Origin of the sequence: Paenibacillus sp. FSL W7-1332 (genome assembly GCF_037969785.1) — a bacterium.
Taxonomy (GTDB): Bacteria; Bacillota; Bacilli; order Paenibacillales; family Paenibacillaceae; genus Paenibacillus_AQ.
Genome location: NZ_CP150209.1, coordinates 4,237,605 through 4,295,275 on the forward strand (window position 1 = coordinate 4,237,605; position 57,671 = coordinate 4,295,275).

General features: G+C 48.0%; 48 protein-coding genes, 1 pseudogene and 1 riboswitch (1 of these 50 only partly in view). Of the genes and pseudogenes, 5 read left to right on the forward strand and 44 right to left on the reverse strand.

The window, feature by feature from the left end; translation table 11 throughout:
- The 6 genes from MKX98_RS18900 to MKX98_RS18925 all read right to left on the reverse strand — a co-directional run.
- Positions 1–1,521, reverse strand: the 5' portion of a protein-coding gene (locus MKX98_RS18900; protein ID WP_339217798.1) for a family 43 glycosylhydrolase. Its footprint begins 960 nt before the window's first position; 1,521 of the gene's 2,481 nt are visible here — the first part of the coding sequence; the start codon lies at positions 1,519–1,521; the stop codon falls past the left edge of the window.
- A 5-nt stretch (positions 1,522–1,526) separates the two neighbouring features.
- Positions 1,527–2,363 (reverse strand): carbohydrate ABC transporter permease, encoded by an 837-nt coding sequence (locus MKX98_RS18905; protein ID WP_113058931.1) that lies wholly within the window; start codon positions 2,361–2,363, stop codon positions 1,527–1,529.
- An 11-nt stretch (positions 2,364–2,374) separates the two neighbouring features.
- Entirely contained in the window at positions 2,375–3,268 is an 894-nt protein-coding gene (locus MKX98_RS18910; RefSeq protein WP_339217801.1) for a sugar ABC transporter permease, read from the reverse strand.
- A 101-nt stretch (positions 3,269–3,369) separates the two neighbouring features.
- Positions 3,370–4,752, reverse strand: a complete 1,383-nt coding sequence (locus tag MKX98_RS18915; RefSeq protein WP_194543125.1) for a sugar ABC transporter substrate-binding protein — start codon at positions 4,750–4,752, stop codon at positions 3,370–3,372.
- Between the two features lie 118 nt (positions 4,753–4,870).
- On the reverse strand, positions 4,871–5,947 hold the full coding sequence (locus MKX98_RS18920) for a GntR family transcriptional regulator (RefSeq protein ID WP_339217803.1): 1,077 nt from the start codon (positions 5,945–5,947) through the stop codon (positions 4,871–4,873).
- Positions 5,948–6,222: 275 nt separating this feature from the next.
- Entirely contained in the window at positions 6,223–7,278 is a 1,056-nt protein-coding gene (locus tag MKX98_RS18925) for a GntR family transcriptional regulator (protein WP_339217805.1), read from the reverse strand.
- Between the two features lie 131 nt (positions 7,279–7,409).
- Between MKX98_RS18925 and MKX98_RS18930 the strand changes: the two genes are divergently transcribed.
- Complete coding sequence (locus tag MKX98_RS18930) at positions 7,410–9,011, forward strand: sialidase family protein (RefSeq protein ID WP_194543128.1); 1,602 nt, start codon at positions 7,410–7,412, stop codon at positions 9,009–9,011.
- Between the two features lie 230 nt (positions 9,012–9,241).
- Here the strand turns inward: MKX98_RS18930 and MKX98_RS18935 are convergent, their stop codons facing one another.
- The 5 genes from MKX98_RS18935 to MKX98_RS18955 form a co-directional block, all read right to left on the reverse strand.
- On the reverse strand, positions 9,242–10,540 hold the full coding sequence (locus MKX98_RS18935; RefSeq protein WP_339217809.1) for a hypothetical protein: 1,299 nt from the start codon (positions 10,538–10,540) through the stop codon (positions 9,242–9,244).
- Complete coding sequence (locus MKX98_RS18940) at positions 10,537–11,082, reverse strand: RNA polymerase sigma factor (protein WP_339224523.1); 546 nt, start codon at positions 11,080–11,082, stop codon at positions 10,537–10,539. The genes MKX98_RS18935 and MKX98_RS18940 overlap by 4 nt, the downstream gene beginning before the upstream one ends.
- 180 nt (positions 11,083–11,262) lie before the next feature.
- Positions 11,263–11,997 carry a class I SAM-dependent methyltransferase gene (locus MKX98_RS18945; RefSeq protein WP_339217810.1) on the reverse strand — a complete coding sequence of 245 codons (735 nt, stop codon included), beginning with the start codon at positions 11,995–11,997 and terminating at the stop codon, positions 11,263–11,265.
- A gap of 125 nt (positions 11,998–12,122) precedes the next feature.
- The gene (locus tag MKX98_RS18950; RefSeq protein WP_339217812.1) at positions 12,123–12,761 is read right to left on the reverse strand and encodes a hypothetical protein; all 639 of its coding nucleotides are present in this window, start codon (positions 12,759–12,761) and stop codon (positions 12,123–12,125) included.
- 35 nt (positions 12,762–12,796) lie between these two features.
- Positions 12,797–13,783, reverse strand: coding sequence for a phosphotransferase (locus tag MKX98_RS18955; protein WP_339217814.1), 987 nt, complete (start codon positions 13,781–13,783; stop codon positions 12,797–12,799).
- A gap of 147 nt (positions 13,784–13,930) precedes the next feature.
- On the opposite strand from MKX98_RS18955, the gene MKX98_RS18960 reads away from it, so the two are divergent.
- Positions 13,931–14,101 carry a hypothetical protein gene (locus MKX98_RS18960; RefSeq protein ID WP_194543133.1) on the forward strand — a complete coding sequence of 57 codons (171 nt, stop codon included), beginning with the start codon at positions 13,931–13,933 and terminating at the stop codon, positions 14,099–14,101.
- 11 nt (positions 14,102–14,112) lie between these two features.
- Positions 14,113–14,292 (forward strand): H-type small acid-soluble spore protein, encoded by a 180-nt coding sequence (locus MKX98_RS18965; protein WP_194543134.1) that lies wholly within the window; start codon positions 14,113–14,115, stop codon positions 14,290–14,292.
- 107 nt (positions 14,293–14,399) lie between these two features.
- Here MKX98_RS18965 and MKX98_RS18970 read toward each other — a convergent pair whose 3' ends face one another.
- From MKX98_RS18970 to MKX98_RS19020, 11 genes and pseudogenes are all read right to left on the reverse strand, one after another.
- Positions 14,400–15,806, reverse strand: a complete 1,407-nt coding sequence (locus MKX98_RS18970) for a PQQ-binding-like beta-propeller repeat protein (RefSeq protein WP_339217817.1) — start codon at positions 15,804–15,806, stop codon at positions 14,400–14,402.
- Between the two features lie 286 nt (positions 15,807–16,092).
- The gene (locus tag MKX98_RS18975) at positions 16,093–18,369 is read right to left on the reverse strand and encodes a glycoside hydrolase family 3 C-terminal domain-containing protein (RefSeq protein WP_339217819.1); all 2,277 of its coding nucleotides are present in this window, start codon (positions 18,367–18,369) and stop codon (positions 16,093–16,095) included.
- A gap of 19 nt (positions 18,370–18,388) precedes the next feature.
- Entirely contained in the window at positions 18,389–19,630 is a 1,242-nt protein-coding gene (locus MKX98_RS18980) for a PTS transporter subunit EIIC (protein ID WP_194543137.1), read from the reverse strand.
- A gap of 206 nt (positions 19,631–19,836) precedes the next feature.
- Positions 19,837–22,335 (reverse strand): helix-turn-helix domain-containing protein, encoded by a 2,499-nt coding sequence (locus MKX98_RS18985; RefSeq protein WP_339217822.1) that lies wholly within the window; start codon positions 22,333–22,335, stop codon positions 19,837–19,839.
- A 544-nt stretch (positions 22,336–22,879) separates the two neighbouring features.
- Positions 22,880–23,557, reverse strand: a complete 678-nt coding sequence (locus MKX98_RS18990; protein ID WP_339217824.1) for a CD3324 family protein — start codon at positions 23,555–23,557, stop codon at positions 22,880–22,882.
- An 11-nt stretch (positions 23,558–23,568) separates the two neighbouring features.
- Positions 23,569–24,273: a hypothetical protein gene (locus MKX98_RS18995; protein WP_220684919.1), complete on the reverse strand. Its 705-nt coding sequence runs from the start codon at positions 24,271–24,273 to the stop codon at positions 23,569–23,571.
- 148 nt (positions 24,274–24,421) lie between these two features.
- Positions 24,422–25,573 (reverse strand): N-acetylglucosamine-6-phosphate deacetylase, encoded by a 1,152-nt coding sequence (gene nagA, locus MKX98_RS19000; protein WP_339217827.1) that lies wholly within the window; start codon positions 25,571–25,573, stop codon positions 24,422–24,424.
- 17 nt (positions 25,574–25,590) lie between these two features.
- Complete coding sequence (locus MKX98_RS19005; protein WP_339217829.1) at positions 25,591–26,358, reverse strand: DeoR/GlpR family DNA-binding transcription regulator; 768 nt, start codon at positions 26,356–26,358, stop codon at positions 25,591–25,593.
- A 205-nt stretch (positions 26,359–26,563) separates the two neighbouring features.
- Positions 26,564–27,037: a heme-binding protein gene (locus MKX98_RS19010; RefSeq protein WP_216532318.1), complete on the reverse strand. Its 474-nt coding sequence runs from the start codon at positions 27,035–27,037 to the stop codon at positions 26,564–26,566.
- 91 nt (positions 27,038–27,128) lie between these two features.
- Positions 27,129–27,377, reverse strand: a pseudogene (locus MKX98_RS19015) (alpha/beta hydrolase); the annotation flags it as partial.
- A gap of 61 nt (positions 27,378–27,438) precedes the next feature.
- Entirely contained in the window at positions 27,439–28,308 is an 870-nt protein-coding gene (locus MKX98_RS19020; RefSeq protein ID WP_194543142.1) for a hypothetical protein, read from the reverse strand.
- A gap of 375 nt (positions 28,309–28,683) precedes the next feature.
- Between MKX98_RS19020 and MKX98_RS19025 the strand changes: the two genes are divergently transcribed.
- Positions 28,684–29,556 carry an AraC family transcriptional regulator gene (locus MKX98_RS19025; RefSeq protein ID WP_339217835.1) on the forward strand — a complete coding sequence of 291 codons (873 nt, stop codon included), beginning with the start codon at positions 28,684–28,686 and terminating at the stop codon, positions 29,554–29,556.
- Between the two features lie 110 nt (positions 29,557–29,666).
- Here MKX98_RS19025 and MKX98_RS19030 read toward each other — a convergent pair whose 3' ends face one another.
- The 22 genes from MKX98_RS19030 to MKX98_RS19135 all read right to left on the reverse strand — a co-directional run bounded on the left by MKX98_RS19030 (position 29,667) and on the right by MKX98_RS19135 (position 54,128).
- Complete coding sequence (locus tag MKX98_RS19030) at positions 29,667–30,596, reverse strand: dihydrodipicolinate synthase family protein (protein WP_194543144.1); 930 nt, start codon at positions 30,594–30,596, stop codon at positions 29,667–29,669.
- A 40-nt stretch (positions 30,597–30,636) separates the two neighbouring features.
- Positions 30,637–31,605, reverse strand: coding sequence for a phosphoglycerate dehydrogenase (locus MKX98_RS19035; protein ID WP_339217838.1), 969 nt, complete (start codon positions 31,603–31,605; stop codon positions 30,637–30,639).
- Complete coding sequence (locus tag MKX98_RS19040; RefSeq protein WP_113058904.1) at positions 31,605–32,432, reverse strand: carbohydrate ABC transporter permease; 828 nt, start codon at positions 32,430–32,432, stop codon at positions 31,605–31,607. Before MKX98_RS19040 ends, MKX98_RS19035 begins: the two co-directional genes overlap by 1 nt.
- Positions 32,433–32,444: 12 nt before the next feature.
- The gene (locus MKX98_RS19045; RefSeq protein WP_339217841.1) at positions 32,445–33,371 is read right to left on the reverse strand and encodes a sugar ABC transporter permease; all 927 of its coding nucleotides are present in this window, start codon (positions 33,369–33,371) and stop codon (positions 32,445–32,447) included.
- 107 nt (positions 33,372–33,478) lie between these two features.
- Positions 33,479–34,804 (reverse strand): sugar ABC transporter substrate-binding protein, encoded by a 1,326-nt coding sequence (locus MKX98_RS19050; RefSeq protein ID WP_339217843.1) that lies wholly within the window; start codon positions 34,802–34,804, stop codon positions 33,479–33,481.
- Between the two features lie 199 nt (positions 34,805–35,003).
- Entirely contained in the window at positions 35,004–36,656 is a 1,653-nt protein-coding gene (locus MKX98_RS19055) for a response regulator (RefSeq protein WP_339217845.1), read from the reverse strand.
- A complete protein-coding gene (locus tag MKX98_RS19060) occupies positions 36,653–38,365 on the reverse strand; it encodes a histidine kinase (protein ID WP_339217847.1) in 1,713 nt (570 codons plus the stop codon). The genes MKX98_RS19055 and MKX98_RS19060 overlap by 4 nt, the downstream gene beginning before the upstream one ends.
- A gap of 34 nt (positions 38,366–38,399) precedes the next feature.
- A complete protein-coding gene (locus MKX98_RS19065) occupies positions 38,400–39,704 on the reverse strand; it encodes a sugar ABC transporter substrate-binding protein (protein ID WP_194543148.1) in 1,305 nt (434 codons plus the stop codon).
- A gap of 219 nt (positions 39,705–39,923) precedes the next feature.
- The gene (locus tag MKX98_RS19070) at positions 39,924–40,865 is read right to left on the reverse strand and encodes a copper amine oxidase N-terminal domain-containing protein (protein WP_339217850.1); all 942 of its coding nucleotides are present in this window, start codon (positions 40,863–40,865) and stop codon (positions 39,924–39,926) included.
- A gap of 148 nt (positions 40,866–41,013) precedes the next feature.
- Positions 41,014–41,838 (reverse strand): GNAT family N-acetyltransferase, encoded by an 825-nt coding sequence (locus MKX98_RS19075; RefSeq protein WP_339217852.1) that lies wholly within the window; start codon positions 41,836–41,838, stop codon positions 41,014–41,016.
- A gap of 464 nt (positions 41,839–42,302) precedes the next feature.
- Positions 42,303–42,905, reverse strand: a complete 603-nt coding sequence (locus tag MKX98_RS19080) for a histidine phosphatase family protein (protein ID WP_339217853.1) — start codon at positions 42,903–42,905, stop codon at positions 42,303–42,305.
- Positions 42,906–43,168: 263 nt separating this feature from the next.
- Positions 43,169–43,822, reverse strand: a complete 654-nt coding sequence (locus MKX98_RS19085) for a SprT family zinc-dependent metalloprotease (protein WP_339217855.1) — start codon at positions 43,820–43,822, stop codon at positions 43,169–43,171.
- 63 nt (positions 43,823–43,885) lie between these two features.
- On the reverse strand, positions 43,886–45,445 hold the full coding sequence (locus tag MKX98_RS19090; RefSeq protein WP_220684908.1) for an arylsulfatase: 1,560 nt from the start codon (positions 45,443–45,445) through the stop codon (positions 43,886–43,888).
- 420 nt (positions 45,446–45,865) lie between these two features.
- On the reverse strand, positions 45,866–46,660 hold the full coding sequence (locus tag MKX98_RS19095; RefSeq protein ID WP_194543156.1) for a DUF2935 domain-containing protein: 795 nt from the start codon (positions 46,658–46,660) through the stop codon (positions 45,866–45,868).
- Between the two features lie 158 nt (positions 46,661–46,818).
- Positions 46,819–47,736, reverse strand: coding sequence for an HPr(Ser) kinase/phosphatase (hprK, locus tag MKX98_RS19100; RefSeq protein WP_071218491.1), 918 nt, complete (start codon positions 47,734–47,736; stop codon positions 46,819–46,821).
- A 246-nt stretch (positions 47,737–47,982) separates the two neighbouring features.
- On the reverse strand, positions 47,983–48,435 hold the full coding sequence (locus MKX98_RS19105) for a nitroreductase family protein (protein ID WP_339217861.1): 453 nt from the start codon (positions 48,433–48,435) through the stop codon (positions 47,983–47,985).
- On the reverse strand, positions 48,432–49,040 hold the full coding sequence (locus MKX98_RS19110; protein WP_339217863.1) for a nitroreductase family protein: 609 nt from the start codon (positions 49,038–49,040) through the stop codon (positions 48,432–48,434). Before MKX98_RS19110 ends, MKX98_RS19105 begins: the two co-directional genes overlap by 4 nt.
- A 51-nt stretch (positions 49,041–49,091) precedes the next feature.
- On the reverse strand, positions 49,092–49,568 hold the full coding sequence (locus MKX98_RS19115) for a MarR family transcriptional regulator (protein WP_220684906.1): 477 nt from the start codon (positions 49,566–49,568) through the stop codon (positions 49,092–49,094).
- 401 nt (positions 49,569–49,969) lie between these two features.
- Positions 49,970–51,133, reverse strand: coding sequence for an MFS transporter (locus tag MKX98_RS19120; protein ID WP_220684905.1), 1,164 nt, complete (start codon positions 51,131–51,133; stop codon positions 49,970–49,972).
- Positions 51,134–51,199: 66 nt separating this feature from the next.
- A riboswitch (purine riboswitch) is annotated at positions 51,200–51,299 on the reverse strand.
- A gap of 33 nt (positions 51,300–51,332) precedes the next feature.
- A complete protein-coding gene (locus MKX98_RS19125) occupies positions 51,333–51,758 on the reverse strand; it encodes a VOC family protein (RefSeq protein WP_194543159.1) in 426 nt (141 codons plus the stop codon).
- A 120-nt stretch (positions 51,759–51,878) separates the two neighbouring features.
- Complete coding sequence (locus tag MKX98_RS19130; RefSeq protein WP_339217869.1) at positions 51,879–52,691, reverse strand: helix-turn-helix transcriptional regulator; 813 nt, start codon at positions 52,689–52,691, stop codon at positions 51,879–51,881.
- 168 nt (positions 52,692–52,859) lie between these two features.
- Entirely contained in the window at positions 52,860–54,128 is a 1,269-nt protein-coding gene (locus tag MKX98_RS19135) for an aminotransferase class I/II-fold pyridoxal phosphate-dependent enzyme (RefSeq protein ID WP_339217871.1), read from the reverse strand.
- Positions 54,129–54,261: 133 nt separating this feature from the next.
- Between MKX98_RS19135 and MKX98_RS19140 the strand changes: the two genes are divergently transcribed.
- Positions 54,262–55,467 (forward strand): MFS transporter, encoded by a 1,206-nt coding sequence (locus MKX98_RS19140; RefSeq protein ID WP_194543162.1) that lies wholly within the window; start codon positions 54,262–54,264, stop codon positions 55,465–55,467.
- The last annotated feature ends 2,204 nt before the right edge of the window (positions 55,468–57,671 follow it).

A 57,671-nucleotide genomic window follows, 5' to 3' on the forward strand; every position in this document is an offset into this window, starting at 1 on the left:
GTAGTGCACGGCTTCCATGCTGCCGGGAAGCGGCTTGGCCGTTTCGAAGTCGCTGCTGCCGGAGGCGTGATTCGAGAATGCCGTATACGAAAAGCTCGGCTCGCCGGTTTGGTATCGATAACCGATTTTACCTGGTCCGAACGGTACCGCCGATTGATCCAGCTTCAGAACGCCGTCCAGATAAACGCGCAGCCGATCTTCTCCGCACTCGACGCGAATCGTGTGCAGCTTGGACCAATCCGTATCTGCGGGAAGCTCCACCGTGGCAAGCACCTTGCGGCTGCCGTCCTGCATTCTGCCTAAGGATAACCCGTTTTGCTCCGGATCGATTTCGGCGAACTCGTATTGATTCGCGTCCTGATACGCAAACAACGCGGCAACGGGGGCCTTCGATGGAACCAAGTTATATTCGGCAGTAAAGACTCCATCCGTGCTCACCTTGCTAATGATTTGTGCACTTCCTCCTGAATCCGCTGCTTCCCAGAGGCTTTGATCGATGGCTTCTGCGTCCAGCCTATCAGCAAAGACCGGCCCTCCCGGGACGGGCTGATCGTAATTCGTAGGCCCCAGAATCTCCATCTTGTCTCCGTTGAATACAAGCCGGTCGATGTTCATCCGACGTACGGGCGGGCCCTCCTGGGATCTTCCCGTCAAGTTATGATAGACGAGATAATAGGAATCCAGATCGGGCCCCATTACCGTCGAGCTGTGGCCAAGCCCGTAAAAGTCCGGCTTAGTGCTGATGACGAGCGGGTTGTTGGCCGGAATGGTGTACGGACCTAGCGGCGAATCATGCGACACGGCATAATGAATGCGGTAGCCTTTGCTGAATACATGATTCCCGGTATAGGTCATGTAATAGGTTCCGTTCCGTTTGATGATCATGGACCCTTCCGTCCAATGCCCCAGATAGGGCCCTGGGATCGTCTGGCCCACCCCGAATTCGGCGGGATCATCCATTGGAACGCCGACAATGCCCGACGAACCAGCATGGGTGAACAGCCAGGAGCCGTCATCGTCGATAAATACCGAGCCGTCAATGCTCATCCCAACGTTGTCGGAGATCCGTTCGAACGGGCCTGTCGGCGATTCGCTGCGAAACACATAATGCCCCTTTCCTGCCGGAGACGTGTAGAGATAGAACCAGCCGTTCCAGTAAATCACTTCAGGTGCGTAGGCGCCGGTCGATACGGGATCCTCCGTCACCAGACCCGCATACCTCCAATCAACCAGATTGTCCGATATCCACGCCTTGATGCCCGTCCGGTGATCCTTTGTACTTACATACAGATAATAGCGGCCGTCATGCCGCAGTATATACGGGTCACCATTGCCGTAATCCTCCCATTCTTCCTCTAGGGAAGGAAAAGGATTGGCGTACATCTTTTCGTTGTAAATGTCCAAATCGACCGCCTCCGGTTTCGTTCTTGAATCGCATCCCGACAATGCCAATCCGGCCGCTAATCCTAACATGCCAAGACAACAAACGATCTTCGACAGGCGCGGCATACTTATTGGCATGTGTCTCACCCCTTGATTCCGCTGATTGCCATCGACTCGATAAAGTATCGTTGGCAAAAAAAGAACACGATGATCACCGGCACCATGGCGATGATGGCGGCGGCCATGATCATCGGATAATCCGACTGGCCAATGTACATCGCCTGCATGGAAGCGATCAGCACTTGAATCGTTTGCTTCTCGGGCGTATGCAGGTAAATCAGCGGACCGAGAAAATCGTTCCAGATGCCCATAAAGCCGAGGGCAGCTTGGGCGGCGAGCGCGGGCTTCATGATCGGCAGCGCGATCTTGAAGAAAATGCCCGGAAAGCTGCAGCCGTCGATCTTCGCCGCTTCAATCAATTCCGTTGGCATCGCGCTTTGCAAATATTGGCGGATGAAAAAGATGACAACGATGTTGCCGAACAGGCCAGGTATGATGAGCGGCAGCAGTGTATCCACCCAATCCAGCCTGGAGAATCCGATATACTGCGGTATCATAACGACCGAATACGGAATCATCATCGTCCCGAGCAAACCCATGAACAGCATGCCTTTGTAAGGAAATTCGAATTTGCCAAAGGCATAGGCCGACATCGCGGATATCAGCATCCCGATCGTCAGGACGATCACCACGATGATCAAGCTGTTCATAAATCCATGCAGCAAGGGCGACTCCAGCCAAACCTTCGCATAGTTGTCGAACGTAAACGGATCGGGAATCCATTGTGGAGGAATTTCAAATACGTTTCGCCGATCCTTTAACGAGGTCGATATGGTCCATATGAACGGTGCGACCATAAAGATCGAACCGCATAACAACAGCAGCAGCGACCAGAGGTCCGTCATTTTTTCCCGTTTCACAGATTTCCCCCCTAGTCTTGGTAAACCCATCGATTGGAAAGCTTAAATTGAATGAGCGTGACGATAAAGATGAGAATGCCCAGTACCCAGGCCACCGCGCTGGCATAGCCCATGTTGAAGTACTCGAACGCATGCTGGAAAATGTAGTAGACGACCGTAGCGCCGCTGTATTCCGGTCCGCCATCCACCGCAAGCACGTAAATCTGGCTGAATGACTGGAACGCACCGATGATGCCCATAACGATGACAAAAAAATGAATCGGCGTGAGCAGCGGGATCGTAATTCGCGTCAGCTTGTGCCATGCACCAGCGCCATCGATTTCCGCAGCCTCATAATACGTCGAGGAGATCGATTGCAATCCTGCAAGATACAGCACCATGTTCCCGCCGATGCCGCTCCACAGCCCGATCAGGATGAGCGAAGGCTTCACCCACTCCGGCTTGCCCAGCCAGTTAGGCCCCGTGATGCCGAATGTTTCCCACAGAAAGTTGTTGAGCAATCCGTAATCCTGATTCAAAATCCACTGCCACAGCAGGGATACCGCGATAATCGGCGATATGACCGGAAGGTAATAGATCGTTCGCATGAACGAGATGCCGGCGAATTTGCGGTTCATCAATATGGCCAGCAGCATCGACAGTATCATGCCGAGCGGAATGCCGATCATCAAATAGACCGTATTGTACAACGATTTGAACACTTTCTCGTCTTTCAATAGATCCTTATAGTTTGCGAGCCCCGTCCACTGCGGATCGGTAAGCATATCCCATTTGTGAAAACTGATATAGATCGAGAACAAGATCGGCACAAGGCCGAACAAAAGAAACCCGAGAACTGGCGGAGCGACAAACAGATACAACCACGCCAGCTCTCTTCTGTGATACCCGCCAAGCTTGGTACCCATATTTCATTCCACCTTCGCCTGTATTTCGTTATGACATGACAGGATATCCGTACGGCGGGGGGCGCCGATATGAATAATTGACGCCACCTGCACTGACGGCATTATTTATTGCCTTTGTCGTACAGCTCCTGCATCTTCGGCTGGATCTGGGCCGTAAAGTCTTTCGCCGACATCTCACCGTTCCATACTTTGCTCGCGTTCTGGTTGAACATATCCATCCATTGCGTATCCTTAGAGAAAGCTACCACGTCCGGACGTCCGTAATCTTGGATAATATCGAGGAATACTTGACGTGTCTGAGGTCCTTTGTCCATTTCCTTAAATTCGCCTTCCGCCATGTCGATCAGATTAGGAACCGCTTGACCGAGCTGGTAGTTTTCGCGCTGCCCTTGCTCATCCAGGGACAGGAAGGCCGCCAAGTCGAACGCTTCCTGCGGGTGTTTGGATTTCGCCGAAACGGCAAATCCCATCGAGCCGAGCCAGGTCGCCGTTTCTCCCGTATTCGGGCTTGCCGGCCACGCCGCAATGTCCCAACCGAAAGGCAGCTCCCAGAATGCAGGTTGATCCCAAGGGCCCATCGCAAACATCGCCAGTTGGCCGTTAATAAAGCGGGTATAAGCATTCATCGCTTGCTCGGCTTCCTGATTCGGGCTGACCTTATGCTTCAGGTTCAGGTCAGCAACAAATTGCATCGCCTCATAAAATTCGGGCTCGTTCACCTTGACCGTGCCGGTGGCGTAATCGATATATTCACCGCCGTTGCCCCACACCGCCGATTCCAGGCTGTAAGCGCCTACACCATATTGATCGGGCTTTCCGTCGCCGTTATCGTCGACCGTCAGCTTTTGGGCTGCTTCCAGCATGTCGTCCCAGGTCCATTCCCCTGCCGTTGCGGAAGGGTAAGGCACCCCCGCTTCGTCAAACAAATCCTTGTTATAGACAAATGACCATGGTCCTACGTCCTTCGGCAGTCCGTACACATCTCCGGCGCCAACCTTACTGCCGTCAAAGCGGTAGCGGTCCATCGCCTGCTTCCATACGTTATCGGGATTAAACAACGAGGTCTTATCCAGATAAGACTGAATGTTGAGAAGCGTTCCGGCTTCCGCGAAGCGGTAAAACTCGGGTCCCCCGACGTAGAATACGTCCGGAACCTTGCCGGAGCTGATCAGCGTCGTCATCTTCTGCGAGTATTCGCCTGGCGGTACCGAAGTGTATTTAACGGTGACGTGCGGGTTCTTCTCCTCGAAGGAAGCGATCAGCTTTTCGAAAATCTTTTTTTCGTTCGGATTGCCGTGGCCCATAAACTCAATCGTTACAGGTTCTTTAGGGTCCTTCCCGGCGGAAGCTTCATTGCCTGGTGACGAAGTGTCCGGGGTGGTTGGTGCAGCCCCGTCATTTGGTCCATTGCCGCCGCTGCAAGCGGTTAACGCGAACATCAGCAGCAGCATGATCATGCCTGCGAATTTGTTCTTCGATTTCATGCGATTCCCCTCTTCTTTAAAAGATGTGGTGTAAGCGCTTTACGAAATCATAGTAACTTATAATAATATAATTTTATATACTATATTTAGTATAAAATTTGTTCTTCGATCTTTCCCCTTATTCTTTCACCAGCATGACCGGCACCACGATTCTTCTCGCCTCAAAAGCCCCTTCGATCTGCTCAATTAGCAGCTCTACGGTCAACCTGCACATCTCCTCCTCGTTTTGGCGGATGTATGGCACATTCGGCAAATCCGGCGGATCGAACGTGATCAGCTCCAGTTCGTCCGGCACCTGCCTACGCGATGCAACTGCCGCTTTATAGGCATTTCTGCACAGCTCCGTATTGGCCGTAATGATGCCGGTAATATGGGGATTGTCATCTATAAACACTCTGATGTGTTCGACGGATTGACCCGATGCGATCTCATCCAGCGGGAGGAGACACCATAAGCTTTTGTCGATCGACAATCCATGCTCCAGAAATGCCTGCTCAAACCCTTGGGCCCTCTCGTCCGTCACCGTATTCGTAATTTCGGGAGAGATGAACGCGATAGACGAATGGCCTTTGTTAAGCAAATATTCAACGGCTTCCCTTGTGCCGTTTACGTTATCCGAGCTTACACTGTACGTCTTGATCTCCTTCAAGAACCGGTCGATCAGAACGAAGGGGAAACGGTCCAGCGAGAGCCTCAGAATCGAATCGTTGTAGGTCTCGTTTTCAACCGGAAAAATGATCATGCCGTCCACCCCTTGCTTGAGAAAGGACGAGATGACCTTGGATTCCTCGAGCTGGGATTCGCGCGTAATTCTCAGCATCACTTCATAGCCTGCGGCAGACGCATATTTCTCGATGTTATCCAAAAAACGCTGGTCCACTTTCGTTTTCATCGTCGGCAGCACTAACCCGATCCGCCCGCTTTTGCCCGGACCTGCCGTCCATTCTCCCAACTGATCAATCGCCGTGGCGTGCTCCGGCTTGCTCATGACAAAGGTGCCCTTGCCTTGAATCCGGACGAGCAAGCCTTCCTCCATCAGTCCAACCAGCGCATTTTTGCTTGTAATTTGACTGACGCGGTAACGTTCGGACAGTTCCTTCTCCGAAGGGACCCGGTCGCCTTCCCGCAGCTTGCCGATAGCGATCAGCCGCTTGATATCTTCCTGTATTTTTTTGTATAGCGGCAGAGATTTCAATGCCCATCACAACCTTTATAATTTAAATAGTATATTTAGTATATTATTATAATATAACTTCGCTTTTGTAAATGACTAAAACATCAATCGAGAGGATTCGTAAAGGAGTCTGACTGCCTTTATAAGATCTTTTTCTTGCGATATCGGGAAATGCCCAAGCTTCGAAATTTATACTTTCTGATATCTTCAAAAAAAGAAACGGTCTGAACTTAGTTCAGACCGTTTCTTGGCGGGCTATTTCATTGATTCTTAAATTGTACTAGGTGAAGTCGAGATCATTCCGGCCTTATCCACTGGACTGGTACGACTTCACGCCTTGGCTCGTGCGTACCGGACAATTGTTCCGACAGCAAATCGACGACACGCCGACTTACTTCATCCAATCGCTGACGGATGAAAGGAATGCCATCAAGATCCGGATCGTCAAACGCGGCCAGCTGAGGTTCGTTCCCCGCCCCCTTCCAAATCTCCCGAATGGCATAATGGGCATAGCGGGCCAATTCCGCGTTAACGGCAAAGACGGCAGTGATATCGCGCTGTTCGCTCAGGAAACGAACGACCTCCCGTTGTCCGTTCCCCTCTGCTATGGTCTCCAAATCCAGCATGCACCACAGTGTCTTATCTATAGGCAAGCCTTGTTCCATGAAAGCGGCCTCGAAGCCTTTGGCTCTTTCGTCCGTAACCGAATTTGTAATTTCCGGTGACAGGAAGGCAATGCGCATGTGCCCAGCAGCAAGCAGACTGGATATAGCTTCCCGAACGCCTGCATAATTGTCCGAACTGACGCTGTACGCCTTGATCTCTTTCAAGAAACGGTCAACAAGCACCAAGGGAACCCGGTCGAGCGACAAGCGCAGAATCGCGTTATTGTAGCTTTCCTGCTCGACAGGGAAAATGATGAACCCGTCGACTCCTCGTTCCTGGAACTGCTTGATCGCTCGGTATTCTTCCTCTTGTGACTCGCGTGTAATGCGAATCACAAGATCGTATCCCCTATCCGTACAATAGCGTTCCAGACCGTCCAGCAGCTGCTGGTCGATCTTGGTTTTCATCGTCGGCATAATAATCGCGATCGTCTTTTTCGTACCCGACTGTAGATGCGGCTCTTCCGGAATGACCAGCTCCCGAACGAAGGTGCCCTTTCCCCGATATCGCACTAACAAGCCTTCCTCCACCAAACCGTTGAGCGCGTTTTTGGATGTAATCTGGCTTACACCGTACCGCTGGGCCAAGTCCTTCTCCGAAGGTATCAAGGCTCCTGCTTGCAACTCTCCGCTCTGAATGCGCTGGCGTATATCGTTCTGAATACGTTTATATAACGGTTGCTCCATGTCTGACCTCTCTTTTTACGTCAGTCCCGAATGAAAAATAATATATATTTAGTATATCTTAAATGATATTAATTACGATACAATCCATTTTAGAAAGCGCTTTCTAATTCGGGTTGGGAGGTTAATTGCATATGAAACGGAACACAGGCTTCTGGAAGAAACCACTTTCGTTCATTGTTATGCTTGCACTTGCTCTAACGGCAATTCCATTGTCGCCGGTTCATGCCGCTTCATCAGGCATGGCATGGGCTTCGCAGCAGATTGCCATCTATACGCCGCCATCGGGAGGTGTATGGTACCCAAGGCTGCTCAAGCTTACGCCAAGCGAGTGGCTCGTATCCTTCGACACCAACGCTGGCGGTGGCAACACGCGCATTGTGGTCTCCAGAACGCAGGACGGTGGCTATACATGGAGCACTCCGGTCACAGCTGTCTCAAGCACCGCGGGCAATGTGGGGAACGGTCAAATGTTAAGGCTGCCGAGCGGGGAAATCTGGTTAGCCTATCGGCAGGTCGTTCAGAATGGCTCCACCTATGAGATCCAGCTTAATGTCCGGCGAAGTCTCGACGGTGGTCACACCTGGAGCGATTTACCGGGCGGATTGATCGGGAGTTCAACCGCCTCCAGCTTTAAAGGTTTGTGGGAGCCGCATTTGGATATGATCAACGGCACGATTGCCGTGCTTTATGCGGACGACAGTCCGGCAGCGGTCGGAACGACCGGCCTGCAAAATTTGTATATGAAGACCTGGAACGGAAGCGGCTGGGGCAGCCGGATCACGGTCAGTGACGGAGTTGCCGCCGGCTCCCGCGACGGCATGCCGGTCATCACGCAAATGAACGACGGGCGGTATATAACCGTTTTCGAATCCTCGGACGTTGCCGGCCACCCTTTTGTCATCAAATATAAAATTTCTCCGGACGGCTTCAATTGGTCGGTTCCCCGTCAAACGATGTACGTGCCCAGCGGCAATGGCAAAAAAGCGGGCGCTCCGTTCGTCGTTAAGCTCGCCGACGGTCGTCTTATGGCTGCATTCCAAACAGATGAAAGCAGCGCCAACACGGGGGATCCTTACTCATCGATGTTTACGATGATCAGCTCCGATAACGGCGCGTCATGGCAGTACAAAACCAACGTGTTTCCGGTATCTGATACGAAATCCTCCAACTGGAATGCGCTAATGGCCGTTGATTCCACTCGTGTTGCTGCCGTCACCAGCGCAACTTATCCGTCAAACGGCATCTATCTGCGCTTCGGGCATACCGTAACACCGCCGCAAACCAATCTGGTTAACAATCCCGGCTTTGAAACAGCCAATGTGGCGGGCTGGACTACGTACGGCGATGATTACCCGAATCGGATTCTTATTCATGGAGCCAATGACGGCGTTGGACTTCCCGCTGCCGAAGGCTCATACTTTGTCGGTCTCGCAGGCACAAGCGGACCTTCGACCGCATATGTCGGACAGACGATTAGCGGTCTCGATAACGGCACGTATACGATGCGAGCACGCATGCGCAGCAGCGGGGGCCAGAACAGCTGTGTCATGGAAGTGAAGGAGTATGGAGGCAGCATGCTTCAAACCGGGTGTCCGGTGACGACGGCGTGGACGCCTGTCACGATATCCAATATTCAAGTGACGAGCGGAAAGGCAACGATCGGATTTTACGTATCCAATTCGTCCTCTTCCCAATGGGCGGATATCGATCAGGTCGAGTTCTTCCGAAACTGACAGGAATATAACTTCCGGCTAAAATCAATCGTCTAAATGAACTGAATCCATTCAACGATGGAAGCAGTTAAGGATGCATTAAAGTTGGTTTTATTTTAGTTCCAGGGTCGTCCATAAGTCATCATAGATGACATAGGACGGCCCCTTCTCATTATAGTCAGCAAATAAATCTGCTTCATGCCCTATGTCAATATTCGTTGTATGAATGATCATCCCTTGATCTCGCCGGCTTACATCTCTCCATACATGGCTTCCGACACAAGAAACGCTGTACCGTCGTATTCGTACCGCAGCCGGACCGCGACCGGGAATTCGCCAGGCGAAACCTGTATCGGCACCGATGCATATAAGATGCCTCCCTCAACGTAATACCTAACCATGTTGCCAAGCGCGGGCTGATCCAGCCAAAATCCCGCGTCTTCCTCCATATATTCAAATGTGCGAGTTACCCCGTCCAGCGTGAATTGAAAGATCCGTTTTCCCGCTTCTGCTGTCGCACTATAGCTAAGTCTGGATTTTACCGCAAGCACCGGATCGGCTGACATCACTTGTCTAAAATTTTCTGTCAGAAGTTTCAACTCCGATTCTCTAATGCTGGTACCGTAACCGGTTGTCAAAATGATTGCAAGGACATCCTCCTTGTTGTTTTTTGCAGGCAGCAAAGCAACGTCCGGATAGTAGGTTTCGTTGCTCACATTCTTCCAATCATGAAAGGTGTGTTCCATGTCGCCATACTGAACGTGGATGGAGCGGATCATCCCTTCTTTTTGAACCAGAGTTCCTGTAATCTTCAGGCCAATCTCCGCATCCTCCTTTAATATCACGGTATTCCCCTGAGCCTTGATTTCATTCATAGGCGCTCCCGTTTCGTCTATGTCTATTTGCTCAATAAGCGAGATTTTATGTGAATCGTTACGGATGGTAACGTCTATCGTTTCCTCATACGTCATCGGAATCGAATCCCGCAGCAGCAGACGAAGTTGATATACAGTTTGTGCTTCTTCTGCGTTTATCTCCTTTACGTGCACTTCATACACCCAAGGGCTGGACACATCATAGCGGTCAAGCGGCCATTTCACCTCGGAATGCTCCCATATGTCAGGCGATGGGCCTCCCCAGATGCCCAGCTCTCGCTGTAAGAGTGCTGCGGCCAGTGTCACAATCGTACGGTCGTTAGCCTGTTTGACTTCATTTTTCGCAAGGTTCCACCAATCGAAGTCGCCTCCACCCCCAAGTAAGAAGCTGGATTCAAACGTTCCTCCTCCCTGTATAACTGGATTACCTGGACTTGGAGCTACCGGTTGGGGAATAGATGGGGCCTGGTTTCCGAACCAGACCCCAACGCCGAGCACAAGCAGCAAAGCTGGAACGATAACCACAGCGGCTCGGCTCCATCCAAAGCGGGATCGATTTTTTTCAACAACCTTAAGCCGTTTCTCCACGGCCTCCATCATGTCAGCCCCAAAGCGCCGATTCTTAAAAGGGGGTCTGGCCAGCCTCCGGTTCCAATCCGGCTTCCATTCATTCATCGTCGTTCGCTCCTTCCGAATCTGGCTGCAACCTTCTGTTTGGCTCTGTAAATTCTAGACTTTACCGTCCCTGGCGAAAGACCGGTAATGCCGGATATTTCCTCTATGGATAGCTGATGATGCACTCTCAACACGAGGGGGTCTCGAAATTTACCGGGCAGCTTTAGAACCTCCTGCCACAGCTCATCCGCTTCCTCCTGTTTCAAATACTCCGACTCGGCAGATGGCGAAGACGTCGTCCCGTTCAGTCCATCACCCGGCGAATGATCGCCGATCAGCACCACTCTGCGCAAAAACGCTCGTCTCAGATAAGAAAGCGCTGTGTTTCTAGTAATTTTAAGCAGCCAGGTTTTGACGGAAGCCTCCCCGCGAAAGAAAGCAACCTTTTGATAAGCTTTAATAAACACATCCTGCGCGACATCGTCTGCTGTATATGTATTTCTGGTGATCACGTAAGCATAATTCCAGACATCCTCACCGTAGAATTCCATCAGCATCCGTATGTCCGACATATTCAGTTCCGCAGAATGCTGCATCTGCATCTCCCTCAAGCTGTTCGCCCCCTTACCAAAACAGACTCCTTAAGGTCGATGAAAGTTCCCGAATTCCAATGAATATTATCCGGCGTTTCATAATGAATGACCGTCACCTTAACCGATTCTCCTCGTGAACCAAAAAAGACACCTGTTTAGGTGTCCCTCTGTTTATTTTGCTCAAGCTAGTCAGACCTGCTTATCTGCGGCGATCAATAAGAAAATGGGGCGCCTTAATGCGTCATGCCATTCCGGATCCTCAATCTGCTCGCGTTCTGGTTTAAGTTCAGACATTTCCCTAAACTGGAATCCGGTTTTCACTAACGCATTTAGCTGTGTGGCTATATTCCGATGGTACTTGGTAACATCATGATCAAGAAATCTAGATTGACGTCCTCCTTCCTCATGATAGTGATCCAAAGGCCAATGCAGCTTCTTCCCGTCCGGGCTATAATACCAATCTTGTTCGGCCACAGCAGTAAACACTGGGTGTTCAACTGAAAAGACGAACGAACCTCCAACCGTTAGACTCTGATATACCTTTTTACAGATATCCTCGAAATCACGAATGTAATGAAGTGCAAGCGAACTAATCACGACATCAAACTCGTTAGCAGGGTAGTCATAGTCCTCTATTGCGGACTGCACATATTCTATATTCGTGTCATCGGTCATCAATCTTGCCCTCTCCAGCATGTTCCTTGAGATATCCACCCCGACCACAGACCTCGCATGCTGTTCTCTTACGTACCTGCAGTGCCACCCGAATCCGCAGCCGAGATCAAGCACCTTTTTATCACTAAGATCCGGAAACATCGATCGAAAGGCACGCCATTCTCCTGCACCTTCTAATCCTTTGATGGAACGGGGGAGTTGATTGTAATTTTCAAAAAATCCCTGATCGTCATACTTGTTTTGCTTCAACTTAAATCTCCCCTTCACGTTTTTGTAATTCCACCCCATTATATTGAGCCTATTTACATTTCTCAACGCCAGACTTTTTTCTGCTTTAAACGTGATCTTGGATCAATCATTCTAACTCAAACCGTTTATTCCATATCTTCATCAAGACGCAAGGTGAACACAAGTGCCCACTCCGTTTTTCTTAACGAATCCGTTGTAAGGTCCGCTGTATGTATTTCATTAGAACTTGTAGTATGCATGCCAAATACATGTACTGGCTGATCGATCGTAAACGAACGTGGGCGCGTATCCTGAATCAATCCTTGTGCCATCAACGTTTTGTCCCAAGGAATGGTAAAGGTAGTCAGGCTTGATCCCGAATGAGAATTGGTGTTGACTTTAATCTTTCTGGACTCCTCGTGACCTTCTATGGATTCCAAGTCAACGGATAAAATAAGTTCTATTTCGTTGCTGTCCTTTTGCTCGTCCGAACTGTAAAACAAATCTCCGATCGACCCTGCCGAATCTACCTTCTGCCCGTTCTTCCAAATATCAATATCCAAGCTGACATTAGGTTTATTTCCCTCATACTTTAATGTAAATGCACCCGTCATCGGACCGAGGAATAACTTAAACTTCGCTGCTTCCCCTTGGAACAAATCCACGGGTGTCAATTGGATCTCGGCAGCTGCCGAATTGTTCTCAGGTGAGATCTGCTCTTTGGTTCCTGCAAAGCACCCCGTTAGAATCATGAAGACAATCAAAATACACGCTTTAAATCTCAATGCACTACCTCCTTTAATCTATGCTATCGACGGTGCTACACTTGAATATCGCAGCCATCAAAAGGCAAACCTCTTTCAATCAGCTTAACAGCGTGGTCTATTGCATTCCGTTGGTCCTCTGTAAAGCTGCTCTCATCACCATTCCATTCACTTAACCACCAGAAGTAAGAACAAATATTTCTATACTCCATAAACAAGGGGATTGTTCGTTTCCAGTATTCGGAGAGCTGGTGTTCCTTCTCGTAACCCATGAGGAATTCATGCAAGAACTGTTGGGCAAACCTGCTTTTGGTGACACGATCTTCTGCATGCACTCCCCACCAAACGGCATGAGTGGCTGCTATTGCAATGTCTAACGAAAACCAGCCATAGATACTATCGTCAAAGTCAAAGACCGTTATTTCACTGTTGTTGATAAAAAAATTATACGGATGAAAGTCATGATGTATCAGTCCAAACGAATCGCTCCCCCTCGGCAGTGAATCAATCGTACTTTCCATGGAAATCAATTTTTCAAGAAGCATATAGAAATGGCCTCGCTGCAGATGAGGATTATTCATACTTCTTCTACTCCAGGTGTCTCTCTTCCCAAGGATGTCAGGTGGTTCATATGATGTCGACAGTCTATGCATCCTTCCCATGGTTTCTCCCCAATTCCTGAATATCTTCGGGCCCCATAACTGCTCATTGTGTTTATCAAAAAAACGACCTGCTGCCTCGTGAAAAGCAGTTGCGATATACCACTTATCTTCATCATAGAACACGGCCATTGATTCATGATTACATGTATGAATGGGTAATGAAGCACGTACACCGTTCTTTACTAAGTAATAAAGCCAATCCATCTCCGCCCTGATCTTCGGTGCATACTCGTGTGATTTCTGAGATAACCGCAAGATATAGGATTGATCACCCTTAGTAAAACGATATACTTCATTGGTCGAGTTGCTCAGGAAGATTAACGTCCTTATATTAAATTCAAAAGATTCCGCGGCTTGAAGCAATATCTTCGAGCTTGCCATTCATAATGCCTCCATTCTTATTAAGATCCTTATGATTTCGGAAGATACCCTTCGCGAACGCACGCAAACAGCCGTATAAGTTCGATTCGTTTGGTGCATTGTAGTAATGCAGAGATTACAAAGTTATCACAACATGGAGGGATCGTTTTGGCGAAGAGTAAACAGCATCAAGAAGCGCACGGGATTGGACAAGTAGAACAACAGCTGAATAATCAAATGGAGGCTGCCGAAGACATTCAAGGACAATCGAAACTGGATCAAGACATAAAAAAAGCCTCTCAACGCCGGGTTGATCCATTGAAAGACCCTTCAAAATAAGGAGCTATGTCATGAACAAACAAAGAGCGATTGAAATTTCGAAATCGGCCATTATGAAAAATGTAACTTATCAGGATACCCCTATCTTTATCCAGCATGTCAATGAGGATGAAACTGCCCGCGTCTATCCGATCGGAAACTCGGAGCAGGAAATGACCGTCCCTTTATCCAGTCTCACCGAGCATCCATAAGTATAGAAGACATTCACCCTAATATAATCAAACCCGAAATAACAAAATCCCATCCAGACTCGTCGGTGGGATTTTGTTATGATTCTAGTAGCACACAAGCTATTCCTTTATTTCAACGATGCCGGTACCTTTACTCCGAGGAGCTTCCCCTCTGCTTGGATGATGATCATACCGTTCGTCTTTAGGGTCGACTCGTGTAAATCTGATCCAGTCGTTACTTTAAAGACTGGCCGGGATGTCATCAAGTTGATGCCGAGTAGTGTACCGTTACGCTGTGCCCGGTATAATCCTTTCCCATACACATCAATCTGCGCAGCAGGTGCATCGCCGTTCCATCCGATCCGTTGACCATTTGCAAGTTTGGTACCGGCCAGCTCACCAGTCGATCTGTTATTGAAAATCAGCCGTTCCTGAACCAGTCCGATCAACTCCCAGTCGCCCCCATAAGGGCGAGGAAAAGTTCGCAGAGGAACCTCACCTTTCTTATAGGTGTCAAATTTGTATTCGGCCACCTTATTGCCCTGATCCATGTATAACTTCCCTTGGTTCATAAATAAGCCGCCCCCGCCGTACTCATATGGCGGCTCCCCCGTCATCTTCCAGCTATACTCTCGGCTGCTCTTCTTTACGCCTGTCTTAAGATTATATACATTTACGATCCATTTGCGGTCCGGAAGCGACTGATAATCAGCCAGCAATGGAGAATAATAGTCAACCGAATACACGAGATTGTCTTTGATATGAAGCGCTTCTCCCTGACCAAAATGGTCCCATAACTTCTTGCCCGTCTTTTTGTCATAAGCATTCAGTTGAATGGATGTTAGTGCTCCTTGTACATAGAACGTCCGAAGGATGACTCCATCCGCCTCCTGAAGGTAATCCGTGCCGTTTCCTTCTCCTGACGGCTCATTCATTTTCCATCGCAGCTTTCCTGTTGCCTTATCAAAAGCGAAAGTTGCGCTCCCTTTGATTGCATAGAGCGTATCATTAGTCGGCACCAGCGCTTCCGTTCGCAGGTGCGCATCCATAAAGATGGATGTGTTCGACTGCCATTTCAATTTTCCTGTCTTTGCATTCAGCGCGTATGGCTTCTGACCTGCCGATAGGCCGTAAATAACGCCATTATCATAAACAATATAAGGTTTCAGGTCTTTACCGTAGCTCCACAACCGCTTGCCTGTGCTCGCATCCATGACGATGAGTTTGTTTCCCGCGAATGCAAATACCTTCCCCTCTTCAGCAATTGCCTGGTGACCTGAAACATCGTTCTCGCCCATATTCAGATAATTGTCCACCTTTACCGTCCAGGAAGGCTTCAGTTCGGGTACCTCGATTGTTGATGAATAATGCCAGTTGCGTACCGAAACATCGGCCGTTTCTGCATTCACTTGCGAAGGTGGTACTACCAATACGCCCTGGACAGTAAGTATGCCTGCAGCGATGCTTGCAATGAGACGCCGTCGTAATCGAGCTTTGAGGCTTATACTTGATTGTTTCTTCTTGATGTTAAGCATGAATTCCCCTCCCATTTGTTATGGCTTCTTGCTTACGACCAATATAACGCTCAAAGAAGGGATAAAGTTCCAAGCGAGCTCTAAATAATCTTTAATGATCTAAAACGAGCTTCGCAAGGAGTTTGTCGGGATGGATGGCATATTCTCCCCAGCCGCTACCATCGAAGCTTGTTTCTAGCATTTTGTAATACAAGTCCTAATTATGGTGACTACGCCATTTTGAATACTAAAAAAGCTTGGGATCCTGAACAGGATCCCAAGCTTTTATGAGGGATATTATATTGTCTTACATGTTAACGCGTCGCTCATAAACTCTTCTTATAAGTTCTTCAATGATCTCATCAGGTGACCGGTCACCCAACCAAGTTTGGCCATACATTTGCAATATTTTAATGAGTGGGCCATCTTCCCAAAATCCGACGAATTCATCATTGAGATAAATCTTTTCTACGACATGCTGGTTCATCTCGTCCAGACATTCTTCCAGTACCGATTTCGCAATCGGATCGCTAATCCAATCGCTAATCAGGCTGAATTTATGAAATGATACTTCTTCCTTCCCAAAATCACAATACAATCGCTCGGTAATTCTTATATCGCGAGAAGAGCTGCCAAGTGCAATTTGGAAATAACCGCTCTCCGCTACCCAGCGGTTATATTTGGTATTGTAATAGGCAAAGTCTCTCTCTTCAAGTTCAAAGACGATCTGTTGTTTCTCCCCAGGAGCCAACTCGATTTTAGAAAATGCCTTCAATTCTTTCTCCGGACGCGTCCAGGTGCATTCTTCGTCATGCACGTAAAGCTGAACGACCTCTTTCCCTGTTCGGTTCCCGATATTCTCCAGCCAGAAAGAGACCGTGATCCCTGTCTCCGTTTGAGTTGTCTTCATATCCTTATAGGCAAACGAAGTGTAGGATAAGCCATGGCCAAACGGAAACTGCGGAGCGAGTTCCTTTCGATCGTAGTATCGATAGCCGATGAACAGCCCTTCACGATAATACAGCTTGCCGTTTTCACCGCGAATCCTCATATGTGAAGGATTGTCTGAAAGCTTAACCGGAAACGTCTCGGACAATTTACCGGAGGGACTCACCTGTCCAAACAAGATTTCAGCAATCGCTTTGCCCATGCCTTGTCCGGAAAGCCATGAGTGAATGACAGCGGGAACATGCTGAACCCAAGGACGCATCGCCAAGGCTGTTCCACTGCTGGTCACCACAATGCACTTCGGTTGTACGGCTGCAATCGCTTGAATAAGCAGGATCTGCTGTTCCGGCAAATCAATGCCCTTCAAATCACGCATCTCGGATTCTGCGTATTCAGGCTGGCCAACGAATATGACTGCGACATCAGATTTTGCAGCCAATGCGACACTTTCCTTGATCATTTCCTCATGGACGGAGTCATCTTCAGGGTAACCCTCAGCATAACTCAACTCAACGGAAGCTCCAGCCAACGCCTTCATTTCTTCAAATGGAATATCAACGCGTGTAGGCGTTACTTTTGCGCTGCCGGCTCCTTGAATTCTAGGTTTTTTGGCAAAACGACCGATAACCGCAATGGAATGGGTTGACTCCGCATGAATCGGAAGGATGCCATTCTCATTCTTAAGAAGCACAATGCTTTCTGCTGCAGCTTTTCTCGCAAGATTGTGGTACTCCATATCGGATGCCGGAACAGCTTCCTCCATACCCGTTACACGTTCTACGAGTTTTAGAATACGGGCAACGCTTTTATTGAGCTGCTCTTCTGCAAGAGCTCCGCTCTCAACGGCTTTGATAATCGCTTTCGTGTTATAACCGGCAGGTCCCGGCATTTCGAGATCAAGTCCTGCTTTCAGTCCACGAATCCGATCATTCACGGCAGTCCAGTCTGAGATGACAACCCCCTCGTATCCCCATTCTTCTCTCAAGATATCATGCAATAGGTGTTCATTCTCGCTGGTATACGAGCCATTGAGCAAATTATAGGAGCACATGACGGTCCAGGGATCCGATTTCTTAATAATTCGTTCAAAGGCGCTTAAATAAATTTCGCGCAGCGTCCGTTCGTCTACTTCTGAACTCGTCACCATTTTCTCGAATTCCTGGTTGTTGCAAGCAAAGTGTTTAAGTGACGCCCCGACGCCTTTGCTCTGGAGGCCATTGATGAAAGCAGCGCCCAGTTCCCCTGTCAGGCAAGGATCTTCGGAGTAATATTCGAAATTTCTTCCCCCAAGCGGAGTCCGTTTCATGTTGATTCCTGGGCCGAGCAGCAATTCTACGCCCATCTCTTTGGATTCATTGCCAAGTGCTTCCCCGACTTCGTGCAGCAGTTCCGTATTCCACGAAGAACCGATAGCTGCGCCCGTGGGATAACAAGTTGCCGGAACATTCTCTGTCGTAATCCCCATTTCATCGTCACTGTTCGTTTTGCGGATCCCATTCGTTCCGTCATACATATGAACCGGCGGAATGTCGAGTCTCTCGATCCCCTTGGTCATCCACATATTTAATCCCGCACAGAGGGATGCTTTCTCAGTAAGTGACATTTCCTTTATCAATTCATTAATCGATGCCTTCATTTGTATTCATCCTTTCATATCAAGCTTCTTCTTGTAACTCCCGCTCTTTCTTCAATTCCTGCGCATCGTACAGTTTAAAAAACGGAAACCATACGGCGAACACAATCAGCAGGACAACGGCGAGCAGAATAAGTCCATTGAATCCGGACATGAGGTAAGTCGATACACCGATCGGCGTATACCACAGCTGAAAGATTTTACTCGGAATTTGTGCAAACCCCATATCAAGAGCTAAGTAGACGATGATGGGTGTAATAAGAGCATTGATCCACATAGGCACCATCAACAGCGGATTGAAAGCAACTGGCGCTCCATACACTACAGGCTCGTTAATATTAAATAGAGAAGGTATCAAAGTTGCTTTACCAATGGTTTTCAGTTTCTTGGATCTGGCAAACAGGAACCAGATCACAAGCGGTAAGGTTGCACCCATCCCTCCGATTCCAAGCCATCCGGAGAAGAAAGTTTCAAAGGTATTTATGTTGACGGGATCCAGTCCCTGCGCCACCAATGCGGCATTTTCTTCAATTGCCGGAATCCATATGGCATACCAGATGGGCATTAGAACCCATGGGCTGACTCCGAAGGAGTACAGCACAACTCCAATAAAGTTGAACAGAACAAACCCGAACAAGCTTTGCCCCATTGCATTAATAGGCTCAAATACGCTCACAATCAGTCCAAAGATATCAAAATGGAGCTGATACACAAGAACCCAGCCTAAACCCATAATCACGGCAATCGGAACTAGGAAGTCAAACCAATCCATAATAAACTCTGGCATGGAAGACCCTTTTTTAAAGAATGAGAACTTACCGCAGACATTCATGATGACGGCGATGAACACGCCGACAATAAGTGCCGTTACCATGCCCGCAGGACCGAAACGCTCAAGAACGAACTGAACGGTTCCGTCCTCGTTTACGACGGGATTAAGCAGCATGAGGAATAAGGATATGCCGGTCATTCCCGCCAGCAGCTTGATCTTGTGTCTCTCCTTTTTCTCCATAACCGTATACGGCGTTAGAAATGCAATAAACAAACCGAGAAGACCGAAGCTGAATGTTGTAATTGGCGTTAAATCCGGCATTCCAGGAATGAAGTCTTGCAAAATTGAAATCAAAGTAATAATGGAACCAATAAAGATCATCGGGATGGCAACCATAATGGCTTCTTGAATCGATGCTATCCAAATGTTATTTGTAATCGCATCCAATCTTGGCGCAAAGGATTCCGTCATCCATTTCATGAAACGCTTCATCTGTGTATTCCCTCCTGTGTTTCTGTTGTGGACATAGCTATAGTATAGATTCAATTGTTAACGCTTACTCGTTGTAAATTGCCTCGTCTATGGTCGTTTTTTGTTCATTTCTCGTCTTGGGAGCCGGCAAATCGAAGCTGCCTGGAATGGACAGCAAAAAACACCCCTCTCTTATAGAGCGGTGGTGTTCTTGAAGGTTCTAGTGTTTAAAACTGTTTCTCTAAAGTGAGCAATAGGACACCATGAGGTGGAAGAATGAGCTCTTTATACCACCCCTGATTCTCTAATATCTCTGTCCGGATGACCGGGCCGCTTCTTCCGCGAAGATACGCAAGTTCCTCCTCCGTCAAGATTTCGGGTGCCCCCATGCGAACCCACTCGTCAAAAACGGAGCCATGTTCCCGGTCCATCTGATAAGTTGTGCATTTATAGGCTCCTGAAAGATGAGGAATGTTGACTTGGAACACCTTGCTTCCCTTCTCTTCGAACACGCCGTAACGGTTAAGATTGGACATCTCCGACCAGTCCCCGCTTGAAAACATATGATCCATATGGACGTAATGATACAGCAGAAGCTGCATGCTCCCATCTTGATTCTGAGTGCCCACATAATCATCACCCTTAACGGTGATCTCTTCACCCAGCCTCTGAAGAAGCTCAAAGGCGTAATAGCTCGGCTTCTTAAGGCCATCCCGATTCATTAAACCAAAACCTCCGTAAAACGGAGAGGAGGGAACAAGACTTTCCTCAAACACATCCGTAAAACACCAGAAAGCCATGGCCTTTACGTCTCCCAATGTATTCATCGCATGATACATCACAAACGGGGCCATAAACATGGTATCGTGCAGCAGATGCCGGTCATAGAGCGAAAAGTTCCATTCGGTAATATGCAGCTCCATATCGCGGAAAGACGCAAGCGCCATTTTGTCCTGCAATCGACGGATACTCTCCTTATAAAAGGTTGGCGGCATCATCTTCGTTAATATGTTCTGCTCTGCTTTAAGCTGAGGATATTCCGAATAGATATGAAAGGAAAAGAAGTCGAGGGGCACCTGACGTTTATTGCAATATGCCATAAATTCCTCGGCCCAGCTGTCGTTCCATATCGAACCATAACCTAAAGCAGGGCCTCCTGTTTTTAGTTCGGGAAGGACCGACTTGATCACTCGAACGGTAGATTCATAAAAAGAGAAGTATTCCTCTTTGCTACCTGCCCAGCAAACGCCTGATAAATCCGGTTCATTCCAGACTTCAAAGTACCATTGTTTTACTTCCCGAGCCCCATAGCGATTTAAGCAATGCCGAACGAACGCACGAACAAGCGCCTCCCATTTTGCCTGATCGGCTGGAGGGGAAATATTCCCTTTCCACCAGAATACCGTTTCGTTGGAACGGCTAAGCAGGGTCGGCATGAAACCAAGCTCCACGAACGGCCTGATGCCCAGCCCAATAAGAAAGTCATACAGCTTGTCAACATATGCCCAGTTATAGATGGGAGTACCGTCATCCTCTTCGTTATATACCATCATCTCATCATTAAAGATGCCATGGAAACGTATGTATTCAAGAGGAATTCGTCCTTTAAGCTCGGTGAGCTGCCGACGCCAGTCATCGCGCAGTCCTTCAATTGCCCTGCCCGCTGTTGTGGTAACGTTCCAGTGCTTTTTGTACCCTGCTGACGACATTCCCGGCTGAATCTGAATTTGCACATGATCCGTAACAACCGCCGTTAACGGGTTTGCCCTATCCTGTTCCTGAACCGACTTCTCTTCCAGATATCGATATAACGCCCCCATCGCATTGATCGTATCTAATTCATAATAGTCACCACTCGAGGACTCTTCATATGTAAGCGGTTTTCGATTAGGCTTATCCTGAAGCGAGGCAGCGGCTTCACGATACGATCCTGGTGTGCAGCCGTACTTTTCTTTAAAGTACTTATTGAATAACTTCACGTTCGCAAAACCGCAATCCATGGCAATTTCGGTAATGCTCTTCTCAGTTCCCGATAACTCCGACTGGGCTTTCTCCAAACGGATCAGCGTTAAATACTTTTGGAAAGGAATACCGATTTTATCGGTGAAAAAGTGAGAAAAATAATGCAAACTTAAGTGCTCCTGTTCGGCCATCGTCTGCAGCGTTATCTTCTCTTTGTAATTTTGATCGATATAGGTAAGAACCCGATTCAACCTTTTATAGTCATAGCTCTTGCCGCCATCTTCAGCTTCCGGGTTGATTCCTTCCGCAAAATATCGCAATAAATGACCACATAATGTATGCAACCTTCCCACGGTAAAGCTTCGATAGCCTGGAGACTTCTTGTTCATTTCCCATACCATCTTGGCAAGCTCTTGCTTAATCGTGTCAAATCGGAAGCCAATCGGCTCAGCCTCAGTCGCTGAATTACAAGAAATAAAAACGTTATTATGCAGCCACTCCGGGCCAAACTGAAGCGTTAATAATATATTGTCATGGTTATTCTGCTCAAACTTATGGATCGACATGCTGTTCACCACAATGACGTCGTCCTGATGCAGGGTATACTCCTTCTGATCAAGATGCATGATAACCGAACCTTGGAGCACATAGACAATCTCCACCTCTTTATGCCAGTGAAATGGAACCTGCTTCACGCTGTTGACAAACAGCTTAAAAGGCATATCCTCTTGGTGCTCGATAAATTCATATAGGTAACGCATCATTTGCCCTCATTTCAAATGAACTGCAAACGATATATCCTGATTCAACATATCGAATGCATTATAAAGTGACTCATAGATTACAAGTATGTTCTTAAATTATAGAAGCTTATCATTATAGCATGTATAGTTTACGACTTTTACATACATTAGAAAACAGGATATCCAGTACTAGATTCGTTGCATTGTAAAAAAAATGCCTGCGGAGAAGTTTTTAAATGCTAGAATCACACCGTACATCGGGACATAGTTGTTGATGAACAAGTAGACGATTCCCGGCAGTGTCATTAGCAGCAGCCACTTATACTTCTTCAGCCTCTTCCTTAAATGAGACGAACCCCTCTGTTCCAGCCCCTTCTTCTGATAACACAATGGTGACTTCTTCTCATCCTGTTACACCTATTCCAAAACCACAGAAATACTATTGAAGTTTTTCATTGCAAAAAAAGGGTGCCCCAAGAGATCCATTGACCTGGGGCACCCCACTGTCTGTGGTATGATGCTGTTCGTATGAATCCTTCCTCCACTCGCTGTTAGCCCAGCAAAGTCATGCATGATTAATATAAAACAAAACGTTTTCATAGTATCTCATAAACCTTTTATAATCCGATGTTTCTTTCAGTAGAATTATGGTTGGATAAGCATTTACTTTGCGTTGTTTTAGTGCAGCTAATACGTTCTTCTGTTCAATGCAATAAAATTTGCCTTCTTTATACTGAATAAGAAGCGGTGGATCTTCATCGGTACCGTCATTCCCAGGCATGCTTCCATCAAGTTCGATGAGACGCAAGGGAAACTTAACTACACCGAAGTACAAACACTCTTTACTCATAAAATCATGTAAATCAGGAACTGCATTTTGGGTATGGAGCATATAACAATAAATCCATTCTTCGAGCATTCCGATATTCGCATACTGTACAGCGGATCGCACAGTTGGAGCATAAGTGAATTGTCGGTCATCTTTCTTCGAATAAATGATTTTCTTTATGGAATCCAAAGATAAAAAGTACTCGTCCGCAAGTTCCGAAACCGTTACTCCATTGGCATACTTGTTGCGAATCATAATGTTACGCCTCTGTAATTGATTTCGGTAACCCGACTTCTCCCCCCAGCCCCTTTTTTCCTCTCCAGTAGGGATATAAAGAAGTTTTCCTGCAGCGTATTTCTGAATTTCTTTCAATAACTTCTCAGGTATGATATCGCTGGCATTTTCATAATTCATAGGATCACCCTTTATAAGGCGTATATTCGATCCTTCAGTTGACCGATAGATTTCATAATAGAATTGCAAGATTCAATATCATCGATTGATGCGTGCCACCGCAAAACATCGATTCCCTTATAATAAGCCATGCATAAAAATCTTTCTTTAAAATCCGGTATGACAATGTTCCTTTTTTTGCAATACTCGAATAACAATTCAGGTATGTGCAAGTAAGGCTTATTTAAGTCCATAATGGCAAAATCTAAAAGGAAATCGCATATTCCCGATCTGCTCCAATCTGGGAAACCAACCGTCGTTTTTCCATCTGTGATCATGATTTCAAAAAACGTGTTATTGTTTACCAAATAACGTTTTCCTTCGCAATAATCAATTCTGGCGTCCATTTCCATCCAGTATTTTTCGACAAAGTCACGGTCTAAAATCGTTGTATCATAGAGTTCCTTCCAATTAAACCAATATCCTTCTTTATCTTCTGCAAATGTGTCGATTAGAAATTGCCTGCAGGTACTATACTCCGTTTTACAATCCTCGTTGAACTCACCATAGCCTTCTACTCCCGCTATGTCCGATGCACTAATTTCCAAGACTTTGTCAAAAAACAACTCGTAACAATCTGCAAACTGATCGGGGCTTATTTCATCAGCGACAAATCCATTGGGTGTCATGTTTACCTGATCCGAAAGCAGGGACTTGATTTTACTGTCTTTACTCATGCTCGTATCTCCTTTACACCAACAATTGTTATACACACATCAGCTGCGCACCTGATATGGGGTAATGATAACATTGGCCATGTATCGGATATAGGTAACGAATAGGTTTAGTCAACTTTACACCCGCCCCTTGTGATCACTTCAAATACTAACAAAAAAGTTTACCCTCAATCATCGTCCATTGCACTTGATACCTTTCATCCATCAGCACGAGATCCGCATCGTATCCTACCTCGATTTTTCCTTTGTGAGATAAACCTAGAATACGGGCCGGCGTTGTTGAAGCCATGTGCACGGCATCCTCCATTGAAATTCCGTTAGCTTCGGTCAGACGTAACGCTTCATTCATAGTCACGGTACTCGATGCTAATGTACCATCCGCAAGCCTTGCAATCCCCTCGGATACGGTGACGTGATGACCACCAAATATGTAATTACCATCGCCTAATCCCATCGCCTGAAGCGCATCGGTAATAAGCACCATGCCTTCGGGCCCTTTGAGACGATGCATTAATCTGACGATGGCTGGATGTAGATGGACTTGATCAACAATCGCTTGCAGGCTTACATGCGGTTCTTCGAACGCGGCTACAATCAGTCCGGGATCTCGATGGTGAATCGGTCTCATGCCGTTAAAACAATGGGTTACATGACTCGCACCGGCTGCAAAAGCCAGCTTCGCTTCCTCGTATGTGGCATCGGAATGAGCCGCGGCAATTACAACACCCTGCTCTTTCAGATAGGATATGAGCTCCAAGCCTCCAGGCAATTCGGGTGCGATCGTTACCATTTTAATGAGCGATCCCGCTTCCTGAAAAATGCACTTCATTTCTTCCAGATTCGGGTGGCGAAGATATTTCTCATTTTGCATCCCTTTACGCTTCGGATTCAAATAGGGTCCTTCCAGATGAATGCCGGCGATCCTTGCCCCTTGTTCTCGTCCGATTACAGATTTGACACTGCGAATCATGTTCAGCAGGTCCTCTATCGTCGAACTCACAGAAGTCGCCAGAAACGAGGTGCATCCGGTTGCCGCGCAAGCGCGTGATACTTCTTGAATGCTGTCCTCGGTTCCATCCATCATGTCATAGCCATTGGCCCCATGAATATGAACATCGATCATTCCTGGTATGAGCCACATTCCGTTCCCATCAATCAGTTCAGCATCACTTTCGATTTTATCAAGTACTTGCGACGGTTCTATTCTCTTCAGCTTTCCGTTTGAAATCCAGACCGTTGCAGAAGGAAGTATTTGATGAGGTAGGTGGACTTTGACATGTCGAATGATTTTGTTATTCATTACTACAAGGCTCCTTCCTATTGGTTATGAGTTTGACATTCTATAAGCGTAATATTTTTCTGATCTAATATTTCTTGGATGTCAACGGGAATCGATTGATCGGTTACAATAATATCCACATGATCAAAGTCTAACTTGAACCTCGATTTCACCGCGAATTTGGTATGATCCGCAACAAGTATGACCTGATCTGAGCGCCGAGCCATTTCCCTTTTCACCCGAACATCTTCTTCATATGGATAATAGAGTCCGTCTGGCTGGATTGCCGTCGCGCCGATGAACGCCTTGTCGGCACGGATTTCACCGATTTTATCGATGACGGAAGGACCGTATAATAATCGATTATGGGTATGCAGATAACCGCCGAGCACGTAGATGCTCAGATCTTCTCGTTTGGAGAGTATCCCTACATTATCGATGGAATGCGTAACCGCTGTTATCTGTTTCGCTTGAATATGTTCCGCAACGAATTGTACGGTCGTAGATACGTCCAAGAAGACCGTTTCGTGGTCCCGAATCAGTTTAGCGCCATGCTCGCCGATCACGTTCTTGCTCGTCGGCTCATCTATAAGCCGTTCCTGGTAAGAAGTCAGTTCCTTTTGCAGTTCAGGCAAGGCTACCCCTCCGTGCGTTCGAACAACTACTCCTTCTTGAACTAACCTGACAATGTCCCTGCGCGCGGTATCCCGCGACACTTGAAAGAACGAGCATATCTCTCCTACACTCATCGTTTTATGTTGTTTTAAGTAATCCAGAATTTTTACTAATCGTTCCTCTTGGAACACGTCCAATCCCTCCTTGCCTAAGCATTTACATCTTATTTTTAAGTATATATAAGTAAATATTTACAATCAATAAGTATATGTAAGCCACTTTGAATTTTCTATTCCGATCATCAAATCGTGAGCCTATATTCACGATTTGATAGAAACAGGCAGGCCGCTTCTTGCAAAGAAGCAGCCTGCCCTTACAATCGTAGCAGGAGAGCCTTTAATAAGTAAACGACTGTTGTACCGTGCCAATCCGTGCGTTTGCATATTGAATATTATTACATCTCATACTTTCAAACGCTTGTACTGCTGCATTGGCAACGTCAATATCTTGTGCGCTTGTTCCTCCACTAACGCCAATACCACCGACGACCCTTCCTTCATGAACCAAAGGGATTCCTCCGCCAAGGATAACGATTCTCCCCTGATTCGTCGTGTTAATGCCAAATGTAGCCCCGCCAGGAAGCGCGGATTGCGCTAAATTCGCTGTCGGCATTTGCATCGCTACGCTGGTCCAAGCTTTGCCGATGGCAATATCGATACCTGCTATTCTGGCATTGTCCATTCGATGAAAGGCAATGAGGTTCCCCCCTTCATCAACGATCGCTACATCAGAATTCAGACCCATTTGTCGAGCCTGATGTTCAGCAGTTTCCAATAACTTCTTAGCCGCAGTTAAAGTGAGTTTGTACATGGTAGCCCCCTTTACTTAAAAGAAATACTACATTATATTGCCATTGCCTATATAGGTGAATTGCCCAATATCAGTACTTGCGGAATGCATGCTAAAGAAATGTCTCGGACACCCATTCAAAAAGCTTTTCCTTCTCTTCAAATTGCGGATAATGCGCAGATTGATCAAACGCGATAAACTCCTTCTGTTTGGCTTCAAGCTTATCGAAAAATTCTTTTGCTGCATGAGAGGACGTCATATAGTCATAATCGCCCATGATAAAGTAGCACGATAATTCAAGTTTCGTTACAAGCGCTGGCAACGGATGTTCTATGACTTCCTGCAGCAAAACCTTTTGTGAAATTCGAACAAAGCTACCACAAAAAAACCGCTGATCTGGATACAGATCGGCGGCGTAGAAACTACCAGGAGGATAGTTCGGTCCTTTTCCAATTGTTTTGAGCAACGCAAACATATACATATTGATCGTCCCAAGAGATCTGTCCCTGGCTGCAGGCAGCAGTGGACGAAGCAGGTGTATGCTTTTCGCGAAGACGCAGCTTATCCCCGTTTACATCGAGCTTGGTGTCGGGTTCGCTCGTGCCAATCCCGATACTACCGTCGCTGCGCTGCATGGTGAGCGGGGAATCGAGCACTTCGCCGTCATCTCCATATCGTACGAACTGAAGGTTGGCTCCCGTATTGCCGCCCGCTTCCTCTAAACTGTCGGCCCGGACGGCCCACCTCGGTGTCGTCTCATTATCCTTGCCGACTGCACTTAACTGAATGTCCCGGTTCGTCCCGCTTTCGCCGGCTACCCGCAAAATACCGCTCATTACATTGAAATTGGATGAATGGGTACGGATCTCGCTTATATCGGTGTCGAATGGAATTTCTAACCGGGTAAACAGCTGGTTGGGGTATTGACCTGTCGGGGACATGGTCGTCTCGAACGAGATATGCTTATGATCCTGCTGCTCCGGATTGTTTGCCTTATCATGGGAAATGATCGCCGTCTTGTCCTTTCCATTCTCGTCCATCCAGACGATCGCCGGCTTGGCCCTTTCCGCCGTCCATTGCAATCGAATCAGATCAGACTGATGTCCTTCTTGCTCGATCCATTTCTTGTCGGTGGACAAATGAAGGCGTTCATTGTGCGGAACGCGTATATCGTCGCCGACTTGCTCGGATTGTCCAAGCTTTGTTGTCACTCCCTGTTTCTGATCCGTACATCCTATGCCGAGCAAGAAGAAGCTCCCCATTATAATCATCATCGTCCTTAATAATTTCACGTTGTTTCCCTCCATATATCGGTATGATTCGAGTTCATTCGTGTTCAAGAGCTAAAAACACTTTGTCTGATCGTATTATATCCAACACGCAGCGTACACCCATTTCACCAAACTTCCCGGAAAAATGATGCTTTTCGTCTATAAAGTTTTGACGTAGCTCGTCCGAAAGGTGTGCTTCGGTTGGTCATATAATACAGCCCAAACGATCAGGTTTTTATGGGCACAGGAAGAGGGACTTTTGGGTCACTTGGCAGTGACACATCATCAACAAAAAAGGATTTAATCAACTCATCTCGAACATGATATTTCGGTGCATGGATTGCTAGGTTACATTGGTTACCATCCCCTATACTCAATCTTGAAAGGATGGTCTGAATGGAATGGCTGGATCGTATGAGCAACGCTATGGAATATGTAGAAACACACCTGTCTGATACGATTGATTACGATATCGTGGCTAGAATTGCCTGCTGCTCAACATACCATTTTCAACGAATGTTTCCGTTCATAACGAATGTGTCGCTTTCAGAGTATATTAGGCGCAGGCGGCTGACCCTTGCCGCATTTGAACTGCAGCAGAGCGGCACTAAGGTCATCGACATCGCTTTAAAGTATGGTTACGAATCGCCTGAGGCATTTTCTAGAGCGTTTAAAAAAATGCACGGTGTGATGCCAATGTCAGCGCGCGACAAAGGCGTTACCCTGAAGGCCTATCCTCGGTTATCCTTTCATATTTCGATTCGAGGAGATGTTGAGATGAATTACAGAATGGAGGAAAAACAAGCTTTTGAGATGTTCGGTGTAACGACTGCTGTTAATAGCGATGGCGATCATCCATTTATTGATATACCCGCTTTTTGGACTACGTGTGTAGCCGACGGTACCGTTGATCGAATCCGTACAGCTGCAGGTTTGGGGGAAAATGCTCAAATCCATGGGATACTATACAACAAGCAAGGTGGGGAATTTTCCTACATGATCGGTTACTTCATGCCCCAGAGCGGCATGCCCGAAGGGTTTGAAAGGCTCTCTATCCCACCTCAAACCTACGCGATATTCTCAACCGGCCTCTACCCCGACGGGCAAAGCGGGATCCATGCATTGTGGAAGCGCATCTGGGCAGAGTGGTTTCCAACCTGCCATTACGAACCGGCAAATGGTCCTGAGTTTGAAATGACCTACGATAGAGGCAACAGCATGTATGAAATGGAAGTTTGGATCCCTGTCGTTAAGAAGCCTGGATCTTAGGACGGAAAAGCAGCACGAGGGTCAATCACTCGTGCTGCTTTCATCATTCACTTGCGTGATTGAGCGCCTGTAAAAAAGCCGCCATGATAGGCGACTCTAACTCTTTATCGTTAGGCAAAAACGGGATACTTCCGGGCATATTGTTTGGACACCCGGTACAATTGCTCGACCTCCAACCGGTTGGTGGCACTGAACTCCTCATGATTTTTCGAACGGCAGCGATAGTTAGTCAGTACGCCCTCCAGCATGAGATAGTACTTGGCGTTCACCGGGTAGAGCTGCCTTTCAAGAAATGACGACACACTTAGAAAATCGGACAGTTCCCCTGCCGCTTCCGGTTGACTTTCCCAATTTCGGAACAGCCACGTATACAACTCAGGGTGGAAGTTGGCCATTACGCCGCTGAAGCCGAAAGCGCCGAGCCGGTAGCTGTCCAGAAGCGTCGCCGTGTTGGCGTTGAAGATTTTCAGACTCCCGCCTTGGACCGCCTCGAGTTTATCCCCGATCAGCTGCAGGTCGCAGCTCACGTCCTTGATAAACCGAAAGCGTCCGGTATCCGAGCATGTCTTCAGCATTTCGGGTGTCAGAAGGCGCCTATACGGGACTGGACACTCATACAATCCGAGAGGTACGTGTTCCGGAATGCGCGCGAGCAGCTTATCGAGATTCGCCAGCCACACATCATCGGATTCCTCAGCAGCGGCGAGCCGGTTCGTGATTAGGACCACGGCGTCGACGCCGGTTTCCGCGATTGCGTTCAGCTCCGCTACTTGATCATCAAACGCATCCGATACATGACCCGATGCAATGACCGGTACCCTGCCGGCCGCCTTCGCTTTGACGAAGGCGGCGATCAAAACGCGCTCCTTCAGGGTCAATGTATACATTTCGCTGGATTGACATACGGCAAACAGGCCGTCGGCCCCCCGCTCGATATACCAGTCGATAAGCCGCTCCAAGGCCTCGTAATCCACTTCGTTCTGCTCCGTAAACGGCGTTAGCATAACCGGCCAGTTGCCGTCGGTAATGATCTGATACATATGCGTCCCCTCCTGAATGGTTCGTATCAATGGTTGAACATTATTCTTTTGCTGTGAGTATATTTTGCGGTTCCCTTCCTTCGAATATATCCAGCAATGCCTGAGCGGTTATCATGCTGACCCGCGTATACGTCTCTAAAGTTTCGGCTGCGGTGTGCGGCGTCGCAATCAGGTTCCTGCTCTGCAGGATAGGATGGTCGGCGGATACGGGCTCGGACTCGTAGACATCGATTGCCGCTCCAGCGATGACTCCGGAAGAAAGCGCCCGCGACAGCGCCTGTTCATCGACGACGGCTCCTCTCGCGGTGTTAATGAAAATGGCGGATGATTTCATCCTCTTAAAAGCCTTGTCATTCATAATATGGCGCGTCTCTTTCAGGCTGGGTAGATGCATACTAACGATGTCGCTATGCGCCAGCACATGCTCGAAGGTTGTCATTGTTACGCCGTATTCCGACGCTTTGGCTGTATCTGGATACTTATCATAAGCGATAATCTCGACATCAAAACCCTTCAACTTCTTCGCGGTGAGCTGGGCGATATTACCGAACCCTAGAAGGCCGATCGTTCCCCCTGCAAGCTCGGATCCGACAAAGCGCTCCCATCCGCCGTTCTTCGTCGACCGATCCAGCGCCGGAATGTGCCGGCGGACCGAGATCATCAATCCGATCGTCAGCTCGGCCACCGCATTGGCATTGCCCCTTGGTACATTGGTCACTTGTATTCCATATTTCCTTGCAGCCTCCAAATCGATATTGTCCACGCCGACGCCGAAACGGGCAATGCCTTGAAGCTGCGGCGCAAGCTTGAATACCGCCTCATTCCATGTGTCCACGCCGGCAATGACGCCGTCGACCGATCCTACCACTTCCTTCAGCTCCTCGAACGTCAGCGGACGTCCGAAATGATTCTCGATAATCTCGCATCCATAGCTCTCGAGCAGCCGTTTCGCATCCGCACACAGTTTGGAATAATTCGTAGCCGTTACTAATACCCTTTTCGCCTTCATTATTTAACACCTCCTACCGTCATTCCGCTTACCATATATTTCGATGTGAACAAATACATCACGATGACCGGAATTGATGCAATGATGGAGCCGCCCATCAGGGGTCCCCATGCGAATACGTCGCCGACAATCATATCCGACAGTCCCAGCGTGATCGTCTTGTCTGCGCCTTTAGTGACAACGACCAAAGCGTACAAATATTCGCTCCAGCATAACGTGAACGAAAAAATGAAGGTAGCCGCAATGCCTGGCGCCGATAATGGAAAAATGATGTGGGTCATCGTACGGATTCGCGAACATCCATCGATCATGGCTGCTTCCTCGATTTCATCCGGGATGGATTTGAAATAGGAAATGAGCATCCACGTAGCATACGGAATCGTGATCGTCGGATAAATCAGCATGAGGCCGTAAATGGAATTGTTAATGCCGATTGCCGTCACCAGCATGTACAGCGGGATAAACAGAACGGCTCTCGGCATCAGGTATGCATAGAGAATGCTCTTGGAGATGAAGCTTCTCCCCCTAAACTTGAGCTTGGAGATCGCATACGCTGCCAGCATGCTGACCGTGATCGAGAACAAGGATACGATCAATGAGACGAACAAGCTGTTTTTGATATTCGTCATGAAGCCCTTTTCGTTGATCAGCTTATCGTAGGCAGTGCCGAGAAATTCCTTCGGCCAAAACGAAGGCGTCATGGAATAAATCTCCCCGTTGGATTTGAAGGAGGTAATCACCATCCAATATAAGGGAAAGAGCGCGAATATTAGCAGCAGCGCGAGCGTCGAGTATACCGTAATTTGTTTGCCGAGCGAATTCTTCATCAAGATCACTCCTTACTTGTCGGACGCTAGCGAACGCTTGGTCACATAATGGATCAGCATGATCAGCGGCGGCAGCGTAATGAGGGATATCGCAATGGCTTTACCGAGACTCATGTTCAGAAAGCCGACGGTATAGCTAAGCGTGGACAGCACCTGCGTGCCGTTGTCCGGGCCGCCGCGTGTCAGAAGCCAGATGATCTCGAAATCGTTCAGCGTCCAGATGGTGGTGATGACGGAAGATAGAATGGTCACTTCTTTTACCGAGGGGAGCGTCATGTAGAAAAACCGCTTGACTGCTCCCGCTCCATCCAGCATGGCGGCTTCATACATCTCTTTGGACACCGTCTGCAGGCCGGCCAGAATGGCAATGCCCATGAACGGAATGCCGCGCCACACGTTGACGAGAATGACGGAGAACATGGCCAGGTCAGGTGTGGCCAGCCAGCCGACGGGACTGTCGATGAGCCCTGTTTTGAGGAGAATGGCATTCAGCACGCCTCCGACGTCGGAATAAATCCACTGCCAGGTAAATACGGAAACAATGGTCGGAATGGTCCATGGAAGAAACAGCATCACCCTAAAAAAGTTTCTGGCAACGATATTCTCGTTGAGCACGAGAGCCATAATCATCCCAAACACCGCTTTCAGAATAACCGCCACCATCGTAAAGACAGCCGTGTTCCATACCGCCTTCCAAAACACGGAATCGGTAAACAACTCCACATAGTTCCGCAGCCCGATGAATGTTTCGGGAACGCCGACCACTTTATTCGTCAAGCTAAGATAGACCGCCCAGCAAAAAGGGAGCGCCATAACAGCCAGCAAATAAATTAGCACCGGACTCATGAGGAGGTAGGCCAGCCTGCTGCTTGTACCGCCTTGTTCCCGCCTAGGCGCCGGGGTATTCCCCGATGTTGTTTGGACTTCCAAGCTTTTCATTGAGAGCACCTTCTTTCTGTTGCTTCAGGCTCGTCCGCAGCCACGGACCTTGCATCGATGCCTTGTATTCGGACTGCGGTAGCCTGATGCGCGGTTAAGTCATAACCCTACTTAACGTATACCGCCTCGATCTTACTCTGTAATTCGTCCACTGCTTGCTGGGCCGTGAAGCCTGAATCCAGCAGCATTTTTTGGAAGACGTCGTTGACATATCGAAGGTTATAAATCTCTCCAGCTTTCGGATTATACTCCCCAGGGTATCCAAGGAAAGCGAAATGTGCGATGGAGTCGACGAATCCTTTATTCTTCTCCTCCTGCCAGACGGATTCGTTTGCCAGATCCGTGTAGATCGGACCGGTCAATGGAGCCCCGTTCTGCACCCACTGGCCGTACCACGTTTTGTCCGTCATAAATTCGATGAAGGATTTGGCGAGCTCCTTGTTCCGGGATGCCTTGAATATGCCCAGATTGTTGCTAATGCCAGGCACTACAGCTCCCTTCGGTCCTGCGGGCAGCATGGCGATCCCTGTATTCTCGTACAATTCGGGATTATCGTTCTTGATCGTCGCAGCCAAGCTGCCGACGTTGAAGATCATGGCCGATTGGCCGCTTAAATACGACTTGTTATTGCCGCTGTCATCCCATCCGATAGAGCTTGGAGGCGTCACTTTATCTTCGATGAAAATGTCCCTGATCAGCTGAATCGCCTGAAGTGTTTCGGGCGACTTCACCGCCACGTTCTTGCCGTCCTCGGTATCGAGAGAACCTCCGTAGGACCAGATGATCGCCCGGGTCAGCCATTCGGCATCCGAATTGCCTTTCCCGTAACCGAGCCCTGCACCGTATATCCCTTTGGAAGAATCCGTGAGTGCCCTCGCCATTTCACGGAACTCCTCCCAGGTTCCAGGCGGCTCGCTGTACCCGGCAGCCTGAAGCATGTCCTTGCGGTAATATAAGGCCGTGGACTCGGTCCAGAACGGAACTCCGTATAACTTGTCCTCGAACGTTACGGAGGTTTTCAAGCTGTCCTGTATTTCCCCGTTTGCGTTCTCCACGCTACCCACAACGTCGGAAACATCCTCTAGAACGTCCTTGGCATAGAATTGTCCGACTTCCTGGTAGCCGAAGAAGGAGACGTCCGGCGTTGTACCCGATTCGATGGCTGCCGACCATTTCGGATAAAAATCCTCGTACGCGATAAACTCCACGTTGACATTCACGTCATTCTCTTCCCCGAACTGCTTTGCCCTCTCTTGGATCATCTGGTTCTGCTCTTCGAACATCTGCTTCTTCATCCAAAATGTCAGGGTTTTCTTCCCCGGATCGACGTTTCCCGATCCGCTGCCTCCCGTTCCTCCTACGCTGCACCCTGCCATCAATATCATGGCTAAAGCTGCCGTTACCCAGCGAATGGAGTTTTTCTTCATCTTCATTATGTTCACCCCTCATATAGTGGAATGTCCTTACACCATTCATTGTAAGGGCTTCATAAACAGGGTTAAATGATATAGGCTTAACATCCGCTCTCCTTACTTAACATGATGCCGCAATCGAAAACAGCGGCCGAATGAGACAAAAAAAACCGCTTACAGCGCAAACGCTTCGCTGAAAACGGACGGTATACAGGCTTTATTACGGCTTTCCGGCTTCCAAGCTGTTTCGGTATTCTTGGGGCGTCACGGAATAATACTTTTTGAATACCCGAATAAAATAGTTCGGGTTGTGGTATCCCAGCTTCAGAGCAATTTCGAAGTTCTTCAAAGAGTGATCGGCCAGCAGCTCGGCCGCTTGCTCCATTTTCAGCCGGAGCACATAATCACTCACGTTGGATCCGGTCTCCATTTTAAAGAGGCGGGAGACGTGAACCGGATGCATATACATATGGTCCGCGATGGCTTGCAGGGAAATATCCTGAGACAGATGATCCCGTATGAACCGTTTCATCCGGGACACGGCAGCGCTCCGGTCGCTGCGCGTTGCCTGTTCTGCGCTCGACTCCAGTAGAGGAAGAACTTGGCCCACCCATTTGCCGAGCGTGGCCGCAGTCGTGCATTTCGAGAGTCCCGTTACGTCCGCAAGGGATGCTCCGACGATATCGGCCAGACTGCGTCCATTCTTGTGCGCATACGCGCTAAGCGAGGAATATATATAGAAAAAGGCTTCGATAACATGCTCCTGCGATTGGCTGTGCGCGAGCGACAATTCCTTCAGGATCTGCTCAAACTTTTCTTGGATCTGCAGCCAACTGCCGGATTCCAGCAGATGAGGGAGCAGCGGGGGCTCATAACACTTTTGCAGGGAACGGACCGGATGAAGCTCCTCCTCATCCTCCGCGTAAACGAACATATCACTGTGGCTGCCGATATGGCGGCGCAAAGCGAAAAGACTGTCCTGGTACAGCTTTCGGACATCTTCCGGAAAGAAACCTCGTTTTCCTATCAGGACGGAGATCGTTCCTTTCAGGTAACGGCTGACGTTCATCTGTAACTGCGCCGCGAGATGCTTGAGTTCATTTTCCTGTGCATGCCCATGGGGGTGCATCCTGTCCGCCGATTCATCGCTTACAAAAACAAAAAAGACGAGATATCCGTGTATGTCCCTGCATCGCCACAACCGAAACCGTTCCCCGAAGATCTCGTCCGCCATGTTACCGATCGCGTACTCCATGATGGAGGAGTCATAAGGACTCATTTCCGTCAAGCGGTCCTCCATCCGTACGAGCATCAAGGCCGCTTGATTGCCGATGGCGGATTTCATTTCAAGCAGCTCCAGTTTTTCGGCCCAAACGTTCTTCGGTGATTTCATGCCTTGAAGCAGCTGATTCAGAAATTCGCCTCGAATTTGAGGCAGATTAGCTCGAAAAGCCTGAACCGCACGGTTGTAAGTTTCGCTGGACTCACGCTCCTGCCGCAGCGATTCCACAGCTCCGCCTACTTTTTCAAGCACGACTTCGTCGCTGACGGGTTTAAGCAGGTATTCGTAAGTGCCAAGCGTTATAGCTTCTTTCGCGTAAGCAAACTCGGCATAACCGGACAGCAGGATCGTTTTGATCTTCTTCCATCTCGATCTCGTGATCTCGATAAGCTCGAGCCCGTTCATCCGTGGCATCGTGATGTCGGAAATCATAATGTCGACCGGCTGCGTCTGCAGTATTTCCAGCGCTTCGAAAGCGGAGTATGCCTTGCGCACCTCATCAATCCCGATTGTCTGCCAAGGTATCGTATGCGCCAGCCCCTCTACTACGCTTGCTTCATCATCAACAATCAGCAATGTATACAACATCATCCCCCCCTTGCCCTACTTGGATCTTCCCAGCATAATTCTACGCGAAGCCCTCCTGACGGCGATTCCGAGAAGGTCAAACCCGCATGTTTGCCGTACCGGGTGATCAGTCTCTGATGAATGTTCCACAGACCGAATCCCCCGCTTTCGTTCAAAGGCTCCTCGACCTGCCGCTTCAGCTTGTCGATGATGCCAACGTCCATGCCCTGGCCGTTGTTGTCAATTCTGATTCTGCATCGACTCCCTTCGGTTTCTCCGGAAATATGAATCATCGCAAAATCCAATTGATCCTCAACGCCATGAATGACGGCATTCTCCACGATAGGCTGGAGCAATAAACGCGGAATCTCCAGCTGCATCATGCTTTCGGGAACCTCGATCTCGAAGGTTAGGCGCTGAAGTCGCAGCATCTGAATCGTTAAATAATTGTCCACCAGCTTCACTTCCTCTTCAAGCGGCGCGGTCGGATTTTCCAGTCGAGTCGTGTACCGGTAATACTCCCCCAAGTTCAGAGCCATGGCTACGACAGCTTCCTTCTCACCGAGATTTGCCATGTTCTTGATGTAAAACAGGCAGTTATACAGGAAGTGAGGGTTAATTTGCGATTGGAGCTGCTTAAGCGTGGCTGCCTTGGATCGCAAAGACTCTTTGTATACCCGTTCGATGAGCTCCTCGATCTGCTCCGCCATATTATTGAAGGAATGGAACAGATACATGAATTCGTTCTTCGGCACATCCTTCAGACGCGTCATATATTGACCGTCCCTGATCCTTCTTACCGCATGAAGCAGGCGGGAAATCGGACGCTGAACATTGCGGTACAACAACAATGTCAGCAGTAAGACGAGAACAAGCAGGAGCGATACGGAAATGTAAAAGAGGGTGCTGCTTAAAGTGATCGGAGAATAAACGCTGTCCAGTCGGACGAAATCCACCAGATACCAGCCCAAACTGCTGGACAAGACATAATTCATTACATATTTGCCCTGCCCGGATTGCACGATTCGGCTGCCCTCTTCCCCAAGCTGCATCTCGTTCAGGATGCCGGCCGCCATTTGTATCGTCTCCTCGACCGATGTACTGTTGGCAATAACAGTTCCGTCAGGTGCATACAGGAAGGGCTCGCTGTCCCCATCCTGTTTCAACCGATTCAGCATATTGACCAGATTCTGGTCGGTGAAACGGACCTCCACGATCAGATCCTGTGAAGAAGCGGACGTTCTCATCCAGCTGAAAAAAGCTTGTCCTCGCGAATCCCGATGATAAGACCAGTTCTGCTCATGGGCATGAGCCAAGTATTCGGCATCATACCTTGCCGAAAAGTCGGTAGTCAGCAATTCTTGATACTGCATTACGTACATTAGGATTTGGCTGTCCCAGCTGCTCGTTGCAATCTGCATATTCAACATATCCGTGATCCGCTGCTGGCTGTCGATTCGTTCCATGAGAGTGCTTCGTGAGCGCTCCGCCAGATAACTCTTGATCCCGTCATCATTGCTCGCAATCACCGAATATTTGGTTAGCTGATCGATCATGTTGTCCATCTGACTCATGAAAAACGTCAGTCGGTTCCGCTGGCCCTCCTCCACAGCCGAACGAACGACGTTGATGCTGACCTGATGGGAGTAGGCATACAGCAAAATAATCGGAATAACCAAGACCGCCAGCAGTGTTGTTAGCTTCGCAAACGTACTTGTTCTTAACCGCTTCATCAAAAAACATACCCCCGTGTCAGAGCGATTCGCTCTACTTCTCGCTGTCGATAAGTTCTTGCAATTGAACGTTTGCCGACTCCGCAGCAACCCCAACATCTTCGCCGATGAGTCCCTTCACTACGATGCTGCCGATAATGTCCCGTGCTTCCTTCACGTGAATGACTTTTGGACGATCATAGCTCATTCCGATCGGGATGGATTCATTGATCACCGGAATCAGCTCCTCCGGAAAACCGGAGATGCCTTCCTTGTCATGCCACAGCGAGCTCCGGGCTCCCGGGTTACCAATCCTCTGGGCTTGCAGCACCATGTCCCGGCCCGAGGCCCACTCGATGAAAGCCCAGGCCGCATCCTTGCGGGCCGATTTCGCATTGATCGCGATGCCCCAAGCGGTAGTGCTGTAGGGCTTGCGGCCGGCATCGCCTGCCGGAAACAGCGCATACCCAATCTTCTCCTTCGCCAGTCCTGATTGCGTGAGCATGGGGTAGATCGCGCTGGCATCGGTGAAAAACGCCGCCTTTCCTTGAGCGAATAACTCCGCGGACTGAGTCCAACTGTAGTTCAGCACATCCGGTGGACCATATTTTCCGAGGAGCCTTACATACCGTTCAATACCCTTGACCGCTTCCTTTGAGTTCAGTACCGCCTGATCCTCATTCGTAAAATTTCCGCCTTCGGAGTATACGAAGGACGAGAGCTGGGTGACGAGAGCGCTTCGCTGCCCTCTTGCAACAAAACCGTAGACGCCACGCTCGGGATCGTGCACCTGCTTGACCGCCCCTTCCAGCTCGTCCAAAGTCTGCGGCACTTCGATTTCTTTTTTCTCCAGCAAATCCTTGCGATAAAATAGAATCTGCTGCTCGGTTGAAAGCGGGACGGCAAGCAGCTTTCCGTTCACCGTTACCGATTCCAGCGCCGTTGACGAAAAATCGGCAAAGTCGTAACGTGGATCCGATTCGGCATACGATTCCAAGGGCGTTAGCCAGCCATTGTTCTCATACAAACTCAGCTCTTCCAAAGGCCGGATCATGAACACGTCGGGACTTTCGCTACCTACGGTCATCTGAACGAACATCTTTTGGCTGAGCTGCTCATTGGTCAACGCTTGAAAATCAACCTTGATGCCCGTCTCCTTCTCGAATTCGGGAAGATGGGCGCGAAGGATATCCGCAACTGGGTTTTTGGCCATATATGCGGTAATCCGCACGTTGTCAAACGGTCGTTCCGATTCGGACATGCTGCTGTCAGCTCCGTTCCTCCCCGCCATGCATCCAGCTGCCGACACCATCATGACGACAATCCATAACACCCTACAGAAACGTCCTGCAGCCTTCATAACTCCCCCTCCTGTTCAGTCGGTCATAAATCGATATTAAAGCGTTTACAATGAAGAAGACACTGAAAAAATTTAACATATGGTACACATATTTAGCATCAAGTATAGTCCTGACTCTCATACGGCTTTTCGGCAGACGAAATACCCCTCTTTATCAAAGACTTTATTTAAACAAAAAAGCCGCTGATCACACTCCAAATCAGCGGCTAAGAAATTTACCTATTCTGCTTCCTCTTCATAAACAACAACGGTCTGACTTTCTGATTCCCACTTGACGGTTGCATTCAATGCCTCACTTATAAAGCGTACGGGTACATACGTATTGCCCTTGGTAACGGTAGCCGGAGCATCCAACGAGACCTTCTTGCCATTAACGGTTGCTGTTTTACTGCCGATGAGGAGTTGAATGCTCACCCCTTCCTTCGTGACGGTGATGGAACGCTTTTCAGGATCCCATATTACCTCTGCTTCCAAAGCCTCGGCAATAGCGCGAAAAGGAACATAGGTATTGCCTTTTTTGACAAAAGGCTCGGTGTCAGAAGCTTCGCCGTTCACATACAGCTGAACCCCATTCTTTTTACCTGCCTTTTTGTTGAGCTTATCCAAGGTTTTGTATAGATCCAGATTTTTAAAATTTGCTTGAATGGCTTCTTCTTGCAAATACACAGCGTCAGTTACGTTACCGTTTGTTTCAAGCATGCCCGCAGCCGCTTCTAACGCCTTGTCCTTTTCAATAATGGCTTCCAGCTGTTGTTGTTGCTCGTCCGTCAGCTTGGCCGCATATTCGGTAAGCAAAATATTCGCTAAAACGGCGCCTGCCGGTTTATCTTCTACGTTTTGAATAGCATTTAGCAAACCTTTGTATCCTTGGTGCCCTTTGTTCTTGGCGTCCGCTTTATCGGTGGAGCTGTCGTTTGTGCTCTCTGTTTCTGAAGGTGCGGAATCATCCACTTGGTCTTCTTCTTTGCTGGTCGTAACCGATGCCTCGACTTCATCGATTTGATGCTCTTCATTTCGAGTTTCTTTTTCTTTAGGTCCTTTTGACGATGCCACGTTACTTGTCTTGCCAGGTGGGGTGTTACCCGGTTTGGCTGAGATCGTGCCTGCGGCGGTCGCAAACATCAGTGCCGCACTGGTGAGCAGGATGACTGTTTTTTTCATGATAATTCCTCCTGAATGATCAAAAATATACGCACCTTCATTATCGGCAGAATAAATAGACTTCAATAGATATACGTTAAATTGAAGATTCGCAGTTAAAATGAAAAAGTCGCCCTGATGGCGACTTTTCTGTACATATATCATTTTGTCATTTGCATTCATATTTATAATAATTTTGTACATGCACTGCCTCAAATCCAACCGACTCATATAATCTCAAAGCATGATCATTTTTCGTTTCGACTTCTAAGTGCACCGTATAACCGGCAGAGCTTTGCTCTTTAACGACTTGGCGAAGCACCTTTCTGCCTATACCTCTGCCCTGATATTCCGGCAAAATGGAGAAACCATAAATCCACGCCTGCCCCTCTTCACGGCTCACCCGAAGTTTTCCAACCGTTTCTTCGTTCACGTCAATCATGAGCATATCCGCATGATCCGCAAAATGGTGGTTTTCCATCGCTCTGGCGTCATCCTCATCCAATCCGAACGCCGTTACGGATAAATGAACGCTCATTTCGAAATCCTCTTCAGTTGCCTGTCTCAGAAGAATATCGTCCGTGTCCTCCAGGGGTGTATGCCGCCATTCCATTTGATGCTCCGAGAATGCATATTCAGCACCTTGTTTATTCAAAAAGAATACTGCCGCATCGGATCCCGCAGGCGCGTTCAGCAAGATTTTCTTGTATCCATTTGATTTTACATATTCCATTGCCAGGTGAAACAACCGCCCAAAATGTCCTTTTCGACGTTCACTTGGCTTTACCATGCCGCATACCTCGACAGTAGAACCAAACGCATACAGACCTAAAAATGCTATAAGTTCGCCATTCTCATTATAATGAAAATAATCGAACGGCTCCGTTTTGCGTTCTCTAAGCATGTCCCAGTTAAGCTTCAGTTGTACATGATCATGAATTTCACACTCTTTTTGCAATTGTTCAATCTCTTGTAGTTGCTGTGTCGTTAACATATTTCCTCCTTTCACCTGTCGCATCAATAAACTCAGTTATATATATTCGAACACTAGCCGGGAGACAACATATTTGTCTGCTGAGTTCTACTTTATCATACTTACATGATGAGGGGGCGTTGACTGACCGCCCACAGAAAAAAGAACTTGTGGCTAAATGCCAACAAGTCCTTCTTTTATTCAACACTCGTTAATTCATGTGCTTTTATTTTACTTCCATGGCTCGCCAAATCACAGTAATTGCTTCTGCACGGCTAGCATGAGATTGGGGTTTCAACATGTTGTTGGGATAACCCTTCATGATTCCATAATCTACTGCAATCATCATCGCTTTCCGTGCCCAAGGTCAATGTGTAATTCGCCGACAGATCCATTGCCATCAGTTGCAGCTGATGCGAGTTCCCAATGGCGGCCGCCCATTCGGAGCGAAGGAATGTTGATAAAACCCGAAATTCGGATTTTTGTCAACAGGTTAAGTGAGCTGTGTTGGCAAAATCGATTAATGTAAAGCGACCATTACAACACCTGATATGAGTTATAGAACATTCTGGGACCAGATTACTTTGTGAAATGATAAAGTTCGGGTGTTTATGGTTCAACTCTTCCTCGGTAAACTCGTTTACCATAAAGTCTGTGATCAAACCGCCATGAGTCACAATAACAATGGTTTCGTATGGATGTTGATGGGACAGCTCTAATAAGCAGGAAGTCAACCGCTCACCGGCTCTTTTTGCGGAATCTCCAACTGGAGGCATATAGTCTCGTTCCTTGGTGCAGCGATTCCACATCTCAACAAACTCCTCAAACGTTTGACCAGGCGAGTCTCCCCAATTCGCACGTTCCCGTAAGCGACTGTCCTCTGATACGGTTATATGAATTGCTTCAGCCACAATCTGAGCGGTCTGCGTTGCTCTATTCAGCGGGCTGCTAATCATTTTATCAATGGACATTTTACTAAAATGTTTTGCCGTTTTACGAGCCTGCTTTATTCCTTTGGGTGAAATGGAAACATCTCCAACTCGCTTTTCTTTCTCAGCATGTCTGACAAGGAAAAACTCTGTGCTCATATCTTCATTCCTTTCATACATCCATCAATTAGATAATCGTTAAATTAAACGAATATCTAATTAGATCTTACATCGTTTTGGATTATATGGAAAGACACAACGCCGCAGTTAACGGATAATAAACAAAAAAAACCGCCAAATTGGCGGCTCGGCCTTGCTGCATGTGTTTTTGTTATTGACTTTGATTTGTTTCGTTTGGCCAGATCTCAGCTGCTTGTTTACGTCCATGCTAACGCATTCTGTGCAGCTTGTTCTCCATCATATTATAGAGTCATGGCGTGTCCATACTTCGCCAGGAACGCTTCCTTCGCTTTGTAATCCTTCATTACGCTGCCAACAAGTCGCCAGAAAGAGCGATCATGATTCATGTGAATGAGATGGCAGAGCTCATGAATGACCACATAGTCAATGACCTCACGGGGCGCCATCGCAAGACGGTAATTGAAGGTGAGATGTTTGGAAGAGCTGCAGCTGCCCCACTTCGTTCGCGACTCCTCAATGGTGAAGGATTTAGGCGAGACTTTCAGCTGCTTCTGATAGATCTTAATCCTCTCCCCGATCACCTTCTTGCAGCTGGCAAAGTAGAACTTCTTCAGCTCATGTTGGAGCGCATCTTCCGTCAGCCCATGGGTCTCAATTAACTCATCAAGCGAATAATATTGGCCAAGATGCAGAAACTTGCCACTCTCTTCGTATGCTTTCACCTTCGGAGCATTTCGAGCGGACTCAATCGCTTGCAGTTGTTTCAAAATTTTATCCCCATACTGCCTTACGGCCTTTATCACGACATCATCACCTGTATGATTCGGCGCCTTCACCGTAACCAGACCTGAAGGATCGATATGGATGGACATCTTTTGGCGGGGGCCGTATTCTACATGACATTCTATTTGTTGTTGTCCTAGTTCAATTTTCATATATTCAGCTTCGTTTCTATAAGGATGTATCTCCATTGTATCAGAATAGAACCGAATCCTCCTCTATTGGGTGGTAGGATTTACGGAAAATTCCGCTGGAGAAAATCGATCTGATCGGATATGATCCGCTCCATTCAAGATATGGGATAGTGTTGCGGTTGGTTTCCGGCCTATGATCAGCTGCTGCCCATCCGTATACCCCTCCTCACGTCCATCGAGCTCTTGTATGAGCACAGAGCGCCAATATCTGATGCGATCTTGACGATCTTCATCCGCAATCGCATTATGCAGTTCTAGCGGATCAAGAACCAGGTCAAAAAATTGCTCCTCACCCGTTTGGGAGAACCAAATGTACTTTTCCTTCCCATCGGTCACCCAGTGATTGGACTGCACCCCTTGTGCATGCTCGCCATGCAGATGATGACGCCAAGTCTGAGTGCTTAGCCCTTCTTCCTTTCCTGCTGAGGCAAGTCTCCAGATGCTCTCTCCTTCGACCGTATCCGGTATAGGCACGCCAGCCGCCTCCAGCATTGAAGGCATAATATCCCGCATTTCCACCACTTGATCCGCCACCATGCCGCGCTGCAAGCCTAATCGGTTGCCCGGATCGTTGACGATGAACGGCACATGGGTGCTTCCTTCATACGGAAGAGACTTCCGGAATAAATGGTGGTCTCCAAGCAGCTCACCATGGTCCGATGTAAACAGAATCACGGTATTCTGCAGCTCGCCATATTCATTCAACGATTGCAAGAAGCGGCCAATTTGGTGATCAAGATGCGTAATGAGGGCGTAATAGGCAGCCATCGCTTTACGCAAGCGGCGTTTCGGTACCAGTCCCCGCCCTGTGATAGGGGAGTACCCTTCCAGATTGGGGTCCTCCGTCTGCGCCCAATCACCAACCGGCGGCTCCGGAATATCGGCATCCTCATACAGATCCAGATACGCCTGCGGGGGATCGAACGGTGGATGGGGCCTGACAAAAGACATCCACAGGAAGAATGGCTTTCCGGGATCCCGGCGACGCAGAAAATCAATAGACTGTGTTACCACCCAATTCGTCGGATGCTGCATTTCTGCCAAATGCCAAGGACGGGCGACGGTCGATGCGTTGCAATCCAGACCGAGATCAAGCATATCCGCGCCGGGCACTCTCTCACGAAGCCATGGCAAATAATCATCGACTTGATCGTAATGCTCCTGCATCGGAATACTATGGTAATTACGGTTGTGATGCAGATAACCGTCGTGGAGCATGACATTGTGGAACCCCATCAGATTTCGTGCGGGGTAGACGTGCATTTTTCCGATACACTGTGTATGATAACCGGCACCGGCCAGTTCCCCCGGCAGCGTTCTCTTGTACTCCCATGGCACACAGTCCTGGTAGCCGACCCGGCCATGTGCCCGCTGTGATTGCCCGGTGAATATGGCTGCCCTTGCAGGCACACAGGTCGGTGTGGCTGAATATGCACGGCTAAACCGCACACCAGTCCTCGCAAGCTCGTCCAGATTAGGCGTCTCGACGACAGGATGACCCGCTATGCTGAGACAATCAAAGCGCATCTGATCGACTGTAATGAGCAAAACATTCGGCCTTCCCAGATTTTGACTCGAATTCATCACTTTTCCCCCTTCAACTACACCCCGCGCTTTCTTGGTTTTGGTCAACTCCACTTTATCGGGACGGCACCCACTGACTAATAACGCATTGCAGTTTCCCATCAACGAGATGATCTATTGAAAGTATTCGTCCGAATTCATTCAATTCCTTTTATTAAATTCCTATGTCCCTGTTGAAGAAATTGTTGATGAGGATCACCTTATAAGTGAAAAAGAGCCGCAATTTTGCGGCTCCTTTCATTTTGATGCTGGCAAACTGCTCCAAAATCCATTGAAACTATCGCATCTTATTGCGGCGTACTGGGGGCGTCCGATTATCTTCATAGTTCGCGGGCTACCCTGCTTAGTTCCTGAGGCACCTCATTAGCATGCATTGCTAGACAAGCTCTCGATCAGATGCATGGCTTACGTTACTATTCTTCAACCCGTGACTCTCGGCTTTGTCGGATCGCAGTTCGGATTCTGTATCTCACCCAGGGCAGCCAACTTGGACAAATAGTAGCACTCTTCACGATACATATGATCTGGCATCAGCGGATTAATCCGGTCCAGCACCTCCCCGCGCAGTTCAAATTCTTCGAGTTCTGCCAAAAAGTGCATGAACACCCTCATTTCCAGATCTATATCAGCGTGGAATTTACGCATAGCAGGAAAATCCTTTAAATGGGTCCTTAAATAACCCGTCATTTCTACCGCCTTTAGATAAAAGCCTTCAAAATCTTTTTGAAACGCCATGCTTTTTGCAATTAACGGCTTTTCAGCAAAATCAAGATCGGCCGCCAGGCTTGCTGCATGACCAAATGCATCCTGGAGCCAAACCATATCATAGTGCAAGGGATGAAACAGAGGTACACCCTTACCTTCTTGTAACGCCTGTAATATCCGCAGGTATTCCTCCAATTCATTTACCATATGATTGACAAAGGAAGGTGTCAGAAGAAAATCAATTTTGCCTGCAAGCTGTCGTTCCAGCAATTTCAGCTTGAACTCGCGCAGTTCATAAGTGGCTTTATAGGCATCCTTCGTCAGTTTCTCGATGAATGTGGAGGCATCGGGTCGCCGCGACTCCCCAAGCAGCATATCAAATCTAGCCATTAAGGACTCTGCTGTAGCGATATCCCCTTTTTCCTTGGGGGAAAGTGCGGTAAAAATAAAACGACAGTGGTCGCCAAGAATCTGTAGCCAAAACCGGTGCTCATACAAGGGATCACTCATTGATCTTGCCCCTCCCAATAGCGTTATTCTCAGAAAATATATGCTGCTGACAGCGGAGTAGAACGCGGAAGGGATAATCAAACCATAATCGCGGCTCGAGCATCATTGACGACAAAATACGGGATTGAACGTTTCAGTCGCTTGTTTCTAGCGCCACTTTACGACTGCATTTCGTTTTCGATCCGTTTCATAAAGTCTTCAGCCGCGCTGTATCCGAGTTGTTTCAGATACCAATTGTTGGCCGCCGCCTCGATCAGACTGGCGACGTCGCGTCCCGGCTGAAGCTGAACCTCGATATGCGGAATTTGAATGCCTAGATACTCTGTAAACTGAGGCACCGCCTCCAACTCGTTGTTTAGGGAATTTTCACGCCAAGGCGACAGCTCAATATCGAGCACGATTCGCGTTTCGTCCTGAAATGCCGTGCGCCCATATTGACGAACCACATTGATCAGACCGATGCTTCGCAGCGCCAGAAACTCGCGGGTCGTCTCATTGTGTGTGCCAAGAAGAGTCGAAGGGCCCAGCTTTTTAAGCACAACTATATCGTCTGCCACAAACCGGTGACCTCGTCTGATCAAGGTGTGAGCTGTCTCGCTTTTGCCAATCCCGGATTTACCCCGAAGCAGGATTCCTATGCCCGATACATTCACACATACCGCATGGATTGACATCTCCGGTGCCAATGTCTTCACCAAATAACTGTCCAACTTGGCGATAAATTCCGTAGTCGTCTCTGTTGTCCGCAATAACGGTATGCCCTCTTGGTTACAGAAAAGGGTCAGATAAGGAATCTCCTGCTGTCCTGACGTGACAATAAAGCACGGCGGATGATATTTGACGATATTCCCGATATGTAACTTGCGTTCTTCTATGGTAAGCGTCAGTAAATAGTTGATTTCCTTGCGACCGAGCACCTGCACGCGCTCCATAGGAAAAAAATCGAAATACCCGACAAACTCCAGCCCCGGCCTGTGCGTCTGTGGACGGGTAATCATACGATCCATGCGATTGGCTCCTGCCAATACTTCCAAATGAAAAATTTCCGTAATACTTTGAACGGTGATCGACTTCATGTTGTTCTCCTCCTGCGATTGCAGTATGTATTCGGATATATTCAACGAACAACAAGTACTTTCCTGCCTATTTGCTTCCATACTATGAGACAGCGTCAATCTTCCCAGATCATCATCGATCAATAGCAGCTACGACTGTCTATATTCATGCGCCGTTAGTGATACATAAAAATACGAAAAGCCGCCTATTTGGCGACTCTTGTGAGTATTCATGTGATCCTTATCGTAGGCTTGCAGGGCATCCATCTACAACAACTCAAAGGTAAGGTCAGGTGTGTCCTCTACCTCTACCTTCACAGGCTCTATGGATTGTCCATCATATCCCATTTCCAGCACGGCAACGATCCGTTCACCATCATGAACACCAAATCGACGGGTGCATGCTCTATCATAAATCCAGTCATTCATCGTCATTCGTACATGGAGCATGCGATCCTGAGCAAGCAGACGGAAATTTTGCATGAGGCAGCTTGCCGCTGCGTAATCCTCTTCTCTTTTATGCGGATCCTGATCTTCCTTAATGACCAATATCAGATACGCCGGAGCCTGATCCTGTAAATTAGATAGCATGTTTGTGTTGTCAGAACCGATAAATATAAACCGCCAAGGTTCCCGCATTCCGTCATTAGGAGCCCATACAGCAACATTCAACAATTCCAAAATATGATTCTCGGAAACGGGTCTAGCGCTATAACTCATCCAATGCCCCCTCCTCCGCTCGTTAATATCGTCCATTTCTTTTCTGCTTGTGTTCGTGCTCTGCCTCTAGGAGCCTTATCGAAATAACCCAGATGAAAAATACCAACCAGTCTCTCATTGGACTGCAGTTTCAACAGATCGAATAATTCCTTGCTTTGCATCATCGGTTCAGTGTCCCACAATGTACCGAGCCGACGTTGCCAGGCAAGAAGCTGAAAATTTTGCATGATCCCGCAGACCGCTGCATAATTCATATCACTTTTCCTTCTGTCCGCATCAGTAGAGGCAATAATAATGAGGTGGCCAGGTATATCGGTGACCCTCTTCCGAACGAAATCCCGAACCTTCTCCGGCAGCCATTTGACCAGCCTGTTCTTCACCAAGGGTTCCAGCATACTGGAAGCCAAACGTTCCTTCGCATCCGCCGTCCCCGCATAAACGCTTCGGAAGGCCACTTCCTCTCTGGAAGGGTAAAGCTGCCGTGCAGCGTAGAGTAAATCTATCACCAGCTCCTGGTCCACGGGGATGGAGTTAAACTTGCGGATGCTTCTTCGTTCTCTGATCGTCTTCATGAAATTCATGTTTTCACTCCCCAGCCATTGCACGCTTGAATCCCCCTCCAACTCTCCTCAAGGATCGCAACAGCGAACATATTCTTAATGATAAAAGTCAGCCAAATCTCCAAATAACCGCTTAATGAAGTCAAGCTCGGAATCGCTATATCTTTCCAAAAACTCGTTCATCCTCTCCTGCTCCTTGATATGGAACTCATCATGGATGGCAAAAAGCCTTTTTCCGGCCGCTGTTAACCGAAAGTACACTTCTTTTTTGTTATCATTGAGCTGGGCTTTGCGCACCCACCCCGCCTTCAATAATTTATTGGTTATCTTCGAGGTGTTCCCTTTGCTTAAGTTCATGGTCTCGGCAATGGAAGTGACATTAATCGGTTCTTGCTCCCCAATACACGCGATCGTATGCAGTTCCGTTATGTTTAAGGTGGATTCTATCTCTATTATTTTCCGGAGTTCTTCGATAAAAGAGCTGCTTAACCGGTTCTCATATTGTTCTTTTTGTTGCAGAAATTGAATGAAATTTTCATGGATAGCGTTTTTTATCATTTTGTTCGTACTCATGATTATGCAAGCTCCTCGACTCATTGTTTTTTTCATTATAACCAAAGTTCGTTTCGCAAGAAACAATATGAGTATACAATAGAAGTTACACCCCGGAAAGAAAAGATATTTTTAGTCATCCAGCCATACTACGCCTCCTTCACTCTGGATTATTGTTTCACGAGAATAAATATAAACCCATAAATTAAGGTTGTATTCAAATGAACTATCCAAATATTCATTCATTGGAAACAATTTAATATTAAGGTTATTTTGATCCGGTGTCAATTCCACCCATTCTCCATAACTGCTTGAAACGCAACCGTATCTTTGCCTGCAGCTCGAGTTTATCCCTTATGCTTCCAATGAAGAAAAAAAGGCAGCTGCGCGGTCGCAGCTGCCTTTTGATTTGCAGAAATGGACTATTTGCTTGTTTTCAACGAGAGCGCAGGTCTCGTTAAGGAATACACGGCGCAAATTAGCGACACCATGACGATTCCTCCGCCTACCCAAGACGTACTCGCTACGGTACCTCCCTGCTCTAACACAAGGCCACCGATAGCAGATCCTAGTGCAATACCGATTTGCAGCGCGGAATTGTTAAAACTCTGCTGGATATCGGACGAGCCCGGATCCACTTGAATCAAATAATTCTGCAGCGGAGGAGCCAGACTCCAGCTTAATGCACCCCATACCATCATCACGACTAAAAATACGCCGATTGAGAATGTAGAGAACGGGAGTAGAAACAGCACCAGCATGAATGACGTAATGATGATTACAATGCTCTTGTTCGAGCCCAGCCGGTCGGCGAGGGCGCCTCCAAACGCCCCACCGCCGACTGCGGATAGTCCGAACAGGAAGTAACAGATGCTGATCCAGTATGGACTCAGCCCAAGCTCCGATTCAAGAAACGGCGTGAAGTATGCATAAATGGTGTAGTGCCCTGCAAGCATGAACAAGGTGGCGAGATGCGCTCCAGCGATTTTCGATTTGCCGAGCGCCTTGAGCTGAACGGATAACGGTGTGATATTTTCAGGCTTGATCCGATCCAGGAACATATAGATCAAGATCATGGAGCCAATCGACAGAATGCCGATACCGAGGAATAATATCCTCCATCCAAAAGCTTCACTGATCAAAATGCCGAGCGGTACGCCAAGCACCAATGACGAGCTGATCCCCATATAAATCACGCCTAATGCTTTCGCCCGATGTGCAGGCTCAACCACCTTGGCGGTAATGGTCAACGATAACACGATAATCAGCGCTGTGCTCATGGCGGTTAATATTCTGGCAGCCATTAACAGCGGAAAACTTGGACTTAGATAAGCCAGCAAGTTACCGATGAAGAAAACGAATAAAGAAATCATATAGAGCCGTTTCCGCTCCACTCTTGCCGTCAGCGCAAGGAGAACCGGTCCAGCTACGGCATAGACCAGGGCGAACACGGTAATGAGCTGACCAGCCGCACCGAGTGAAATATGCAAGTCGTCCGCGATAAGCGGGAGTATTCCGCCAACAATAAGTTCAACCAGCCCGACGGATATCGTTGATATCGCTAGAATTAATACTTTTAGATTCATCTGGAATGGAATCCCCTTTCTTCGATGTCATATTTGCTTATAAACAACAAAAAATCCTGATTACAAAAAATGAGAAACATTTTCTGTAATCAGGATTTTACGGTTCCTGGTAGAGACCCTCAGACCATATTAATGAGGTTATACATGTAAATATGTTTATTCAGTTGCACAACAATCGTTGATTAATTTATCACATCCGTTACGAAATATCAAGATGCCAGGCAGGATTCCAGCAAATCTCCCATAAGTGCCCGTCCGGATCGAGAAAGTGGCCGGAGTAGCCCCCCCAGAATGTGTCTTGTGCCGGCACGGTTACCGTCGCACCCGCCCTGCTGGCTTGCTCCATCACCTCATCCACTTCTTCCTTGCTGCCGACGTTGTGACCGATGGTAAACTCCGAGGAACTCGGAGGAGATAGAGGAACATTCGCCTCAACTGACAGATCCTTGCGATTCCATATCGCCAGTTTCACACCTGCTTGCAAGTCAAAAAATGCTACAGCCCCATGTTCAAATTCCGTACCAATAATCCCTTCGGTCGATAGGCCGAGTCCATCACGGTAAAACTTCAATGACCGCTCCAGGTCATCAACGCCGATTGTAAGAACGGATATACGTGCCTTCATAATCGCATTACCTCCTATGCATCATCATCGTTACCTCTTTTACATTTTCGCCGATGGCTCTATCAAAAGATTGTAAAAAACGGACAACGTGCGCCTACACGGCGAGAGTTCCATCATCGATCACTTCAAAGCCTGTTTTGGTGACATGCCATATAAACGCCTGAAGTTGTTAATAAAATGAGGTTGATCATAGTACCCGTAGCGGGCAGCGATATCAGTAAACCTTGTCGGCTTGGCCTGATGCAATTCCTGCAGCATGTTTTGAAAACGAATAATCTCCGTCATGACCTTCGGGCTGACGCCCAATTCCTTCTGAAATGTTCTTCTTATGTTTCTCTCACTATAATTAAGTTTTTCCGCCATGGCGCGAACCGTAATTCTCCCTTTAGCAGCGTACAGATACTGCATGCTGTTCTCTAGCAGCGGCTCGGAACGGACGTTGCTCCGGCCTAAGACGCCCATTAAGAATCTTTCAACCAATTCCATTCGGTGAGCGGAATCCAGAGCCGCGACCATTTCCTCGTTCAGCTGATTCACTTCCAGCCCCCATGCTTCCTCCAAGAATACAGGACCCTCACGGAAATCGGAAGCTGGATAATGTATGAATGGGCGGACGGTTTCCGCAAAAAAACGAATACCGAACAGTGACTGATCCTGCGTGAGTCTCATGGCTTCGTAAGATGACATCAGTCCGGTAATGAAGCCGGAGGTTGAAGCATCCCGTGCCTTCAGATTAAATATAATATCGACGCAACCGTCAGGAAGAATGCGATGAAGCGGCTGCTGAAGTGACGAAGCTTGATAATCCAAGGTCCAATAACAGGCCACATAAGGTGTTAATGGCGGGCTTGGCAGATATTCTTGATAAGCATAAGAAGAATCCGAAGCAGGCTTCTCTATCGTTGGTGCTTGTATAGGGACATAGTTCCGCAAGTGTGCTCACCCTTATTTACATTGGATATGCAAATGACTCGAACGAACCATTCAATTATAGCAACTAGATTAATGCTCCCTGCTTGTATCAGTAGGTTCATAACATGGCCGTCACGCGTCGTAATGTAAAGCTTCCAATCCAATCCCCCGTTACTCCGCTCCCGTCTTTCATGACAAAGGTTCGGATGCCCTCGGTGCCGGAGACTTACTCCCCTGAATAAACGTTCCTATTCGCAACGCCGCTTCGCGCAGGGCCGCCTCTTCCTGAACTAACGCGATTCGCACGTAGCCTTCTCCTTCGGAGCCGAAAGCATCTCCAGGAATAACCGCAACGCCGGTTTCCAGCAGTAATTCGCGGGCGAAACGGCGTGAGCTCCATTGAAGATCACGAAATGCTTCAGGAAGCCGTGCCCATAGGAACATCGTGGCCTGTGGCTTAGGAACAACCCATCCCGCTTCGGCAAGTGATGCCACGAGGACATCACGCCGTTGTTCATATAGCGAAGCGACACCCTGTTCCTCATCGGCAGATGCCATAGCTTGACGCAGTGCATGGACAGCCGCAATCTGTACAGGCTTGAATACGCCGAAATCAATGTTGCTTTTGTACTCCCGCAGCGCGCTCACTGCTTCCTCATGACCGGCAAGAAAACCGATTCGACACCCTGCCATGTTAAAGCTCTTGGAGAAGGAGTGGAATTCTACAGCGATGTCGATGGCACCGGGGACCTGCAGAATACTCATGGGGCGGTAGCCGTCAAAACCCATTTCAGAATAGGCAAGGTCATGGACGATCAGCACGTCCCATTTTTTCGCCAAACCAACCAACTTTTCAAAAAAAGCAAGATCTGCCCGGACCGCAATCGGATTCCCCGGAAAATTCAGCAGGATGAAGGTCGCTTTCGCCCAAATCTCTTCCGGAATGCTGTCCAGATCCGGCACGAATCCAAACTCCTCCTTCAGTGGAAGATACCATGGTGTTACGCCTGCAATCGCAAGCGCTCCCGCATAAATCGGATACCCCGGATTCGGCACAATGGCCACATCCCCCGGATTACATATGGCCTGAGCCAGATGCGACAGTCCATCCTGGGAGCCCATCAAAGCCAGGATTTCGGTATCCGGATTAACATTTACGCCAAATCGATGCTGCATCCAAGCCGCCGACTGCTCCCGGAACTCCATGGTTCCTCTTGTGCCTGGATATGTATAATTATCTGCTTTCAGCGCTTCTTGGCTCAGCACCCCACGGATATCCTCGGAAGGGCCACGGTCAGGGCTGCCGATGCTTAAGTCGATAATATGTCTTCCTGCTTGAAAAGCCTCTTGTTTCCACTCGCTGACCTCGGCAAATATGGAAGAACCGATCTGCGATAGTTTGTCCGCACGCCATGAGCGTTTGGAAGTTTGATTCGGCAAGATATCCACCCACTCCACTTTTTTTTCCTACATTATAGCATGAAGGTGGAGGAGCATCTCTGTGAAATCCTCATTTCAGGCTTGACTTGAAAAGCCTTTCATAACGTAAGATCGAAGCATACAAAAAGAGAAATCAGGAGAAGAGACAACCATGACCAGAACACGAGAGACCATCTTTATTATCGCCTTTACGTTTGCCGCCTTTGTACTAGGTACTACCGAATATGTCATTGTTGGATTGTTAAAAGACATTAGCGTAAGTCTCAGCATTTCGCTTGCCGCAGCCGGCGTCCTCGTATCCAGCTTCGCCATTGCATATGCCCTCGGAACGCCGTTTGCCGTTACGCTGCTCGGACGCATACCACGGCATGTTACCATTCTGACAGCGTATATAGCAGTGTTAGTGTTTAATTATTTGACCATCTTTGCCACTACGTACCCCGTCATGTTATTCATTCGCGTCATGACCGCGATGCTGTGCGGACTAACCTTATCGCTGGCGATTGCCGCGACCAGCGAGCATATGAGCGCTTCCCGCAGAGCCGGTGCGGTTGCCTGGATCATCGGAGGTTTCTCGATTGCCAATGTCCTTGGCGTTCCCGTCGGAACGCAGATCGGCCAGATGGCAGGATGGCAAACGGCTTTCATTGTTACATCATTAGTTGGGATCATCCCGCTAGCCTTGATGCTGGCCGTCATGCCCAAGAGCAATACGATTAGCGTAAGCTCCATGAAACAGCAATTTGCCTTGTTCAAGAACAGGCGAATCCGACTTGCCTTCTTCATTCCGGTCCTTGGCGTAGGCTCCGTTTTTATTGTATACACGTACATAACGCCGCTATTGGAAAATGTGATGGGGATTCCGCAGCAATGGATCAGCACTGTTCTGCTCGCTTACGGCGCTTTCACGATTCTTAGCAATTGGCTCGGGGCCAAGGTAGCACAAGGCAATTCAAGGGTTAAATTGAAAGTGATTTTCACCATCCAAGCGATGATTATGATGGCTCTTGCCCTTACCCTATCACTCCCCTGGATGGCCTTAGTGTCGTTAATGCTGGTCGCCTGCTTTTCCTTTGCACTCAGTACCGCCGTTCAGCTATACCTGATTGACCTGGCGGATGAATCTTCCCCCGGCTCCAAGGACTTCGCTTCCACGCTCATGCCGGTTGCATCCAATTTGGGTATCGCCATTGGTTCCCTGCTGGGCAGCCTTGTCGTGGATAACGTCGGTCTTGAATACCTGCCTTGGGCTGCAGTAGTGTTCGCCATCGGAGCATTTGCCGTTACTTCCCGCTGCCATCAGCTGGATCAAGAACAACTGGACTTAACGCTGCTGACATCAGCTAAAGCATCATAGATCGCTATTCTTCAATCCTTCTCATTTTCTGGTGAGAGGGATTTTTGGGTACCGGCCGGAAATCGGTCACTCACGTATGAACAGATATCATATCGGAGGAACGACACAGTAATAAGAACAGATACCTTTTCGGAAAAATGCCACAGTAATTAAGAACAGTAACCTTATCGGAGAATGTCACAGTAATAAGAACAGTAACCTCATCGGAAGAATGTCACAGTAATAAGAACAGTAACCTTATCGGAAGAACGACACAGGTAATAAGAACAGTAACCTTATCGGAAGAATGTCACAGTAATAAGAACAGTAACCTTATCGGAAGAATGTCACAGTAATAAGAACAGTAACCTTATCGGAAGAATGTCACAGTAATTAAGAACAGATATCTTATCGGAAGAATGTCACAGTAATTAAGAACAGTAACCTTTATCGGAAGAATGTCACAGTAATTAAGAACAGTAACCTTATCGGAAGAATGTCACAGTGATGAGAACAGATACCGTATCGGAAGAATGTCACAGTAATTAAGAACAGTAACCTTATCGGAAGAATGTCACAGTAATGGGAACAGATACTTTCGGAAGAATGACACAGTAATGAGAACAGATACCGTATCGGAAGAATGTCACAGTAATTAAGAACAGTAACCTTATCGGAAGAATGTCACAGTAATTAAGAACAGTAACCTTATCGGAAGAATGTCACAGTAATAACGTTTTGTTTCAACGGAAAACTAATGAGAAGAAAGGAGGAACATTCAAAATGCTTACCCGTTATGTAACGGCGTAAGTTTTTGCCTACCTCTTCTGCCTTCTGTCCGTATGTGTCACAAAAAGGCCGAGCCCCGCGTTCAACAAACAGTAATTAAGCTCAGCAGCGATTAGCCGCGTTCAGCCCCCTCGTTAGGATACGGCTACCCGGCATTGTTAACATCCACCGAGTTACAATCTTTGCGGACACTGGTTCCGCTATTTCCTTGTTTCTACCCGATTCACAACAATATGCGGTCAAGAGATCCGCTATTGCGAGATTTTTTGGGGATTAGTCCGTGATTATGGTGCAATAGCGGATCCTGTGTCCGCATAAACTCCATAATCGGCCGATTTCAGTGAAATAACGGATCTTCTGTCCTCCCGGACTCCATATCGAGCGAATTTCAGCACATAGCGGGTCCTCTTCTCTCCACATGTGCCCAAAAATAGACCGATTTCCCCGTGAACAACTGTTATTCAATTCAGCGCGAATACAGATCCTCATTTCGGTAACGCCATTCGGTATCGTTAACATCCATTGAGTTGCGATATTTGCGGACACTGGTTCCGCTATTTCCTTGTTTCTACCCATTTCACAACAATTTGCGGACAAGAGATCCGCTATTGTGAGATTTTTGAGGGATTAGTCCGTGATTATGGTGTAATAGCGGATCCTGTGTCCGCGTAAACTCCATTATCGGCCGATTTCCGCGAAATAACGGACCCTCTGTCCTCTTGATCCCCATTATGGGCGAATTCCGGTATATGTAGCTTGACCTCTTCTCTCCATATGTGCCTAGAACATGCCGATTTCGGCATAAGATCGATCCTCTGGCCTTTTGATCCCCTTTGGGCGAATCGCAGCATGTGACGGATTCTCTTCTGCCTTCTGTCCGCATGTGTCACAAAAAGGCCGAGCCCCGCGTTCAACTATAATTCAGCTCAGCCGCGATTAGCCGCGTACAGACCCCACGTTAGGATACCGCCACCCGGTATCGTTAACATCCAATTGAGTTGCGTTATTTTAGGACACTGGTTCCGCTATTTCCTTATTTCTACCCATTTCACAACAATATGCGGACAAGAGATCCGCTATTGCGAGATTTTTTGGGGATTAGTCCGTGATTATGGTGCAATAGCGGATCCTGTGTCCGCGTAAACTCCATTATCGGCCGATTTCCGCGAAATAACGGACCCTCTGTCCTCTTGATCCCCATTATGGGCGAATTCCGGTATATATAGCGTGACCTCTTCTCTCCATATGTGCCTAGAACATGCCGATTTCGGCATAATATCGATCCTCTAGCCTCATGATTCCCTTATAAGCGAATCGCAGCATGTGACGGATTCTCTTCTGCCTTCTGTCCGTATGTGTCACAAAAAGGCCGAGCCCCGCGTTCAACTATAATTCAGCTCAGCCGCGATTAGCCGCCTACACACCCCTCATTACGA

Excerpts from the sequence above, each read along its gene's own strand:
- MKX98_RS18910 (WP_339217801.1), bottom strand. The coding sequence starts at position 3,268 with ATGGGTACCAAGCTTGGCGGGTATCACAGAAGAGAGCTGGCGTGGTTG.
- MKX98_RS18915 (WP_194543125.1), bottom strand. The coding sequence starts at position 4,752 with ATGAAATCGAAGAACAAATTCGCAGGCATGATCATGCTGCTGCTGATG.
- MKX98_RS18925 (WP_339217805.1), bottom strand. The coding sequence starts at position 7,278 with ATGGAGCAACCGTTATATAAACGTATTCAGAACGATATACGCCAGCGC.
- MKX98_RS18930 (WP_194543128.1), top strand. The coding sequence starts at position 7,410 with ATGAAACGGAACACAGGCTTCTGGAAGAAACCACTTTCGTTCATTGTT.
- MKX98_RS18935 (WP_339217809.1), bottom strand. The coding sequence starts at position 10,540 with ATGAATGAATGGAAGCCGGATTGGAACCGGAGGCTGGCCAGACCCCCT.
- MKX98_RS18940 (WP_339224523.1), bottom strand. The coding sequence starts at position 11,082 with ATGCAGATGCAGCATTCTGCGGAACTGAATATGTCGGACATACGGATG.
- MKX98_RS18955 (WP_339217814.1), bottom strand. The coding sequence starts at position 13,783 with ATGGCAAGCTCGAAGATATTGCTTCAAGCCGCGGAATCTTTTGAATTT.
- MKX98_RS18965 (WP_194543134.1), top strand. The coding sequence starts at position 14,113 with ATGAACAAACAAAGAGCGATTGAAATTTCGAAATCGGCCATTATGAAA.
- MKX98_RS18970 (WP_339217817.1), bottom strand. The coding sequence starts at position 15,806 with ATGCTTAACATCAAGAAGAAACAATCAAGTATAAGCCTCAAAGCTCGA.
- MKX98_RS18975 (WP_339217819.1), bottom strand. The coding sequence starts at position 18,369 with ATGAAGGCATCGATTAATGAATTGATAAAGGAAATGTCACTTACTGAG.
- MKX98_RS18980 (WP_194543137.1), bottom strand. The coding sequence starts at position 19,630 with ATGAAGCGTTTCATGAAATGGATGACGGAATCCTTTGCGCCAAGATTG.
- MKX98_RS18985 (WP_339217822.1), bottom strand. The coding sequence starts at position 22,335 with ATGATGCGTTACCTATATGAATTTATCGAGCACCAAGAGGATATGCCT.
- MKX98_RS18990 (WP_339217824.1), bottom strand. The coding sequence starts at position 23,557 with ATGAATTATGAAAATGCCAGCGATATCATACCTGAGAAGTTATTGAAA.
- MKX98_RS18995 (WP_220684919.1), bottom strand. The coding sequence starts at position 24,273 with ATGAGTAAAGACAGTAAAATCAAGTCCCTGCTTTCGGATCAGGTAAAC.
- nagA (WP_339217827.1), bottom strand. The coding sequence starts at position 25,573 with ATGAATAACAAAATCATTCGACATGTCAAAGTCCACCTACCTCATCAA.
- MKX98_RS19010 (WP_216532318.1), bottom strand. The coding sequence starts at position 27,037 with ATGTACAAACTCACTTTAACTGCGGCTAAGAAGTTATTGGAAACTGCT.
- MKX98_RS19025 (WP_339217835.1), top strand. The coding sequence starts at position 28,684 with ATGGAATGGCTGGATCGTATGAGCAACGCTATGGAATATGTAGAAACA.
- MKX98_RS19030 (WP_194543144.1), bottom strand. The coding sequence starts at position 30,596 with ATGTATCAGATCATTACCGACGGCAACTGGCCGGTTATGCTAACGCCG.
- MKX98_RS19035 (WP_339217838.1), bottom strand. The coding sequence starts at position 31,605 with ATGAAGGCGAAAAGGGTATTAGTAACGGCTACGAATTATTCCAAACTG.
- MKX98_RS19040 (WP_113058904.1), bottom strand. The coding sequence starts at position 32,432 with ATGAAGAATTCGCTCGGCAAACAAATTACGGTATACTCGACGCTCGCG.
- MKX98_RS19045 (WP_339217841.1), bottom strand. The coding sequence starts at position 33,371 with ATGAAAAGCTTGGAAGTCCAAACAACATCGGGGAATACCCCGGCGCCT.
- MKX98_RS19050 (WP_339217843.1), bottom strand. The coding sequence starts at position 34,804 with ATGAAGATGAAGAAAAACTCCATTCGCTGGGTAACGGCAGCTTTAGCC.
- MKX98_RS19055 (WP_339217845.1), bottom strand. The coding sequence starts at position 36,656 with ATGATGTTGTATACATTGCTGATTGTTGATGATGAAGCAAGCGTAGTA.
- MKX98_RS19060 (WP_339217847.1), bottom strand. The coding sequence starts at position 38,365 with ATGAAGCGGTTAAGAACAAGTACGTTTGCGAAGCTAACAACACTGCTG.
- MKX98_RS19065 (WP_194543148.1), bottom strand. The coding sequence starts at position 39,704 with ATGAAGGCTGCAGGACGTTTCTGTAGGGTGTTATGGATTGTCGTCATG.
- MKX98_RS19070 (WP_339217850.1), bottom strand. The coding sequence starts at position 40,865 with ATGAAAAAAACAGTCATCCTGCTCACCAGTGCGGCACTGATGTTTGCG.
- MKX98_RS19075 (WP_339217852.1), bottom strand. The coding sequence starts at position 41,838 with ATGTTAACGACACAGCAACTACAAGAGATTGAACAATTGCAAAAAGAG.
- MKX98_RS19080 (WP_339217853.1), bottom strand. The coding sequence starts at position 42,905 with ATGAGCACAGAGTTTTTCCTTGTCAGACATGCTGAGAAAGAAAAGCGA.
- MKX98_RS19085 (WP_339217855.1), bottom strand. The coding sequence starts at position 43,822 with ATGAAAATTGAACTAGGACAACAACAAATAGAATGTCATGTAGAATAC.
- MKX98_RS19090 (WP_220684908.1), bottom strand. The coding sequence starts at position 45,445 with ATGAATTCGAGTCAAAATCTGGGAAGGCCGAATGTTTTGCTCATTACA.
- MKX98_RS19095 (WP_194543156.1), bottom strand. The coding sequence starts at position 46,660 with ATGAGTGATCCCTTGTATGAGCACCGGTTTTGGCTACAGATTCTTGGC.
- hprK (WP_071218491.1), bottom strand. The coding sequence starts at position 47,736 with ATGAAGTCGATCACCGTTCAAAGTATTACGGAAATTTTTCATTTGGAA.
- MKX98_RS19105 (WP_339217861.1), bottom strand. The coding sequence starts at position 48,435 with ATGAGTTATAGCGCTAGACCCGTTTCCGAGAATCATATTTTGGAATTG.
- MKX98_RS19115 (WP_220684906.1), bottom strand. The coding sequence starts at position 49,568 with ATGAGTACGAACAAAATGATAAAAAACGCTATCCATGAAAATTTCATT.
- MKX98_RS19120 (WP_220684905.1), bottom strand. The coding sequence starts at position 51,133 with ATGAATCTAAAAGTATTAATTCTAGCGATATCAACGATATCCGTCGGG.
- MKX98_RS19125 (WP_194543159.1), bottom strand. The coding sequence starts at position 51,758 with ATGAAGGCACGTATATCCGTTCTTACAATCGGCGTTGATGACCTGGAG.
- MKX98_RS19140 (WP_194543162.1), top strand. The coding sequence starts at position 54,262 with ATGACCAGAACACGAGAGACCATCTTTATTATCGCCTTTACGTTTGCC.